At 67.7% G+C, this 56015-nt stretch carries 58 protein-coding genes (2 of these 58 only partly in view); 30 read left to right on the forward strand and 28 right to left on the reverse strand.

Features of this window, described 5'->3' with window-relative positions; translation table 11 throughout:
• A protein-coding gene (locus ABZ824_RS10680; RefSeq protein WP_356963047.1) for a GAP family protein crosses the window boundary here: on the forward strand, positions 1 to 137 show its end. Its footprint begins 523 nt before the window's first position; the window shows 137 of its 660 coding nt (coding positions 524-660); its start codon lies beyond the left edge, outside the window; the stop codon is at positions 135 to 137.
• A gap of 45 nt (positions 138 to 182) precedes the next feature.
• Here ABZ824_RS10680 and ABZ824_RS10685 read toward each other — a convergent pair whose 3' ends face one another.
• Complete coding sequence (locus ABZ824_RS10685) at positions 183 to 986, reverse strand: MerR family transcriptional regulator (RefSeq protein ID WP_356963049.1); 804 nt, start codon at positions 984 to 986, stop codon at positions 183 to 185.
• Positions 979 to 1422 (reverse strand): VOC family protein, encoded by a 444-nt coding sequence (locus tag ABZ824_RS10690; RefSeq protein WP_356963051.1) that lies wholly within the window; start codon positions 1420 to 1422, stop codon positions 979 to 981. Before ABZ824_RS10690 ends, ABZ824_RS10685 begins: the two co-directional genes overlap by 8 nt.
• Before the next feature lie 504 nt (positions 1423 to 1926).
• Between ABZ824_RS10690 and ABZ824_RS10695 the strand changes: the two genes are divergently transcribed.
• Together ABZ824_RS10695 and ABZ824_RS10700 are read left to right on the forward strand one after the other, a co-directional pair.
• Positions 1927 to 2364: a hypothetical protein gene (locus tag ABZ824_RS10695; RefSeq protein WP_356963052.1), complete on the forward strand. Its 438-nt coding sequence runs from the start codon at positions 1927 to 1929 to the stop codon at positions 2362 to 2364.
• 166 nt (positions 2365 to 2530) lie between these two features.
• A complete protein-coding gene (locus tag ABZ824_RS10700) occupies positions 2531 to 3322 on the forward strand; it encodes a hypothetical protein (RefSeq protein ID WP_356963054.1) in 792 nt (263 codons plus the stop codon).
• Positions 3323 to 3380: 58 nt separating this feature from the next.
• On the opposite strand, the gene ABZ824_RS10705 is transcribed toward ABZ824_RS10700, so the two are convergent.
• Positions 3381 to 3533: a hypothetical protein gene (locus ABZ824_RS10705; RefSeq protein ID WP_356963056.1), complete on the reverse strand. Its 153-nt coding sequence runs from the start codon at positions 3531 to 3533 to the stop codon at positions 3381 to 3383.
• A gap of 111 nt (positions 3534 to 3644) precedes the next feature.
• Between ABZ824_RS10705 and ABZ824_RS10710 the strand changes: the two genes are divergently transcribed.
• A complete protein-coding gene (locus ABZ824_RS10710; RefSeq protein WP_356963058.1) occupies positions 3645 to 4586 on the forward strand; it encodes a methyltransferase in 942 nt (313 codons plus the stop codon).
• 272 nt (positions 4587 to 4858) lie between these two features.
• Here ABZ824_RS10710 and ABZ824_RS10715 read toward each other — a convergent pair whose 3' ends face one another.
• The 5 genes from ABZ824_RS10715 to ABZ824_RS10735 form a co-directional block, all read right to left on the reverse strand.
• A complete protein-coding gene (locus tag ABZ824_RS10715) occupies positions 4859 to 5257 on the reverse strand; it encodes a PPOX class F420-dependent oxidoreductase (RefSeq protein ID WP_355071240.1) in 399 nt (132 codons plus the stop codon).
• 105 nt (positions 5258 to 5362) lie between these two features.
• On the reverse strand, positions 5363 to 5839 hold the full coding sequence (locus tag ABZ824_RS10720; protein ID WP_356963060.1) for a DUF1772 domain-containing protein: 477 nt from the start codon (positions 5837 to 5839) through the stop codon (positions 5363 to 5365).
• A gap of 654 nt (positions 5840 to 6493) precedes the next feature.
• Positions 6494 to 7066 (reverse strand): TetR/AcrR family transcriptional regulator, encoded by a 573-nt coding sequence (locus tag ABZ824_RS10725; protein WP_355071236.1) that lies wholly within the window; start codon positions 7064 to 7066, stop codon positions 6494 to 6496.
• Positions 7067 to 7247: 181 nt separating this feature from the next.
• Positions 7248 to 7853, reverse strand: coding sequence for a hypothetical protein (locus ABZ824_RS10730; protein ID WP_356963062.1), 606 nt, complete (start codon positions 7851 to 7853; stop codon positions 7248 to 7250).
• A 121-nt stretch (positions 7854 to 7974) separates the two neighbouring features.
• Entirely contained in the window at positions 7975 to 8337 is a 363-nt protein-coding gene (locus ABZ824_RS10735) for a hypothetical protein (RefSeq protein ID WP_356963064.1), read from the reverse strand.
• Positions 8338 to 8637: 300 nt separating this feature from the next.
• Between ABZ824_RS10735 and ABZ824_RS10740 the strand changes: the two genes are divergently transcribed.
• The 5 genes from ABZ824_RS10740 (at position 8638) to ABZ824_RS10760 (ending at position 14237) form a co-directional block, all read left to right on the forward strand.
• Entirely contained in the window at positions 8638 to 9987 is a 1350-nt protein-coding gene (locus ABZ824_RS10740) for a hypothetical protein (RefSeq protein ID WP_356963486.1), read from the forward strand.
• Positions 9987 to 11006, forward strand: coding sequence for a hypothetical protein (locus ABZ824_RS10745; RefSeq protein WP_356963066.1), 1020 nt, complete (start codon positions 9987 to 9989; stop codon positions 11004 to 11006). Before ABZ824_RS10740 ends, ABZ824_RS10745 begins: the two co-directional genes overlap by 1 nt.
• Before the next feature lies 1 nt (position 11007).
• Complete coding sequence (locus tag ABZ824_RS10750) at positions 11008 to 12534, forward strand: tetratricopeptide repeat protein (RefSeq protein ID WP_356963068.1); 1527 nt, start codon at positions 11008 to 11010, stop codon at positions 12532 to 12534.
• Positions 12531 to 13787: a CHAT domain-containing protein gene (locus ABZ824_RS10755; RefSeq protein ID WP_356963069.1), complete on the forward strand. Its 1257-nt coding sequence runs from the start codon at positions 12531 to 12533 to the stop codon at positions 13785 to 13787. Before ABZ824_RS10750 ends, ABZ824_RS10755 begins: the two co-directional genes overlap by 4 nt.
• Positions 13788 to 14006: 219 nt before the next feature.
• Complete coding sequence (locus ABZ824_RS10760; protein ID WP_355071223.1) at positions 14007 to 14237, forward strand: hypothetical protein; 231 nt, start codon at positions 14007 to 14009, stop codon at positions 14235 to 14237.
• Between the two features lie 11 nt (positions 14238 to 14248).
• Here ABZ824_RS10760 and ABZ824_RS10765 read toward each other — a convergent pair whose 3' ends face one another.
• The 6 genes from ABZ824_RS10765 to ABZ824_RS10790 all read right to left on the reverse strand — a co-directional run bounded on the left by ABZ824_RS10765 (position 14249) and on the right by ABZ824_RS10790 (position 19490).
• Positions 14249 to 14653, reverse strand: coding sequence for a nitroreductase family deazaflavin-dependent oxidoreductase (locus ABZ824_RS10765; protein ID WP_356963070.1), 405 nt, complete (start codon positions 14651 to 14653; stop codon positions 14249 to 14251).
• Positions 14654 to 14752: 99 nt separating this feature from the next.
• A complete protein-coding gene (locus ABZ824_RS10770; RefSeq protein ID WP_356963072.1) occupies positions 14753 to 15592 on the reverse strand; it encodes an alpha/beta hydrolase in 840 nt (279 codons plus the stop codon).
• Positions 15593 to 15625: 33 nt separating this feature from the next.
• Positions 15626 to 15922, reverse strand: coding sequence for a hypothetical protein (locus ABZ824_RS10775; RefSeq protein ID WP_356963074.1), 297 nt, complete (start codon positions 15920 to 15922; stop codon positions 15626 to 15628).
• Between the two features lie 98 nt (positions 15923 to 16020).
• Entirely contained in the window at positions 16021 to 16746 is a 726-nt protein-coding gene (locus ABZ824_RS10780) for an amino acid ABC transporter ATP-binding protein (protein ID WP_356963076.1), read from the reverse strand.
• On the reverse strand, positions 16747 to 18543 hold the full coding sequence (locus ABZ824_RS10785; protein ID WP_356963077.1) for an ABC transporter substrate-binding protein/permease: 1797 nt from the start codon (positions 18541 to 18543) through the stop codon (positions 16747 to 16749).
• Between the two features lie 152 nt (positions 18544 to 18695).
• Positions 18696 to 19490: an LLM class F420-dependent oxidoreductase gene (locus tag ABZ824_RS10790; protein WP_355071212.1), complete on the reverse strand. Its 795-nt coding sequence runs from the start codon at positions 19488 to 19490 to the stop codon at positions 18696 to 18698.
• 116 nt (positions 19491 to 19606) lie between these two features.
• Here ABZ824_RS10790 and ABZ824_RS10795 point away from each other — a divergent pair, with 116 nt between their 5' ends.
• From ABZ824_RS10795 to ugpC, 3 genes are all read left to right on the forward strand, one after another.
• Positions 19607 to 20896 carry a helix-turn-helix domain-containing protein gene (locus ABZ824_RS10795; RefSeq protein ID WP_356963079.1) on the forward strand — a complete coding sequence of 430 codons (1290 nt, stop codon included), beginning with the start codon at positions 19607 to 19609 and terminating at the stop codon, positions 20894 to 20896.
• 126 nt (positions 20897 to 21022) lie between these two features.
• Positions 21023 to 22009, forward strand: coding sequence for a phosphotriesterase-related protein (locus ABZ824_RS10800; RefSeq protein ID WP_356963081.1), 987 nt, complete (start codon positions 21023 to 21025; stop codon positions 22007 to 22009).
• Between the two features lie 91 nt (positions 22010 to 22100).
• Positions 22101 to 23183 (forward strand): sn-glycerol-3-phosphate ABC transporter ATP-binding protein UgpC, encoded by a 1083-nt coding sequence (ugpC, locus tag ABZ824_RS10805; protein WP_355071208.1) that lies wholly within the window; start codon positions 22101 to 22103, stop codon positions 23181 to 23183.
• Between the two features lie 141 nt (positions 23184 to 23324).
• Here the strand turns inward: ugpC and ABZ824_RS10810 are convergent, their stop codons facing one another.
• Positions 23325 to 23843, reverse strand: a complete 519-nt coding sequence (locus tag ABZ824_RS10810) for a helix-turn-helix domain-containing protein (protein ID WP_355071206.1) — start codon at positions 23841 to 23843, stop codon at positions 23325 to 23327.
• 111 nt (positions 23844 to 23954) lie between these two features.
• Here ABZ824_RS10810 and ABZ824_RS10815 point away from each other — a divergent pair, with 111 nt between their 5' ends.
• Positions 23955 to 25127: a thiolase family protein gene (locus tag ABZ824_RS10815; RefSeq protein WP_356963084.1), complete on the forward strand. Its 1173-nt coding sequence runs from the start codon at positions 23955 to 23957 to the stop codon at positions 25125 to 25127.
• A gap of 113 nt (positions 25128 to 25240) precedes the next feature.
• Here the strand turns inward: ABZ824_RS10815 and ABZ824_RS10820 are convergent, their stop codons facing one another.
• Together ABZ824_RS10820 and ABZ824_RS10825 are read right to left on the reverse strand one after the other, a co-directional pair.
• Positions 25241 to 25579 carry a hypothetical protein gene (locus ABZ824_RS10820; protein WP_355071203.1) on the reverse strand — a complete coding sequence of 113 codons (339 nt, stop codon included), beginning with the start codon at positions 25577 to 25579 and terminating at the stop codon, positions 25241 to 25243.
• A gap of 36 nt (positions 25580 to 25615) precedes the next feature.
• Positions 25616 to 26005, reverse strand: coding sequence for a hypothetical protein (locus ABZ824_RS10825; protein ID WP_355071201.1), 390 nt, complete (start codon positions 26003 to 26005; stop codon positions 25616 to 25618).
• 106 nt (positions 26006 to 26111) lie between these two features.
• Between ABZ824_RS10825 and ABZ824_RS10830 the strand changes: the two genes are divergently transcribed.
• Positions 26112 to 27089, forward strand: a complete 978-nt coding sequence (locus ABZ824_RS10830; protein WP_356963086.1) for an o-succinylbenzoate synthase — start codon at positions 26112 to 26114, stop codon at positions 27087 to 27089.
• Positions 27090 to 27230: 141 nt separating this feature from the next.
• Here ABZ824_RS10830 and ABZ824_RS10835 read toward each other — a convergent pair whose 3' ends face one another.
• Together ABZ824_RS10835 and ABZ824_RS10840 are read right to left on the reverse strand one after the other, a co-directional pair.
• On the reverse strand, positions 27231 to 27743 hold the full coding sequence (locus ABZ824_RS10835; protein ID WP_356963087.1) for a TIGR04338 family metallohydrolase: 513 nt from the start codon (positions 27741 to 27743) through the stop codon (positions 27231 to 27233).
• A gap of 103 nt (positions 27744 to 27846) precedes the next feature.
• On the reverse strand, positions 27847 to 28692 hold the full coding sequence (locus ABZ824_RS10840) for a DUF2786 domain-containing protein (RefSeq protein WP_355071196.1): 846 nt from the start codon (positions 28690 to 28692) through the stop codon (positions 27847 to 27849).
• 122 nt (positions 28693 to 28814) lie between these two features.
• On the opposite strand from ABZ824_RS10840, the gene ABZ824_RS10845 reads away from it, so the two are divergent.
• The 6 genes from ABZ824_RS10845 (at position 28815) to ABZ824_RS10870 (ending at position 35748) form a co-directional block, all read left to right on the forward strand.
• A complete protein-coding gene (locus tag ABZ824_RS10845) occupies positions 28815 to 30116 on the forward strand; it encodes an ABC transporter substrate-binding protein (RefSeq protein WP_356963088.1) in 1302 nt (433 codons plus the stop codon).
• A gap of 122 nt (positions 30117 to 30238) precedes the next feature.
• Entirely contained in the window at positions 30239 to 31186 is a 948-nt protein-coding gene (locus ABZ824_RS10850; RefSeq protein ID WP_356963487.1) for a sugar ABC transporter permease, read from the forward strand.
• On the forward strand, positions 31186 to 32079 hold the full coding sequence (locus ABZ824_RS10855) for a carbohydrate ABC transporter permease (protein ID WP_355071192.1): 894 nt from the start codon (positions 31186 to 31188) through the stop codon (positions 32077 to 32079). Before ABZ824_RS10850 ends, ABZ824_RS10855 begins: the two co-directional genes overlap by 1 nt.
• Positions 32080 to 32314: 235 nt before the next feature.
• Positions 32315 to 34603: a transglycosylase domain-containing protein gene (locus tag ABZ824_RS10860; RefSeq protein ID WP_356963090.1), complete on the forward strand. Its 2289-nt coding sequence runs from the start codon at positions 32315 to 32317 to the stop codon at positions 34601 to 34603.
• A gap of 251 nt (positions 34604 to 34854) precedes the next feature.
• Positions 34855 to 35313 carry an effector binding domain-containing protein gene (locus tag ABZ824_RS10865; protein WP_356963092.1) on the forward strand — a complete coding sequence of 153 codons (459 nt, stop codon included), beginning with the start codon at positions 34855 to 34857 and terminating at the stop codon, positions 35311 to 35313.
• Between the two features lie 9 nt (positions 35314 to 35322).
• Positions 35323 to 35748 carry a GyrI-like domain-containing protein gene (locus tag ABZ824_RS10870; RefSeq protein WP_355071187.1) on the forward strand — a complete coding sequence of 142 codons (426 nt, stop codon included), beginning with the start codon at positions 35323 to 35325 and terminating at the stop codon, positions 35746 to 35748.
• Positions 35749 to 35817: 69 nt separating this feature from the next.
• Here the strand turns inward: ABZ824_RS10870 and ABZ824_RS10875 are convergent, their stop codons facing one another.
• The 4 genes from ABZ824_RS10875 to ABZ824_RS10890 form a co-directional block, all read right to left on the reverse strand.
• The gene (locus ABZ824_RS10875; protein WP_356963094.1) at positions 35818 to 36918 is read right to left on the reverse strand and encodes an inositol-3-phosphate synthase; all 1101 of its coding nucleotides are present in this window, start codon (positions 36916 to 36918) and stop codon (positions 35818 to 35820) included.
• Positions 36911 to 37468: a PadR family transcriptional regulator gene (locus ABZ824_RS10880; protein WP_039803160.1), complete on the reverse strand. Its 558-nt coding sequence runs from the start codon at positions 37466 to 37468 to the stop codon at positions 36911 to 36913. Before ABZ824_RS10880 ends, ABZ824_RS10875 begins: the two co-directional genes overlap by 8 nt.
• Positions 37469 to 37581: 113 nt before the next feature.
• Complete coding sequence (locus tag ABZ824_RS10885; RefSeq protein WP_356963096.1) at positions 37582 to 38379, reverse strand: DUF1707 domain-containing protein; 798 nt, start codon at positions 38377 to 38379, stop codon at positions 37582 to 37584.
• 3 nt (positions 38380 to 38382) lie between these two features.
• Positions 38383 to 39486, reverse strand: coding sequence for a DUF1707 domain-containing protein (locus ABZ824_RS10890; protein WP_356963097.1), 1104 nt, complete (start codon positions 39484 to 39486; stop codon positions 38383 to 38385).
• A 112-nt stretch (positions 39487 to 39598) separates the two neighbouring features.
• Here ABZ824_RS10890 and ABZ824_RS10895 point away from each other — a divergent pair, with 112 nt between their 5' ends.
• The 3 genes from ABZ824_RS10895 (at position 39599) to ABZ824_RS10905 (ending at position 45472) form a co-directional block, all read left to right on the forward strand.
• The gene (locus ABZ824_RS10895) at positions 39599 to 40018 is read left to right on the forward strand and encodes a DUF5318 domain-containing protein (protein WP_355071181.1); all 420 of its coding nucleotides are present in this window, start codon (positions 39599 to 39601) and stop codon (positions 40016 to 40018) included.
• A gap of 684 nt (positions 40019 to 40702) precedes the next feature.
• A complete protein-coding gene (locus ABZ824_RS10900; protein WP_356963488.1) occupies positions 40703 to 42898 on the forward strand; it encodes a transglycosylase domain-containing protein in 2196 nt (731 codons plus the stop codon).
• Between the two features lie 843 nt (positions 42899 to 43741).
• Positions 43742 to 45472 (forward strand): glycosyltransferase 87 family protein, encoded by a 1731-nt coding sequence (locus ABZ824_RS10905; RefSeq protein WP_356963099.1) that lies wholly within the window; start codon positions 43742 to 43744, stop codon positions 45470 to 45472.
• 21 nt (positions 45473 to 45493) lie between these two features.
• Here ABZ824_RS10905 and ABZ824_RS10910 read toward each other — a convergent pair whose 3' ends face one another.
• Both ABZ824_RS10910 and ABZ824_RS10915 read right to left on the reverse strand, forming a co-directional pair.
• The gene (locus ABZ824_RS10910) at positions 45494 to 47065 is read right to left on the reverse strand and encodes a TerD family protein (RefSeq protein WP_356963101.1); all 1572 of its coding nucleotides are present in this window, start codon (positions 47063 to 47065) and stop codon (positions 45494 to 45496) included.
• A 28-nt stretch (positions 47066 to 47093) separates the two neighbouring features.
• Positions 47094 to 48515: a TerD family protein gene (locus tag ABZ824_RS10915; RefSeq protein ID WP_356963103.1), complete on the reverse strand. Its 1422-nt coding sequence runs from the start codon at positions 48513 to 48515 to the stop codon at positions 47094 to 47096.
• A 181-nt stretch (positions 48516 to 48696) separates the two neighbouring features.
• On the opposite strand from ABZ824_RS10915, the gene ABZ824_RS10920 reads away from it, so the two are divergent.
• The 5 genes from ABZ824_RS10920 (at position 48697) to ABZ824_RS10940 (ending at position 53379) form a co-directional block, all read left to right on the forward strand.
• A complete protein-coding gene (locus tag ABZ824_RS10920; RefSeq protein WP_039803249.1) occupies positions 48697 to 49320 on the forward strand; it encodes an AIM24 family protein in 624 nt (207 codons plus the stop codon).
• Between the two features lie 6 nt (positions 49321 to 49326).
• On the forward strand, positions 49327 to 50022 hold the full coding sequence (locus ABZ824_RS10925) for an AIM24 family protein (protein WP_356963104.1): 696 nt from the start codon (positions 49327 to 49329) through the stop codon (positions 50020 to 50022).
• Between the two features lie 2 nt (positions 50023 to 50024).
• Entirely contained in the window at positions 50025 to 50789 is a 765-nt protein-coding gene (locus ABZ824_RS10930) for an AIM24 family protein (RefSeq protein ID WP_355072070.1), read from the forward strand.
• Positions 50790 to 50892: 103 nt separating this feature from the next.
• Complete coding sequence (locus ABZ824_RS10935; RefSeq protein WP_355071171.1) at positions 50893 to 52395, forward strand: hypothetical protein; 1503 nt, start codon at positions 50893 to 50895, stop codon at positions 52393 to 52395.
• Between the two features lie 138 nt (positions 52396 to 52533).
• Positions 52534 to 53379 carry a hypothetical protein gene (locus ABZ824_RS10940; protein ID WP_355071170.1) on the forward strand — a complete coding sequence of 282 codons (846 nt, stop codon included), beginning with the start codon at positions 52534 to 52536 and terminating at the stop codon, positions 53377 to 53379.
• Between the two features lie 3 nt (positions 53380 to 53382).
• Here ABZ824_RS10940 and ABZ824_RS10945 read toward each other — a convergent pair whose 3' ends face one another.
• Positions 53383 to 54180: an MBL fold metallo-hydrolase gene (locus tag ABZ824_RS10945; protein ID WP_356963106.1), complete on the reverse strand. Its 798-nt coding sequence runs from the start codon at positions 54178 to 54180 to the stop codon at positions 53383 to 53385.
• 47 nt (positions 54181 to 54227) lie between these two features.
• Between ABZ824_RS10945 and ABZ824_RS10950 the strand changes: the two genes are divergently transcribed.
• On the forward strand, positions 54228 to 54626 hold the full coding sequence (locus ABZ824_RS10950; protein WP_356963108.1) for a MerR family transcriptional regulator: 399 nt from the start codon (positions 54228 to 54230) through the stop codon (positions 54624 to 54626).
• Positions 54627 to 54822: 196 nt separating this feature from the next.
• Here ABZ824_RS10950 and ABZ824_RS10955 read toward each other — a convergent pair whose 3' ends face one another.
• Positions 54823 to 55005, reverse strand: a complete 183-nt coding sequence (locus ABZ824_RS10955; RefSeq protein WP_356963109.1) for a hypothetical protein — start codon at positions 55003 to 55005, stop codon at positions 54823 to 54825.
• 200 nt (positions 55006 to 55205) lie between these two features.
• On the opposite strand from ABZ824_RS10955, the gene ABZ824_RS10960 reads away from it, so the two are divergent.
• Positions 55206 to 55910, forward strand: coding sequence for a class IV adenylate cyclase (locus ABZ824_RS10960; protein ID WP_356963111.1), 705 nt, complete (start codon positions 55206 to 55208; stop codon positions 55908 to 55910).
• Here the strand turns inward: ABZ824_RS10960 and ABZ824_RS10965 are convergent.
• Positions 55882 to 56015, reverse strand: partial view of an HAD family hydrolase gene (locus ABZ824_RS10965; protein WP_067808418.1) — the 3' portion only. It continues 655 nt past the right edge of the window; the window shows 134 of its 789 coding nt (coding positions 656-789); its start codon lies off the right edge, out of view; it ends in the stop codon at positions 55882 to 55884. The genes ABZ824_RS10960 and ABZ824_RS10965 overlap by 29 nt on opposite strands.

A 56015-nucleotide genomic window follows, 5' to 3' on the forward strand; every position in this document is an offset into this window, starting at 1 on the left:
TCCTCGCCGCCGACCGGCTACGCACCCCGCTCGAACGCCTGCGCAATCGGCTCCAGGCCAACAGCCACTTGGTGTTGGCCATCGTGCTGCTCATCATGGGCACCGTCGTCTTCGGCAAAGGCCTCCGCGGCCTCTGACAACCCGTGCGATCGTTCATCCGTTTCGGATGACTCCGCCCCGCTCTACTCCCAGGTCGCGGTGTCGGGATCAATGTTGTGGGCGCGCGCGCTGGCGTCGATGATTCGACGGAACCACGTGGCAAGGCCTGCGCGGATGCCGTCGTAGTGGGCGGCGAATCCCGGTTCAGCCTCGTACCTGCGGCCGAGACAGACCTGCATCCGCCTGGTGAGTGGAAAGTACGAAGCGAAAACTTCGCGGTGCCGCTCGACGAGCTGATTCGCTTCTGGGCTCCCCGGTGTGACCCCGGCTTCCATCGCATCCCCGAGAGCACGGTCGAGGTCGGCCATGGCGTCGGCGATGGCCTGCCATTCCTCCGGACCGCGAGAGGCTGCGCGTTCGGCGTACTGCTGCCATTGCGTCGTGTCTCCGTAGCGCTGACGGGCTTGGGCGGGCCAGTCCGGCTGCCACTGGGGGCCGAAGATCGCGGCCTGCTGCTCCACGGTCAGCAGCAGGCCGCGCTCGTGGGCGTCGATCATCCGATCCAGTCCGGCGCCGAGTTGCTGGAGCCGGTCGATCCGTTCGGCGATCTGGATGCGCTGCGCGCGCAATGCGCCGGGCACGTCTGCGGCCGAATCGTCCAAGATGGCCCGGATCCTGTCCAGGCCGAGACCGAGCTCACGGTAGACGACGATGCGGTGCAGGCGTTCCAGATCACCTGCGGTGTAGAGCCGATATCCGACAACCGTCCGCAGCGACGGGCGCGCCAGACCGATCTCATCCCAGTGGTGCAGCGCGCGGACCGTCACGCCCAGACGCGTCGAGACCTGACCGACAGTCAGGCCATCGGCGTCAGTGGCATCAGGCATGCTCAACATTGTCGCCGCGACCGACACCCGGTGGGGTGATCCCGACGGCCTCGAGATTCCGCGCCTCCGGACTGGCCGGATCGAAGGGCTTCGCCGCGGTGAAAACGATCCGCACGTTCTCGGGGGTGATCACCTCCACGTCACGGGTGTTCCAAGGGGTATCCCGTGGACCATCGACCGAGTTCGGGCGCAACGCACGACAGTTCTCAACAAGGGAATCGACCTGGCTGAGCACGCACGCGAAACTGAAGCTCACCGCCGGCGCCTGCTCCGGAACGCTCCCCGCCGGGACGAGGAGTACGTCCTGAAAGGCCCACCGGCGCAGATGCACAACCCGACCGGGAATGCTGAACAGCTCGAAGAACCCGAGCCCACGAATCCAGAAATCCACCGACGCCGCCAAATCGCTCGTGGGGATAGTCACGAACGCGGGCATTCCATAAATGCCACGAAACGGCTTCGGCGGGACCGCGTCCGGGCCGGGAGCGGGCACGGGACTGATCTCGAACGCGCTGTAGTAATCACTCATGCACCCCACCCTCCAGCCTCACGCTGCGTGAGGGTCAAGCCGTCAGGCGGGGCGACCCCGGCAATTGCCTCGGACACACTCGCCGGACCACGTCCTGAACGACTACGTCCCCGTCGGGGGCGGTGCCCGGTCGCCGGATCGGCCCACGCGGAGGGAGGGCACGAGGCTTCGAGTGCGCGGTGTGGGTAGACAGCCACCTCACGGGTCTGCTGCTGATCTTGCTGGGGCTTATCCACCTAGGGTGCAGCCTCGGCTTCGAGTTCGAGCAGTTTGGTTCGGATCGAATGGAACCAGACCGGGTTGAGGTGCGTCATATTCAGTGTCATCACGGTTCTGGGCGAGCAGCAACGCGTGGCAGACACCGAAAGAGCTTACGGCTCAGTACCAAACGCTCGATCTGGGGGAATTCTTATGAAGGTTGGTAAGTCTGTCGTGGCGGCTCTTGTTGTCAGCGCGTTCACGGCGGCGGGATTGATCACGAACTCGGCGACTGCGGCCGCGGGGTCGGGCGTATGCGCTGGGAACTTCCATGTGATCAGGGACGTGAACGGGTTCATCGAATGGGGGATGACCTCGCAGTGCACCGGTAACGACTGGCACCCGCACGTGGTCACCGTGCAGCTCGAGACGCAGGTCGGCGGTACGTGGGTGCAGGTGCTGCGGAGGCAGAGCCCCGCAGCCGACCAGGGAAAACCTGTGGTCGTTCTGCACTACAACAACGATCGGTGCCGAACTAGCACCACCAACAGGTACCGAGCGAAGGGCTGGATCAACGCCGGCCCACACGCGACATCCGCGATATCGGAGGTGTTCTCGCTGGCCTGCGGCGATGTCGAAGGTAGGGAGTAACACATTATGAACCACGCGGCCGAATCATCCTGATCGCCGCGGCGGCTGCGTGCCGAGTGAATCTGGCACGCAGCCGCCGCGGTGGGTGAGCGTCACTGTTACGTTGATCAGGCCCGAACCGGCCGTTCCGCAGCCATCACCGCGATCCCGAGGAGCACTGCCGAGAATGTCACCGAACAATCGCGACCGCACTACTGAACGCGTCCTAGCAGTGTGGGCGCCACCGGAATTCGTATCCGATGGCAGCAACGGGATCCTGAGTTGGGCGGGATCGACGCTGCGCACACCCACCGGGCTGCGGATGGCCTTCGACGCGCAAGCGGTCGGACCGGACGCGCCGTCGCTGCGTGACCACCCTGTCGGGGTGTCGGCGCTGGCCGACGGGATCCCCACCAGGGTGGGCTGGAGCAGCCACTCTTCCGACACCCATGCCCGCACCACCTTCACACTGCCCGATCTCGACCCGGACGCGGCGTCGGTCGATATCGAATTGACCGTCGACGATCTCACCACAGATGGCCCATGGGTGAAACGACTGTCCTGGCCGAACGACACCGTCTACAGCGCCCCGCTGACCGACCCACGAGGCCGATTGGCCCTGCTGACCGATCCGGCCATACTCACCGACGCGGACGCATCGGTCGAGGCATGGATCGGACCGGTCATACTCGATCCCCACGGCATCGAGTTCCTCTACTCCGCCACCGCGCTCGGTGAGCACGCACACTCGATCTGGGATTACCAGGTCGATGCCGTCCTGCAAGCCAACTTCGGCACCTGGAAGATCGTGTCCGGTGAATCGACGTCCGCGACACGGACGATGAGAACCTTCCAGGTACCGCTTTCCGACGACATCGCCGATACACCATGGTTTTTCGAATTGACCGTCACCGACCACACTGCAGGACTCACTTGGTCGACCGAATTCTCCTGGAACGGACCCGCCACAAACCGGTGACTGGCTACGACTGATATTGGACACCCGCGCCTGCGTAACACCCATCGCCTCGGCGATCTCACTCCGTGCGCTCCTGAGCCATAAGGACCTGCGCCAGCCGACAAGCCCGCTGCGCCCCTTCGATCTCTAGCTTCGCCTCGGCGACATGCGACGGATCGATGAGCCCCTGCGCATGCACGTCAGTCTTCACATCCTTCCAATTACGTGCCATCGTCCTCACCGTCTTTCGCGTCGAGCCATCGTTGAGTGTGTGCCACAGTTACCCCGCGTGAATACTCACCATGTCCCCGCGCTTCGGAGCCAGGCTTCCCTGGCCACACCGATGGCACTACGTGTCGCGGTTACCCTAGAAATACCGGACCGGCTGCGTGGTGACGGCACCAGCACCGAGCTTCTGGCGGTCGAACTCGGGGTCCCCCAAGTCGCACTGGAACTTCTGCTGAACCACCTCGTGGTCCTGGGCATCGTCGAACACTCGCCCACCGGCCACCGCACCACCGATTACGGGCAGGCCCTGTGCGCCGACGCAGCCAACGGCTTGAACAACCTGCTGCACCTGAACAAAGCCGGCGGCCGGGCCGAACTCGCGTTCGCCGAACTGCTGCACAGCATCACCACCGGGCAAGCCGGCTACACCCGCCGCTACGGACAGGACTTCTGGGCCGACCTCGACCAGCACCCACACCTGCGGGAATCGTTCGACCAGCAGATGATCGACCGGTTCACCGACCAGATCCCCCGCATCGTCACCGCAGTCGACTGGGCACGCTTCCCAACCATCATCGACGTCGGCGGCGGGCGAGGCGCCCTGCTCGCCGCGATCCTGGCCGCTTACCCCGGCGTCCGTGGACGTCTGGTCGAACTCGAACCCACCGCCACCGCAGCGGTACACACCTTCGCCGCCCTCCAACTCGGCGACCGGGCCCGCGTCAGCACAGGCAGCTTCTTCGAGCCCCTGCCGCGAGGAGCACACGCCTACCTGCTGTGTGACATCCTGCACGATTGGGACGACGACCACGCGCACCGCATCCTGGCCCGTTGCGCCGAAGCAGTCCACCCCGACGGCCGGATCATGATCATCGAACCGGTCGGAGACCGCCACGCGGGCACCGAGTTCGACCTGGCCATGCTCGTGATCTTCGGCGGACGCGAACGCCGCATCGAGGAATTCCGCACGCTCGCCACGGCCCACGGCCTGACCCTCGACACGGTGGCCGACCTGACCGAACAGCGTTGCCTGCTGGAACTTCGCCTCGACCGATGATCCACGGCCCTGCTGACTCTTCGATGAGCTCCCCGGCGTGCATGTTGCCCGGAGTGGGAGCTTCCTGTTCAGTACGTCCGCGACTGGGCCGACTTCTGGTTGGCTCGGCATGTCGTCTTCCACCGAATTCTCTTCGAGGGCCTTACCGGCCGCAGGCGTGAGCGCGATGAGGGGTGTGAGCGCGATCTGTCGGTTCCGGCCGTGCCGGAGGTCGGTCGATTGAGGCGGACGGTCGGTGACGGCCTTCCTCGTGGGAAGCCCACGATGCCTCGCTACTCGGCGCGGCGACTGGTGAAGTCGAAGGGTCCGCCGTCGATGCCCCAGGAGATGACCTGTTCGGGGTGAATTCGGATGATCGCGCGTTCCTGGGGGTGGAACGGTGGCTCCTCGTCATCGAGCGCCTCGGCGGTGCCGCGTACCTCGATGCCGCGAATCACGTATGGCTCCAATGAAACCTGTTGGTCGATGACGAACGAGACCCGGCTGCCTGCCTCGACATTGCGGTACTTTCGACTGGCGCGCATCCGCATGCCCCCGATGTCGATCGTGCCGTCGGCGTTCACCCGATAGCTGGTCGGGTTGTTCTGCACGACGCCGTCGGGCGACACCGTGGCCAGCCGACCGATCCCGGCCTCGGCGAGGAATTGCTGTTCGTTGATGGTGAAGGTCATGTCGGTTACTCCTTGGTGGATTCGATATCAGATGTGCGCCCGGCGATCAGCTGTGAGTTGTCGGGCGCGGGAAGCGCAAGCTGTTGCCTGCCGCGTGCTCTGAGGTCAGAACAGGATCAGCGCGGCGCACAGTCCGGCGATGGCGACGAACTGCAGGGTGACCCGGTATTTCAGAATGCTGTCCCACTTGTCCTGCAGGGCACGGGCATTGGCCGGGATGATGCCGCTTCGCGCGGCGGCGGTCTGCTGGGAATTGATCGGCTTGGCGATGCGGACGTAGAAGGCCAGCCAGGTGAGCAGTGCCGCCACCGTGATCCCCGCCGCAACAGCGGCGCCGATCTGCCCGGCCCACAACGCGATCAGCAGCGTGAGTACCGCGCTGACCACACCGACCACGCCGACGACCGGCATGCGTCTGTCGCCGTAGTAGTGACCCCATCCCGCACTCATGGTCACGGTCGCGTCGTCGAGCTTGCGGTAGACCGATCGGGTGATCATGGCCACGGAGACATCGGTGCCATAGACGATGGCATTCGAGACAACGGCGACGGCGGCGATGATCTGGCCGGTGACGATGAGCATTCTCGGCTCCCTTTCAAAATTCTAGCGTCGTTAGGAACTGGAGCAACGGTAACATTCGCTCGCTATCTTGTCTAGCTTTGCTAGATTTCAGATCGCTACCGCAGGGTCCCGCTCGGATCAGCAAGCCGCACATGCGTGTTCCGACCGAGCGGACACCGTCGCCCGGCAAGCCGGTCACCTGACGCTGACAGGTCTTCGGTCCGCCGGATCCGCCGGTAGGACTGGGGCTCATTACCGTCCCGGCCCTCGTCGACCGAGTTGCGGGCAGCCCGACCGCTTCGGGTTCGGCGATCGACGGCACCCGACAACCCCCACCTCGACGCGGACGAGCCGACCTGCTGCCCGGTGACGCCGCCGCAGCTCGAGCGGCGGCATCACGGCCGCACACCGAGGCCACCCGTACAGACGCACCCCTCTGCCGCGTACCGCGCGATGCGATGGGGCGAAAAATGGCCGTTTCCGGCCCGACCTGGATTCGGCGCACCGGAAACAGGAAACCGCGGCTCGCCGAAACCGCGAATCGGTCACAAACCGCGTACGGAACTACGCGACGAAATCAGGGATGAAGAGTCTCTGGGAGACAAGAGTTCTGGGAACGCGCAGGCCAGGGCAGAAATGACGACCCCAGATCGGTGCGCTCACCACGGCAGAGGTCTACCGGGTCCACTGGTCGATCAACACCGCCACACGGGCGTCCCGCTGAGCCGGTCGCAGACGTCCGCCGCGGTCCAGGGTCGCCAGGCCGTGCAGGGCGCTCCAGCCGACCTCGGTGAAAGTCTCCGGATCGTGCTCGCCCGCGAACGGTGAGAAGGCAGCGAACATGACGGCGAACGCGTCCCGCAGCGGCTGCGAGGCATTCTCGCCGAACGCGAGGTTCACCTTCATCAGGAACATCGCGTCGTAGAGCGCGGGCCGCGCGGTCGCGAACTCGAGGTAGGACCGCGCCACCGCCGCCAACGCCGCGCGCGGCTCACCGCCCGCGGACTCCAACGCCGCGCGGCTCCACGCGGCCATCTCCGCGATACCCTCCTCGGCGACCGCCGTGACGATCTCATCCTTGCCCGCGAAATGCGAATACAGCACAGGCTGGCTGTATTCGATCCGTTCCGCCAGCCTGCGCACAGTCACCGCGTCCCAGCCCTGCGACTCGGCCAACTCCCGAGCGGTATCGATGATCAGCCGGTGCCGCTCGGCGCGCTCACGTTCTCGTCGCGTCTGGATCCCCATATACCGACTGTAGCATTGCTTGACAATCTAGTGTCACTAGATCTGGTGTCACCGGCACAACACGGGCGTCGCAGACTGCGAACCTTCCAGTGATGTCCTCGTCGCGGTCGTGCACAGCGGGAGGGCTCGTACCGTGCGGCCGGGTCCGCGGGCGACCGGCCGTGTCGAGTCGGCCGCTATCTCATCTGCCCTGGTTGGCGACGAACGCCTGTACGGCATCGAGGAACTCCGGGCCGCCCATGGCGTATCCGCCGATGGTTCCACCGATCAGCGCACCGATGGGGATGCTGACTCCCCAGACCAGGATCACGCACGCCCCGAGGAGACCGCCCACGATGGCACCGGCGACGACGCCGGGCAGGTTCTTGTTGATCTGCTCCTTGAGCCGGTCGTAGGAGCTGATGTCCTTCAGCTGCGCGGTATCTTCTGCGGTCGGTGTCGAGGTCAGGGTGCGGCCGTCCGCGCCGATGTGCTGCGCGATCGCGATCGAATGCCCGTCGACGTCGTACTGTTGCGGCACTTCGGTCACTGCCGCTCCGTCGCCGGACTCGAGCACCACCGCACCGTTCTGTGCGATCTCGAACCTGCCGTTCTCGACGGTAGTGGTAACGACGCCGTCGACTGGCGAAACATTGATCTCGTAGGGGATTCCGTGATCCACACCGGAAGTCGTGTACCCCGCAGTCGGCTGCTCCGTTATGGCCGGTTCCGCATGGGCGGTCGCCGCGGTGATACCCACGGCCGAGACGGCCAGGAAAACGGCAGCGGTGATCTTCTCGAACTTCATTCTTCGAATCCCTCCACTCAGCTGCCCCCGATGGGCGGACCGAGTCAGACCTTAGGCCCCGGATTCAATGGTGTGCGGTAAGCCACACCCAGTTCGAAGTCACACCACTTCGAGACAGAACCTAACCGCGATAAATCTCGACGTAAGCGTTGGTCGCCACCGCCACCACACCGGGACCCATTCCCGTGCATCCCGTGGTGACGCGCTGGCCGCTCGGCGTGAAGGGGTAGCTGAGCGCTTGATAGGAGCCGACACCATACTGCGGGAACGGCCCGCTGGCGTAGAGGCCGAAGCAGTCGACGTGCAAGACGTAGTTGCTTCCTCCGTCGGGTTGGCAAGTCGCCGACGCACCGAAAAGGTCACGCTCGACGACGCAATCCTGCGGAGCCGCTTGGGCGGTCCCGGAACCGACAATTGCGACGAATGCCAAACCCGAAACACCGGCCGCCGCGACGCGTACAGCGGTAGTCAACACTTTCTTCATAGAATCTCCTCCTGTTCAGGGTTCTCTTCGGCCGTCAGCGGCTGGATGTTACGACTGGCAGATCTGAAACCGACAGTGAGTGTGGACAATTCGGTGTCCGATACGAAACGTCCGTTCCTGGTGGTGACGGCTCACCTCGGAGCCCTTGAAGAGATAAGTGCTCCGGACAGGTAGCAGCGCGACTGCTTGCGGCGCCGGTTCGTGTACGACCGACGCCGAGGAATCCGTCGTGAGGTTGCCGCGAACCCGCCGGGACGAGAGTCGCGGCAATACACTGCACGCATGCGACGACCGCGCGCCATGGTGCTCGATGAGGTGTGGCGCAGGCTCGAGGGTGTCGAACCGCTCAGCGGCCCGCACGGGGGTCCGCTGCGCCGGACGGTGAAGCTCGTGCTCGACCCGTTGGTGATCCGGCCCGTGCAGCATCCGTTGTGCGCGGGGCCGATCCTGACGGCGGATGGCGCGGTGTTGTTGGAGGCGCGCATTCAGGCGGCGGCCGATGTACTGCGTGCGACGGCGGCCTGGTTCACGGTGCTCAAGCAGGTGCGGCGGACGCTGCGGATCACCGAGGGGCACCCGCAGGATCTGTATTTCCAGCGCTGTTTCGAGCTGGCGACCACCTCGGGTATGCCGGATCCGGCGCGGGCGCGCGGAGTCGCGGAGGACGCACTGCGCGAGATCCACGAGTACACCGCCGGACGCACCACGCAAGCGCTGAAGGAATACCTCACCGGCCGCGAGCGGGAACGGGAGCTGGCCGGTCTGCTCGAGCTGGCCTGGCGGCGGCGTCCGCTCACCGGCCCGCCGGGCGGTGACCACGACGCGGAGGTGGACGAGCTGCTGGAAGCCTGTGCGGCCGCACGACTCGGTAAGGACGCCGACGGACAGGAGACCCTGGACCGGCTGATCGCCGCCCATGCGGGTACGCACGCGGGGATCCGGCTGTGGCAGGAGGCGTCCGCTCAGGAACTCGGGTTGACCACGCATCCGGTGCCGCCTCGCCCCGCGATCGGTTCTTCGGCCTCGAAATCGACCCTCGGGCTGCCGTTCGATCGCACCGTGTACGAGCGGGTGTTCACCGTGCTCCAGGCATCCACCGAGCGCGCGGAGCTGCCGCCGATCCCCGAGCTGGTCGACGCCGAGATCGCGCGGAGTTGTGCACCGTGGGCGCTGCTGGACGAGTCGCTGCGCGTAACAGCGACGGCGGGGACCGCGCTGGCGACCGGTTTGGCGCCCATCGAGCACCGTCGTGAACAGTCGACGGGCCGACCGCGGCTACGTCTAGCCGAAACAGCGACGGAAACAACGCAATCCACGGCGCATCAGGTGGTGAACAGCCGCTGGCAGCGGGAAGCATACGTGTTGCAGGCGCGGCGGCTGGTGGTGTCCGCCGAGCGGCCCACCGGTCCGCTGGCCGCCATCGCCGCCGAGCTGATCACGCCGTGGCAGCCGTACCTGCGGCGCTTGTGGGTCCGCTTGCACGGCAGAGATGTCCGAGAGTTCGCCGTTTACGATCCGGACGAGCTGTGGGATCTGCTCGACGGTGTGGCGCGTTCGGTGATCCTGGACCATCGCACGCGGGTCAAGCGGGCGCTGAGCGTGCGGGCGAGCGTGGGTGAGCCGGACGCGGCGGAAACGAAGGCGAGCTGATGACGACCGTACGCATCCGCCGCCGCGACGGCCTGTGGATCATCGCGCCGGACGACGCTCCGACCGTCGTGGACGGCGCGGCCGGGGTGGACGTGCTCGTGCTCGAGGTGGCGGGCGGGCATCTGACGTGGAGCCTGCTCAGCGGGCAGACGACCCCGGCGGCGGTGCTCGACGACCTCGACCTCGCACAGGAGTGGATCTGGGCGGTGTACGGCCCAGAGGTGGCCATCGCTCTCGACGAAACGAGCGGCAGTGCAGGGGAATACACGGCCGAGCCCGCACTGCCCGACCTCGCCGCGCATGCCTGGCGGCTCGGCTACGCCCGCTGGGCGGCACGCTGGTGGCCCGCGTCGACTCTGGACGGCATCGCCCCGCTGGACGAAGACCTGCTGGAAGACGAGATAGCCACGCTGAGCGAGGAATGCGATCTGATCGTCGACGGCGCCGACGCGACTCCCGAAGAACGCACGGCCGCACGGACACTCGGCCGCGCGGAGGATTACGCGCTCGCCGCCGGACCGGCCACCATCGTCGCGCCCGGCGCTCTCGTCCTGGCCAGGGGCAGCGCGGGCTGGGACTGGCATCGCTGCCCGCCGGGCCTGCTCGACGCCTCGGAGCGCGCAGTGTCCTGGGAAGTGGTGCGCGCGGCGGGGACCACGATAGTGCGGGTGAGCGCGGTCGCCGCCCCACTTTCGCCAACGGACCTACCGGCGCACCTGCATCCCAGGGCCGGAATTCGCACTCCGGCAGACGCCGCCGACGTGCCGCTGATCCGCGACGGCGAGCTCTGGCGGGCCGAGAGCACGGCCCCGGCCGGAGCGGAAGCGGGCGTGACCGTGCACATCTACGTCCCGGGCGTCGGCGTGGACGAACAGGAGCCGGACGCGGCGACGCGCCGAGCGCGGATTCGCGACCTGGTCACGACGCGGCTGCACCGCGCGGACGAAGCATCCGGCAACCCCGCCGACTCGCTCCTGCTGGCGGAAATCGCCGCTGCCGCGTCGGATTCGGACTTCTGATATGACCGAGGCGACTCCGGACGACGGCCGGGAACTGCTCGCCGCTGGCGCCGCCGCATACACCCGCGGCGACCCCGCCGAGGCGAAACGCCTGTTCGAGGACGCCGCTGAACGAACAACCGGCGATATCCGGCTCGGCGCGATCATCAACGCCGCGAGCATGGCCGACGAACTCGGCGACCACGCCGCCTCGCTCGCCCTCTACCGCTCGGCGTTGGCCGAGATGCCCGAACACGCACCGCGATTGCGCCCGAATGCCCTGGTCAACATGTCGCAAGCGCTCCAGCATCTGGGCGATCTCGACGCGGCGCAGGCGGCGCTGGAGCAAGCACGCGCCTTGCTCGCCGACAACACCGACACCGATCTCGGTGTGCTGCGCGTGGCCTGCCTGCTCTCCCTGACCGCCGTCGCACTGCACCGGCAGAACTGGGCCTACGCCGCCGAGATCGCCACCGAATCACTCGACGCGGCACGGCGTTTCGCGCCGCAACTGGCGGGTCATCCGCTGATGAATCTCGCCGCCACCTACTTCGAGACCGGACGCCGCGACTTGGCCGTCGATTTCACGCGGCAAGCGCTCGCCGCGTTCGAGTCCGCGGGCGACCGCAACGCGGTCGCCGAGACCGAACAGAATCTCGCCACCATGCTCGTCCGCCTCGAGCGGTACGACGAGGCCGAGGCGCCGCTGCGATCCAGTCAGGCCTATTTCGAGCAGGCCGGGCTGGGGTATCGGGCCGGGGTCGGACTCAAGACCATGGGATTTCTCGCCGAGGGCCGCGGCGATCTGGCGGACGCCCAGGATCTCTACGGGCGGAGCCTCTCGTATTTCGTCACGTCCAGCGCCGTACTGGATGCCGCCGACCTGCGCATTCGTTCCGCCACCGTGGCGTTCAAGTCCGGGCGGGTCGCAGAGTGCGAGGAATTGCTCGCCGCCGCGTTCGCGGTCTATGCCGAGCGTGGCCTAGGCCTGCACTGCGCCCAGCTCGATTTCTGGCACGCGACGCTGCTGGAAGGCGCGATCGACGCGTCCGAGTCGCCGCCCGCGGAGTTGCTCTGGCGCGCTGTGGGGATCGCCGTTCCCGCCGCCCTGGCCATCGACGCCGTGCGCCACACCTTGCCGAACGGTACGCAGCGCGAGCAGTGGAACCGGCAGATCGCCGACCCCGCGATGCGGCTTGCGTTCCGCTTCGCCTACCTTTCCGGCAACGGTGTCCTCGTCGCCGACTTGGTCGAAACACAGTGCGCTGGGACAGCTTTGGCGCTCGATCGCACCGAACGGGCGACTCGCACACGGCTTCCGCTCGATCTGCTCGACCCGCCGGAGGACTTCACCGATCATCCCGGCAACGCCGCCCTGCAACTGGGCGCCGCCTTGGCAGAGGTCGCGGCCGGAGCGGGTCTGCCGGTCGCTCCGCCACCGCGCCTGGCACTTGCCGCGGAAGGCCGAATCGCGCTCGCGCCGTTCATCGCCGCCGCCGAACAGCGCTACGGCCGGGTGATCCGCGACGATCGGGTGCTGACGGTATGACGCGACCGACGGTGCTGGTCCGCATGGCGGACGCGGGAGACATCTACGTGTCGTGGCGATGGGCCGACGACAGCGCGCCTCGCGGCGCGGGAGTGCTCCCGGAGGACGCGGCGATGCGGGCGGTCGGACTGCTCGCCGACGCGCTGCCGCGTCCCGCCGAGCCCGGTGGTCTCGAGCAGGCGCTCACCACCGGCGCGTTCGCCGACTACGAACGGGAATATGCCGTCGCACAGGCGCTTTCGCGAGCGCTTTTGCCTTATGGCCTGGCCGCACAGCTCTACGAGCTGTGGCAGCGCGGCATGCGCCCGCATATCCGGCTGCAACCGTCGCCGCGTGTCGCCCAGGTGCCGTGGGAACTCATCGCGCCGGATCGCGACGTCCGGTTGATCGACATCGCCGACGTCAGCCTGCTCGCGCCTGCCGGCGTCGCGCAAGCGCCCGGACGGATCGCCCGCACTTGGACCGAGACCGCCGCGCGGCCGGTCGTCGCGGTGCTGGATCCGCGCATTCCCGGCTTCCGCGCCGATTCGACGCTCGGCTCGGTGCTGGGCCGGATGACCGCTGAAGCCCCGCTCGCACAACGAATGGCGATGTACACCGCGAACGACCGCTTGCGCCCCGCGGTAGCGAACCCGGTCGAGACCTTCCGACGCACGGATGTCGATCGCGACTGGCTCGGCTCCGTCCTGCGCGCGGGCGCGAGCCGCTTGCTGTACGTCGGACACGTCACCGCCGCCGCGCCCGGATCGGGCCGCAGTGAGGACGCCGAACTGCATCTCGCCTGCACCGCCGATGCCGTCGGCTTCGCGGAACCGTCCCGCACCCACCGGCCGCTCTCGGCCAAAGACCTCCTGCTCGGAACGCACACCATCGAATCGGAACCTATTGCCGGACAACGACTGTGGCCGATACCGAGCCGGGTCGCGCTGATCGCCTGTGAGAGCGGCGGCGACCTGCGGTTCAGCGAAGCGCTCGGCTTGACCGCCGCGATGATCACCGGCGGCGCGGAACTGGTCACCGCCAGCCGGTGGCCGCTGCCCACGGATTTCGCCTTTCAGCGCGTCGCGGGCGCACCGGCGCAGGTCCAGCCGCTCCAGGAGACGATCTGCGCCATCGACGAGGCGCACGAGCGACCCGACCCCGTGACCGCCATCGCCGAATGGCAGCGCGACCGTCTCAGCGCATGGCGCGACACCGGCCGGATCGAGCATTCCCCGGTGCTCTGGGCGGCCTTCGCCACTGTGTGCGCCTAACTCGGGCAAACCATCCCGCGCGGTCTCCATATACCGGTCTACGTGCAGCGATGCCGCGGGAAACGCGCGAGAATGGGTAACGCAACTAGTGCGCAAACCGACACTCAGCTTCGAACGTGTGGATAAGCTCGAACGCCGTCACCCATCACGATTCGCGACCAGGAGAACCAGCAACACCAGTTGGATGACCGCCTCGACCGGCCTCTGAGGAGCCCACCAATGCGCTACTACGCCGTCTACGACAACGACGGAAACCTCGCCACCATCCTCGGGCAACCCGACGACGCGCCGCCGCTGCGCCCCGCCGCCTTCCACCGGGGCCAACGGCTCACGGAACTGGCTCTACCGGAAGGGGCCGTTGACCCCACCGACCCCGACAATCTGACCGCCCTGCTCGACCTGGTCGCCGACCGGCGAGTCGACGCGGCCGACACGCGCGCCCGCCGCTAGTCCGGTGCTCGTCACGCCCGCGTGAGGGCGACCACCGGGATGACCCGGGACGTCTGCATCTCGTGTTCGGCGAAGAACGGGTAGGCGTTCTTCAGCATCGCCCAGGTGCGGGCACGGTCGTCGCCGGTCAACGGGGCGGCCAGCGCCGGATAGCTCTCCTCGCCCACTTCGACGGTGACGCGCGGGTTCTCCCGCAGGTTCACGTACCAGTCGGGATGTTTCGGCGCACCGATGTTGGAAGCGACGACGAGCAGGCGGTCGCCGTCGTGGTGGAACATCAGCGGGGTGGTGTACGGGGCGCCGGTTCTGCGGCCGATCGTGGTCAGCAAGATCAGACGGTCGCGTTGCATGCCCTCGATCTCGCCGCCCGCTCGGAACTGGGCGATGGTTCGCCGATTGACTTCCTTGACGTCCACGGTTCACCTCCCTTGCTTGTCGGTGGACGAGACTCAGCTTTCCCTCCGTCCGCACACCGTGTGCGGGGAACGGCGGGATGAACAGCGCCGCCGAGGCATTCACCCGCGATGGGCGAGCAGGTGCTGGATCAGCAGGCGGGTCAGCGCCTCGGGCGCCTCTTCCGGAACCCAGTGCGAGACGTCCTCGAGCATCTCGAATCGGTACGGGCCGGAGACGTACTTTCCGGTCGCCAGCGCCGCGGTGGAGCCGAAGGTCGCGTCCTCGGTGCCCCATACGTACAAGGTGGGAACGCACACCGGGCCGGTCGGACCGGCGAGGTCCATGGCGCGATACCAGTTCAACGCGGCGGTGAGCGCGCCGGGCCGCGACAACCGGCGCACGTAATCCTCGACGCGTTCCTCCGGGATCTTCCACTCGAAGATCCGGCGCAGCGCGGCGGCGTCGTCGGCGAGCAGAGCCCGCTCCGCGGTGCGCGGCTGCCGAAGGGCGATCACATGGTGGGATCGCAACGCTTGATCCTCGTCCTCGGCTATCGCCTGCTGGAGCGCGGAAGGATGCGGATGCGACACCGCGCTGAACGTGCGGACGCGCTCCGGCAGCTCCGCCGCCACTGCCCATCCGACCCGCGCGCCGCAGCCGTGGCCGATCAGGTCGAAGCGCTCCCACCCCAGCGCGTCGGCTATCGCGACCACGTCGCCGACCAGTTCCTCGAGCCGATAGTCGGCGGCTCGCTCCGGCCGCACTCCCGGCGAGTACCCGCGCTGGTCGGGCGCGACGACGCGGCACCCGCCGCCGCCGAGCACGCGGAGCTGGAACTCCCACTCCCGTGCGCCTTGGGGGAACTCGTGCAGCAACAGCACTTCCCGTCCGCCGGGAGCGCCGGCGGCCAGTACGTCGAAGGTTCCCGCCCCGGTACGAATCTCGAGTTCTTCGATCACCCGCCCGACTCTAGAACCGGAGACCGACGCGAATCAGTGCTCGTCGAAGTGACCGTCGTGGGCGGCGTGACGATGGCCGTCGTGCAGGTAGTCGACGTGGTCGCCGTGCTGGACGGCCTCGTGGCCGCAGTTCGGACCGTGCCGGTGCGGGTGATCGCGGCACTCGCAGTGCTCGGACCGCTCGCATTCGTCGTAGTGACCCGCGTGTTCGCGATGCAGATGACCATCGTGGGCGTAGTCGATGTGATCGCCGTGCTGGAACGCCGTGTGCCCGCAGTCCGGGCCGTGCACATGGTCGTGGTCGGTGTGCTGGGCGTGTGCTGTGGTCATCGAATTTCCCTCTTTCCTCGCGCGGATAGCTGGAATCGTGATGACAAATACATTAGCAGATGCGCATCAATGAAAGTTGCCCCGAATGTGCTACCGACTCAGAGCACCTGGGCGAGGAACCTCTGCAAACGCGGGGTCTGCGCGTCGTCGAACAAAGCGTCGGGCGTGCCGGTCTCCACGACCTGCCCCTGATCCATGAACACCACGCTGTCGGACACCGTGCGGGCGAAGCCCATCTCGTGGGTGACCACGACCATCGACATGCCGCCGGAGGCGAGGTCGGTCATCAGACCGAGCACGCCCTTCACCAGCTCGGGATCCAGCGCCGAGGTGGCCTCGTCGAAGAACATGAGTTCCGGCTGCATCGCCAGCGCCCGTGCGATGGCCACGCGCTGCTGCTGCCCGCCGGACAGGTTCCCGGGACGGGAATCGGCCTTGTCGGCCAGACCGACGATCTCCAATTGCTCGACGGCCAGCGCCCGTGCTCGGTCCTTGGACAGGCCGCGCAGCTTGCGCGGGCCCAGCGCGACGTTCTCCGCGACGGTCTTGTGCGGGAACAGATTGAAATGCTGGAACACCATGCCGATACGCTGCCGCAGCCGGTCCGGATTCTCGGTGAGCACGGACTTGCCGTCCAGCAGCACGTCGCCCTGATCGGGCTCGTACAACCGGTTCAGCACCCGCAGCAGGGTCGACTTGCCCGACCCGGACGGCCCGATGACGGTGACGGTCTTGCCCGCGTCGACGTGGATGTCGATCCCGCGCAGCACGTGGTTGTGTCCGAGCGTCAGATGCAGTCCGGTACCGGTGAGGGAGGCACTCATCTATCCGCGCCCTTCCGTGATCGTGGCCGCCTCCACCTGGTCGATCGGCCGGTCGGGTCGGCCGGTCCGCATCCGGCGGTCGATGTAGTTCACCAGGTGGGTGAGCGGGATGGTGAGCAGCAGATAGGCCAGACCGGCGGCGACCAGCGGCGAGAGATTGCCGGTCTGCGCGTTGAGATCGCGGCCGACGGCGAACAGCTCGCGCTGGGTGGCGAGCAGGCCGAGGAAGTAGATCAGCGAGGAATCCTTGATGAGGGCGATGAACTGGTTCATCAGAGCCGGGAGCACCCGGCGCACGCCCTGCGGGATCACCACCAGCGTCATCGCCTGGCGGTAACCGAAACCGATGGCGCGCGCCGCCTCCAACTGCCCGGCCTCGACCGATTGGATGCCGGAGCGGAAGATCTCACCGATGTAGGCCGAGGCGAGCAACGCCAGCGCGACCGCACCGAGCCAGTACGGGTTGTTGCCGGTGAGGTTGCGCACCACCGGCCCGACGCCGAGACCGATCAGCAGGATGATCACCACGGCGGGCAAACCGCGGAAGATGTCGGTGTAAACCCGCGCGGGCCAGCGCAACCAGCGAGTCCGCGAAATACCGGCGACCGCGAGCAGCATGCCGATCACGGTGCCGAGCGCACCCGAGACCACCGCGAGGATCAAGGTATTGGGCAGGCCGGTCTTCAACAGATCGGGAAATGCCTTGCGGTACAGCGACCAGTCGAAGAACGTCTCCCGCAACTGTTGCACCGTGGATTTCGGCGCGTTCTGCTCCGTCTCGTCCTTCTTCTTGCCCGCCGCGAGCGCCGCGAAGTCCGGCAGCTGCGGCGCGGGCGCGGCCCGCGAGCCCGGCTTCCAGCCCGGCGGCAGCTCCCGTGGCACCCAGTCGGTGTAGAGCTTGGCGTAGGTGCCGTCCGCGATCACCGCGTCCAGGCCGCTGTTGAGCGCGTCGATCAGCGGCTGGTTGTTCTTGGCGACCGCGTAGCCGACGAAGTTGTCCAGGCTGAAGGTGTTCTGCGACACCGATGTTCCGTCGCCCGGCTTGATCGCGCCTTCCGCTTGGGCGGACGGGGCCACCCAGGCGTCCACCTGGCCGGACTTCAAGTTGGCGTAGGCGGTGTTGTAGTCGGGGAACTTCACCGGGTCCAGATGCAGCTGGTTCACGACGAACTCGTCCTGCACGGTGCCCTGCACCACCGCGATCCGTGTGCTCCGGTTCAGGTCGGCGAACCCCTTGATGGCGCTGCCGCTCGGCACCACCAGGGAGAAGTAGCCGAAGTCGTAGCCGTTGGTGAAGCCGACCAGCTGGCGGCGCGCGTCGGTGGTGGTGATGTTGGACGAGCCCACGTCGAAGCGACCGCCGGACACCTGGGCGAGCAGCCCGGCGAACTCGGTGCCGGAGAACTCCACCTGGAGGCCGAGCTTCGCGCCGATCGCCTTCAGCAGCTCGTTGTCGAAGCCGGTGAACGTGCCCTGCCGGTCGACGCAGATGCTCGGCGGCGCGTCCGAGAGCGTGCCGACGCTGAGCTTGCCGGGCGTGATCAAGCCGAGTTTCGAGACGTCGATCGAGGTCAGCGGCGCGGTGGTCGCGGTGGTGTAGCGGTCGCTGCCCGCGGCGGCCGACGAGGCCAGGTTGGTCGGCGCGGCGGAGGCGGCGGCCGGGCCGGGCGGTGCGCAGAGGTTGCGCTCGGTGCTCGTGTCGTCGGAGCCGGAACCGCACGCCGTCGCGCTGAGACCGACGGCAAGCAATATCACGGCGATCAACGCACGAGACCGAACAGCGGGCAGAACAGCCATGACGGACAACCCTAGCGGCGGAATTCTGCTAACTCACGGCTACCCCAGGGCCGGAATTGCCGGAATCCATGCCGCTGCGGCGGTCCAGAGTTTCGATCACGGTGATTCGAACTCCACACCGCCCTCGCGCAACAGTCGCCGGGCAATCCGGATCAGGCCAGCCCGCTCACCGGTTCCGGGTTGACTTCGTCGCGCCACCGCACGGCCTTCGCGACCTCGCTCAGGTCGTAATCCGGTCCGCTGGCCCCGATGGTGAAGGTGGTCACCCCCGCCTCGACGAAAGCGGGCGCCTTCTCCAGACCCGGCCACTGCACCGAGCGCTCGATGCGCGCTTGATCGGTGCCGACGGCGGCGCAGTGCTCGGCGAGCACCTTGTTCTTGTGCGCGAGCACGTCCAGGTCGGCGAAGGTGTGCCACATGTCGGCGTACTGCGCGACCAGCCGCAAGGTCTTCTTCTCGCCACCGCCGCCGATCAGGATCGGCAGGTCGCGAGTCGGGCGCGGATTGAGCTTCGGCAGCCGAGCGCTGATCCGGGCGAGGGTCTCCTTCAGCAACTCGAGCCTGCTGCCCGGGGTGCCGAATTCGTAGCCGTACTCGTCGTAGTCCTTCTCGAACCAGCCCGCGCCGATGCCGAGGATGAGCCGCCCGCCGCTGATGTGGTCGACGGTGCGCGCCATATCGGCCAGCAGATCCGGATTGCGGTAGCCGCCACCGGTGACCAGCGCGCCGATCTCCACCCGTTCGGTCTGTTCGGCGAACGCGCCCAGCATCGTCCAGCACTCGAAGTGCGCGCCGTCGGGATCGCCGGTGAGCGGGTAGAAGTGGTCCCAATTGAACACGATGTCGACGCCCGCGTCCTCGCACCGCAACACCGCGTCACGGATGAGCCGGTACTCCGGCGCGTGCTGCGGTTGTAGCTGAACTCCGATACGAACTGGACGACTCATGGCATTACTCCTCGTCGCTCGGGCCGCCCCCGCCCCGAGGCTACCGGCGCGGTGGGGTTCCCGCAGGTCGCCGCACGATGCTTCCGGCGCGTCCGGCAGGGGCTAGGTTGAGACCGATGCCGAGCCCGGCGAAGGGAGGTGTCGGAGTGGCCGACGGCGAGAACGAAGTGGTTCGCGCGGTCGTCTCGACGATGCTGCGCGGTCGCGATCAGCTGATCGCCGAGCTGTCGGCGGTGATGCGCGCGCAAGTCGCGGCGCTCGACCTCGATACCCGGCTGCGGGGCCTGTTCGAGGCGGGCACCACCGACAATCTGATGTCCGTCCTCGACTTCGTGCAGAACGACGCCGCCGAGCACGACGTGCACGCCCCGGCGCGGGCGCTGGTGTACGCGCGCACGCTCGCGCAGCGCGACGTCCCGCTGTCGGCGCTGATGCGGGCGTACCGGGTGGGACATGCCGGGTTCCTCGACATCGCGATGCGCCACGCGGCGGAACTGGGTGGCTCCGACAGCGCGGCGGCGATCATCCGGATCGTCCATCGCTCAGCGGTGTACATCGACCGGGTGTGCGAGCACGTCGGCATCGCCTACGAGCAGGAGCGCGACCGGTGGGTGGGCAGTCGCGGCGGCCTGCGTCAGGAATGGGTGGCGCGGGTGCTCGACGGCTCGGCCGACGACATCGGCCAGGCCGAGCAAGTGCTCGGCTATCCCTTGTCCGGCCGGCACGTCGCGGTGAACGCCTGGACCGAGCCGCAGCTGTCCGCACGGGCCGCGGTGGATGTCCTGGACGCCGTGCGCGCGGCGCTGGTTCCGCTGCTCGGCCACCCCCGCCGGGCGCTGCTGGTGCCGACCGACGAACGCGAAGTGCGGCTGTGGTTCTCGATCGCTCGGGACACGACCATCGATGCCGAGGCCATCGAGCGTGCCCTGTCGGCACTGGCGTTGCCGGTGCGTGTGGCGGTGGGTGGGCGCGGCTCCGGCGTCGCGGGATTCCGCCGCAGCCTGCGGCAAGCCGATCGGGTGCGCGAACTCGTGCTGCTGGCCGGTCCCGACGCGCCCCGCGCGGTGTCGCACGACCAGGTGGCGGCCGTCGCGCTGCTGGGCGGCGACATCGAGGAACTGCGCCAGTACGTGGCCGACTGCCTGGGTGAACTCGCGACCGGCAACCAGCGCAATCTCTGGCTGCGCGAAACCCTGCGCGTCTTCCTGGCCAACAACCGCAGCTACGCCGCGGCCGCGCAGGAGTTGGCCGTGCACCGCAACACCGTCCAGTACCGGGTGCGGCAGGCACTCGACCTGACCGGCCACGACTTCGACGATCACGATCGCACGCTGCACCTGCATCTGGCGTTGCAAGCCGCCCGCTGGTTCGGACCGGCGGTGCTGCAACCGTGCCCGGTGGCCTGAGCCGCGTCCTTCTGTGCGATGCGCACGAAAGTTGTACGAAGATTCAGCACCGGCGAATATGGCCCACCTCACATACCGGTTCGTACGATTCCTGCGAATGCGCAGCTCAGATGAGGAGAAATCGCTGTGTCGACGCTGGAAACCGTGCGCGGGCCGATCGATTCCGCCGAGCTCGGAGTGACACTTATGCACGAGCACGTCTTCGTGCTCACCGGGGACGTCCAGCAGAACTACCCGGCCGAATGGGGCTCCGAGGACGAACGCATCGCCGATGCCGTGCGACGGTTACGGGTCGCCTACGACGCCGGGGTGCGGACGATCGTCGATCCGACGGTGGTCGGGCTGGGCCGCTACATCCCACGGATCCAGCGGATCGCCGAGCAGGTGCCGCTGAATCTGGTGGTCGCCACCGGCATCTACACCTACGGGGATGTCCCGTTCTTCTTCCACTACCGCGGCCCTGCGTTGAACGAGATCGTCGGCGCGCAGGTCCCCGACCCGATGGTCGACATGTTCGTCGGCGACATCCGCGACGGCATCGCGGGCACCGGGGTCAAGGCGGGCATGCTCAAGTGCGCGATCGACAAGCAAGGGCTGACCGCGGGCGTCGAACGGGTCATGCGCGCGGTCGCCAGGGCCCATCTCGAGACCGGCGTGCCGATCACGGTGCACACCCATCCGGAGTCGCGCGCCGGGCTCGACGTGAAGCGCGTGATGTGCGACGAGGAAGGCGTCGACCCGGGTCGCATCGTGCTCGGGCACAGCGGCGACACCACCGACTGCGATCACCTCGCCGAACTCGCCGACGCCGGCTTCGTGCTCGGCATGGACCGCTTCGGCATCAACCTCGACACCACCTTCGAAGCCCGCGCCGACACCCTTATCGAGATGGTCCGCCGCGGCTACACCGACCGGATGGTGCTGTCCCAGGACGCGAGCTGCTACATCGACTGGATCGAGCCCGCCGCCATGGCCGCCCTGCCGCAGTGGCACTACACCCACCTGTTCGACGATGTGTTCCCCTACGTGCTCGAACGCGATGTCACGGAGGAGCAGATCGACACCATGCTGGTCGACGTCCCGCGCGCGTTCTTCGAGGCGCGCACCCGCTGACGTGGCTCGTCGCCGGCCCGCCCGATAGGATCGCCGCACCCTTACTCGGATCGTCCGGCACGTTCCTGCCGGGATGGGATGTGAATTCGTCATGGCCACTGTGACCTTCGACAACGCGACGCGGCTCTACCCCGGATCCGCCAAACCCGCGGTGGATCGGCTGAACCTGGAGATCGAGGACGGCGAATTCCTCGTCCTGGTCGGTCCCTCCGGCTGCGGGAAATCGACCTCGTTGCGCATGCTCGCCGGGCTGGAGGAGGTCAACGGCGGACGCATCCTGATCGGCGAGAACGACGTCACGCACGCCGAGCCGAAGGAACGCGATATCGCCATGGTGTTCCAGAACTACGCGCTCTATCCGCACATGACCGTCGCGGAGAACATGGGCTTCGCGCTGAAGCTGGCCAAGGTGGCCAAGGCGGAGAAGGAGAAGCGGGTCCTGGAGGCGGCCAAGCTGCTGGACCTGGAGCCCTTCCTGGATCGCAAGCCGAAGGCGCTGTCCGGCGGCCAGCGTCAGCGGGTGGCGATGGGCCGCGCGATCGTGCGGCAGCCGCAGGTGTTCCTGATGGACGAGCCGCTGTCCAACCTGGACGCCAAGCTGCGCGTGCAGACCCGCACCCAGATCGCGCAGTTGCAGCGCAGGCTCGGCACCACCACGGTGTACGTCACCCACGACCAGGTCGAGGCGATGACCATGGGCGATCGGGTCGCGGTGCTGAAGGACGGCCTGTTACAGCAGTGCGCCACTCCGCGCGACCTCTACCGCGATCCGGCCAACGTGTTCGTCGCGGGGTTCATGGGCTCGCCTGCCATGAACCTGTTCACGCTTCCGGTCACCGATAGCCGGGTGGAGCTGGGCGGGCACGCGATCGCGCTGCCGCGCACGGTCGCGGACGAGGCGGGGAACACCGTGACGGTCGGTATCCGCCCGGAGCATTTCGAACTGGGTAACGGCTCCGGCATCGAGATGGAAGTCGACGTGGTGGAGGAACTCGGTTCCGACGCCTACATCTACGGCCGCACCGTCGCCGAAGGCGGGACCGACGGCGCCGGGGAAACCATCGTCTCGCGCGCGGATTGGCGCAATCCGCCTGCCAAGGGCGCCCGGCTGCGGCTGGCCACCGCGCCGGAGCACGTCTACTTCTTCGACACCGAAGGACGCAGGCTCAACTGAGCACGCTGCCGGGTGGGCCGCACGGCTTCGGCTCTCGGCTCGATCCAGCGCGAGGCGGTCACCGCCGGCGGCTCGGCAGCTCAGGTGTGGTCGCGGCATCGCAGGTTGACGGCCCGCTCGGCACAGCGCCGCGAGCAGGCATCAGTCTGTCGCGTCCACTCGACGGCGCTCGCGCCGCTGCTGGGCGTACTCCTCGTTGAGCCGTACGCCCAGTTCCTCGAGTTCGATCTCGCGGCCGGACTCGCTGCGCACCTGCACCCGCACCGGGGCGCCGGTCGACTCCTCGACCAAGAGCAGTGGGGCAGGCCCCGGCTGCAAGTAGGCGTCGCCCCACTGCATGAGCGCCAGCACGGCGGGCAGTAGATCTCGTCCCATCCGGGTGAGCACGTATTCGTGCCTGGTGCGCTTGCCTTCCTCTTGGTAGGGCCGTTTCGCCAGCAAGCCCGCCTCGGTGAGCTTGCGCAACTGGGCCGCGGCCGCCGCGTCGGTGATGCCGACCCGGCTGGCGAACCCGTCGAACCGCCGGGTCCCGTAGTACGCCTCGCGCAGGATGAGCACCGCCGAGCGCGTACCGACGATGTCCATCGCCTTGGCGATCGAGCATTCCTCGGCCTTCCACGCGCTGAGATCGGCCAACGGTCCTTCCATCACTGCTGCCATGACGAACATCATACCGGAGCTGACTTGTGTCAACTATTGCCAGGTGTAACCTGACTATGTGTTGATAGAGCCAGGCATGGCGGCCCGGCTCTCGGTCCGGAAGGAAGCACCATGAGAGACGCGGTGATCGTCGAAGCGGTACGCACGCCGATCGGCAAAGGCAAGCCGAACGGAGCACTGCACGACGTCAATGCGGTTGATCTGCTGGCCCACAGCCTGCGCGAAGTGGTGAACCGCAGCGGCATCGATCCCGCCCTCATCGATGACGTGATCGGCGGCGTCGTCACCCAGTTCGGCGAGCAGGGGGCGAATATGACACGGCGGGCCGCATTGGCCGCCGGATATCCCGAATCGGTCCCGGCCACCACCGTCGACCGGCAGTGCGGCAGCAGCCAGCAGGCGATCCACTTCGCCGCGCAAGGCGTGATCGCGGGCGCCTACGACATCGTGGTCGCCGCGGGCGTGGAGTCGATGGGCCGGATTCCCATGGGCGCCAATCTGGTCGGATCGGACGACATCTCCGGCGTCGGCTTCGCCGAGCGCTACCCGGAAGGCCTGGTGTCGCAGGGCATCAGCGCGGAGCTGATCGCGGCGAAATGGGGACTCACCCGCACCCAGCTGGACGAGTTCGCGCTCGCCAGCCACGAGAAGGCCGCGCTCGCCACCAAGAACGGCCTGTTCGCGCGGGAACTAGCGCCGATCAACGGACTCGCCACCGATGAGGGCATCCGGGTCGGTAGCACGCTGGAGACGCTGGGCGCACTCCGTCCCGCCTACTACGACCCGGCCATGGCCGCCCGCTTCCCGCAGATCGGCTGGGCGATCACGGCCGCGAGCGCGAGCCAGGTCAGCGACGGCAGCGCGGCGGTGCTCATCATGACCGGCGAGCGCGCGAAGGAACTCGGGCTGAAGCCGCTCGCCCGGCTGCACAGCTTCGCGGTGGCCGGCGACGACCCGCTGCTGATGCTCACCGCGGTGATCCCGGCGACCAGAAAGGTCTTGCAGCGGGCCGGTTTGCAGCTGTCGGACATCGACCTGATCGAGATCAACGAAGCGTTCTCGCCGGTGGTCCTGGCCTGGGCGCACGACACCGGTGCGGACCTGGCGAAGGTCAACGTCAACGGCGGCGCGATCGCGATCGGGCACCCGCTCGGCGCGTCCGGCGCACGCCTGATGACCACGCTGGTCCACGCCATGCAGGACCGCGGCGCCCGCTACGGCCTGCAAACCATGTGCGAGGCAGGTGGTCTGGCGAACGCCACCATCGTGGAGCGGCTGGGCTGACCCGCTTCTGTCCCATCCGAGTCCATGGGCGGATCTGTGGGCAGTTTTCGACCGGCACCCTCCGCTCGAAAACTGCCCACACCTGGGCAGATCGAACTCGGAGCAGCGGCAGATCAATAGGAGACCAGCACGACCGCGATCAGGAAGCCGACCAGCCAGGATTCGAGGATCAGCGGCACCGCGATCAGCGGAGTCCAAGCGATCGGCCTCCGGTCGCGCACCTTCTCCAGGGCCGAGACGACCGCTGCGAGCACCGACGCCACGATGCCCGCCCAGGCGATGACCTGCGCCCACGGCAGGTACCCGACGCCTCGGCCCTCGTGTCCGTCGCGCAGGAGCACTTCGTAGAGCGGGACGAAAGCGGCCATCACCCAGCCGAATCCGAGGACGATCACCGACCCCAGCGCCACGCGCAAGGCATCGGCCGTTCGTCGCCGGATGTGCCACGCCATTGCTTCAGCATGACCGGTCAACGGCCGCAGGGCATCTCAAGCGCCTGTGTAGACCTGGGAAGCCAGCGCGACGCCGCCGGCGAACGACAGGACGATGAGCGCCATCGCCAGCACCGGCCAGTACCACATGTACCAACGCTTGATCGCGGCGAGAACAAGGATCGCGGTAACCCCGACGATCGCGGTCGCCGTCCCGCCCCACGACACCGCGAACGCCCAGCCGAGGTATTCGGTGCGGCAGTTGTCCTGACCGCACGGATCTGAGGCGAAGGCGAAGAAGACGGTGAAATAGGCGGCGGCCGCACCCAGAACTACGGCGACGGAGTACAGCACGACGGCGAGTACGACGTCCCAGGTCCGCACCGGCCGCTGCCCTACGGGCGGCGTGCCGTACGGCCAAGGCTGCGGGGTACCGGTGTGGATCATGACGCCAACGATCCCGTCTCGCGCGCCGGGCCGACTCGGGGAAACTACTCGAGTCCGCATGCGCAATCCCGCGATCGGCCGCCGCAGCCGCATAAGCTGGTCGGCGATGAGCGACTCCGCAGCGCAGAACGTCGTCTACGCCATTCCGATGCGCACCCGCTTCCGTGGCATCACGGTGCGCGAGGGCATGCTGATCCACGGGCCGCTCGGCTGGGGCGAATTCTGTCCGTTTCCCGAATACGACGACCGGGAGGCCGCCGCGTGGCTGGCCACCGCCGTGGAGCAGGTGACCACCGGCTGGCCCGAACCGGTGCGGGATCGCATTCCGATCAATTGCACCGTGCCCGCCGTCGACCCGCGGCAGGCGCACGCGATCGTGGCCCGATCCGGCTGCCGCACCGCCAAGGTGAAAGTCGCCGACCACCCGGAATCGCTCGCCGAGGATCTGGCCAGGGTGGAAGCGGTCCGCGACGCGCTCGGCCCCAACGGCGCGATCCGAGTCGACGCCAACGCGGTCTGGGATGTCGACACCGCGGTGCGCCACATCGAGCTGATCGACAAGGCCGCGGGCGGGCTGGAGTACGTGGAACAGCCGTGCCGCACCATCGAGGAACTCGCCGCGGTGCGCCGCCGCGTGGACGTGCGCATCGCCGCCGACGAATCCATCCGCCGCGCCGAGGACCCGATGCGGGTCGCGGTCGCCGGGGCCGCCGACATCGCCGTCCTCAAATGCACGCCGCTCGGCGGAGTCCGCCGCGCCTTGCAGGTGGCCGAGGCAGCCGGGCTGCCCTGCGTGGTCTCCTCCGCATTGGAGACCAGCGTCGGCCTCGCCGCCCAGCTGGCGCTGGCCGGGGCGCTGCCCGAACTCGACTTCGCCTGCGGCCTGGGCACGCTGAGCCTGCTCACCGGGGACGTGACGCGCGGCTCCCTCCGTGCGGTCGACGGCTACCTGCCGGTCCTGCGCACCCCACCCGAGCCGGAACCGGAACTGCTGGAAAGCCATCGGCAGCGGGATGCCGATCGCACCGCGTGGTGGCAGGATCGATTCGCGCGGGTCGCTGCCCTGGTCTCGCCCGCGCAATAGCGTGAGAACCGTTGCGTTCGACGCCGTCTGTCCGACGGTGGCTCCGATCGCGCACCGCGGCGGACACCATCGCCGCACGCAGAGCGCGACGGCACCCAGCCGACGGCACTTCGCTCGCTGTTCGCACGGTGAGCGGCGGGCTCACCCGATCCGCACGCCGCAGCCCAGCATGGTGGTACGCAGCAGCAGCGCCGCTTCCGGGCCCACGACGCCGTCGACCAGTTCCACATAGCGGTCGCAGAATTCCGGGCCGTGCGCGGCCACCGACCCGTGGTCGGATTCCAGGTGATGCGCCAGTTCGTGCAGGATCACCAGTTCCCGCAGCGCCCACGCGGTGCCGCCGGTGTGCAGCGGAACCGCCAGAACGTTCCCGGCCGCCTCGTAGTGCGCGGCCGTTGTTCCGGCGCGAGAACGCACGCGCACCGCTACGGCGGCCCGCTCCCAGCGCGCCCGTACCCAATTGAGCGCCAGCACCTTGTCCGTATAACTCTGTACGGATTCCACCGAGGCGAAGCGGCGCTCGATCGGCAACGTGAGCTGCGAACCATAGAGTTCGACGGTGCGCACACCGTGCTCGTCCGCGCGATCGAACACCCCGCGTACCAACTGCTCGGCGTCGTAGACCTTGGCACGCTGGCCGTCGCGCACGGTCATCGCCGCGCCGCCGATCCCACGGGCGGCATCGGCCTGTCGCCGAGTCGCGCCGACCGGACCCCGGCAGCCGCTCGCCCGGTTCGGCCCGTGACGTTCACGCCGGTCAACCGCCCTCGGAAGAGTTCAACTTCTTACGCGCGGCGGGCAGTTCGGGCGAATTACCGATCCGTGCGGCCCGCCCCGCCCGGTCCCCCGCCGCCCGCGCCGCCGCCGAATGTCCCGCCGACTCCTGCGGCCCGCGCCAGGTGCCGCGCGCCTCCGACGTCTTCGCGTAGAAGTCTGTGAGCTCGATCTCCTTGTTCCGCAGGGCCAGCGCCGTCCCGGACACCTCGGCGTCGCGTGGCAACACTTCGGCTTCCACCTCGGCCTTGACCTCCGACAGCCGCCGCCCGATCCGCGCGGCGAACGCCATCTGGAAATTCAGCCGCGCCGTCACACCGGCGACCGGCGCCTGCACCCGGCGCCGCACCTGGCGACCCCACCGCTTCTCCACCACGATCTTCTCGACGGTGGCCGATCGGTAGGCCCCCGACTTGATGTACTGGTCGGACGCGCGCACCATCTGCACGAGCAGGCTGGCGTAGAGCGCCTCGCAGGTGTCGATGTCGGAGTCGAACCCGTAGGCGTAGACCTGCGTCGAAGTCCGGGCGACGTCACAGCGCACGTCGTTCGCGGCCGCGATCGCGACGAACAGCTGGACATAGGTGCGCAACCCGCGTTTGCCGGGCTCGCCGATCGGAATGATCCGCTGCACCGGTGTGGGCCTGCGCTCGCGTCCCGCGATGTGCGCACGCGCCACGGCGAGGTCGATGGACGACTTAGTGGCCAGCCGCTGAGCAGCGGCGAGAAACGCCTCGGCCTCGTGTTCGTTGTCCGTGCACTCGGCCTTGCGCAGCAGCCCACCGATGCGCGTGAGCATCCGATCGGGAACCGCGTTCGGCGAAGACATCGCGCCCCAGCCTAGTGGGCGAGTTCCAGCCACTGTCCCGCACGCCGGATCGGCACCATGTATCTTGCCTTGTGCACCGGCAGGGTGTGCTGCCGCTCACGAACGATCCTGGAGTGTTTGCGATGGCTGTGAAGAAGGTGACGTCCCTACGTTCGTCGCTCGTACCGCGGGCCGCGGTGGCCCTCGCGTCGGTCGGGCTGCTGACCGCGACGTTCACCAGCGCCTGCTCCAGCGACAGCAGCGGGAGCCCGATCAGCCAGAATCTCACCGGTCGCGGCCCGATCACCTACGTCGAGGGCAAGGACACCACCGAGACCGGCGCGGTGAAGCAGCTGATCGAGCGCTGGAACGCCGCGCACCCGGACGAGCAGGTGACGTTCAAGGAGCAGTCGAACGACGCCTCGCAGCAGTACGACGACCTGGTCGAGCACATGCGTTCCAAGCAGTCCAACTACGACGTGGTCGCCTTGGACGTGCCGTGGACCGCCGAGTTCGCCGCCAAGGGCTGGATCCAGCCGCTGAAGGATTCCTTCGCCATCGACACCAGCGCGCTGCTGTCCCCGCCGGTCGCCAGCGCCACCTACAACAACACGTTGTACGCCGCGCCGCGCAACACCAACGGCGGCCTGCTGTTCTACCGCAAGGATTTGGTGCCGAACCCGCCCAAGACCTGGAACGAGCTGCTGGCCCAGTGCCCCATCGCGCGCCAGCAGAACATCGGTTGCTACGCGGGTCAGTTCGCGCCCTACGAGGGTCTGACCGTGAACGCGGCCGAGGTGATCAACGCCTACGGCGGCAGCTTCGTCGGCGCCGACGGCAAGACCCCCACGGTGAACAGCCCGCAGTCCCGCGCCGGACTGAAGGTCCTGGTCGACGCCTACAACAACGGCGACATTCCCAAAGAGGCCATCACCTTCAAGGAGCCCGAGTCCAGCAACGCCTTCGCGACGGGCAAGCTGATGTTCCTGCGCTCGTGGCCGTCCACCTTCGGTGACGTCGGCGGCGAGGCCTCCGCCGTGAAGGACAAGTTCGCGGTCGCCCCCCTGCCGGGGGAGAACGGCGTCGGCGCCTCCACCCTCGGCGGCTACAACGCGGCGATCAGCGCTTACTCCAAGAACAAGGCCACCGCGCTGGACTTCCTGCGCTTCCTCATCAGCGAGGACGCGCAGCACATCGTCGCCGCGGGCGCGCTGCCCTCGGTGCGCGCGTCCATGTACGACGACCCGGCGCTGATCGCGAAGATGCCGTACCTGCCCGCGCTCAAGGACTCCATCGCCAGCGCCGTGCCGCGCCCGGTGACGCCGTTCTACCCCGCCGTGAGCAAGGCCATCCAGGACAACGCCTATGCTGCGTTGAACGGAACCAAGTCCGTCGACGACGCGATCACCGGTATGCAAAAGGGCATCGAAACCGCTGGATCGTGAGCGGTTGAACGCAACGGACCCGACGAACCCGCAGGAGAGAAACGGTGTCGGATCCTTCGGGAACGGCGACTAGCGTGCCGAAAGACGAATTCGTTCCGGCCAGGCGCGGCTTCGCCGCCAGGCTGGCCTCGGAGCTGCGTCGCTCCGGGAAAGCCTGGCTGTTCGTCACCCCCGTCCTGATCGCGCTCGCGGTCGTCATCGGTTATCCCGTGTTCCGGGCGCTGTGGATGTCCTTCCAGAAGGACTCGGGACTCGACCCGGCGACCGGCATGTTCGTCGAAGGCGGCAACGCCGGGTTCGACAACTACACGCACTGGCTGCTGCAACAGTGCCAGATCGCGACTGGCGAGACGGTTCCGTGCCCGACCGGCAATCTCGGCTCGCAATTCTGGCTGGCCATCGGGGTCACGCTGTTCTTCACGGTCGTCACCGTCGCGCTGGAGGCCACGCTCGGCCTCGGCATGGCCATGGTGATGGGTAAGACCTTCCGTGGCCGGGCGCTGCTGCGCGCGGCCGTGCTGATCCCGTGGGCGATCCCGACCGCCGTCACCGCGCGGTTGTGGGAATTCATGTTCCAGTACGACGGCGTGGTGAACCGCGTGCTCGGCACGCACATCCTGTGGACTTCGGACCCGTGGCCCGCCCGGATCGCGGTGATCGCGGCCGACGTCTGGAAGACCACGCCGTTCATGGCGCTGCTGCTGCTGGCAGGCCTGCAAGTCATCCCGGCCGACGTGTACGAGGCGGCTCGCGTCGACGGCGCGTCGGCCTGGCAGCGGTTCACCCAGATCACGCTGCCGCTGCTGAAGCCGGCCCTGCTGGTCGCGGTGCTGTTCCGGACCATGGACGCGCTGCGGATGTACGACCTGCCCGCGATCATGACGCTGGGCAACCCCGCCACCCGCACGGTGTCCATCCTGGTGGTCGATCAGGTCCGGCAAGGCCCCAACAGCGCGGCCGCGTTGTCCACGATCACCTTCCTTTTGATCTTCGCCGTGGCGTTCGTGCTGGTGAAGATCCTGGGCGCCAACGCGGTTCGTACCCAGGAAGAACAGCGGGAGGCGCACTGATGTCCGTGCAGACAGCGGAGCAGGCCGTGACGAGCGAATCCGCCGCGGCGCCGGTGCCGTGGACCAAACGCATCGGCTCGGTACGGCTGTACCTGGGCGCGCTGATCGTGCTGGTGTGGGGGCTCGCGCCGTTCTACTGGATGGCGGTCACCGCGTTCCGCGATCCCGACTACACCTTCGACAACACTCCGTGGCCGACCCACGTGACGCTGGAGAACTTCCGCAACGCGTTCGACACCAGCCGCGGCAACGACTTCGGCAAGGCGCTGGTCAACAGCCTCGTCATCGGCTCCATCACGACGGTGATCGCGCTGGGGATCGGCGTGCTGGCCGCGTACGCGCTGGCCCGGCTCACCTTCCACGGCAAGTACGTGGTGTCCGGACTGATTCTCAGCGCCTCGATGTTCCCGGTGGTCGTCCTGGTGACCCCGCTGTTCCAGCTCTTCACCAACCTCGGCTGGATCGGCGAATACCAGGCGATGATCATTCCGAACATCTCGTTCGTGCTGCCGATGACGGTCTACATCCTCGCGTCCTTCTTCGCCGAACTGCCGTGGGAACTCGAAGAAGCCGCGCGGATCGACGGCGCCACCAAACTGCAGGCCTTCCGCTTGGTGATGCTGCCCCTGGCCGCTCCCGCCGTGTTCACCACCGCGATCCTCGCGTTCATCGCGGCGGTCAACGAATACCTGCTCGCCCGTTTGCTTTCCAGCGACAAGACCGAGCCGGTCACCGTCGCCATCGCCCGCTTCTCCGGCAACAACCCGCTGGTGCAGCCGTACGCGGCGATCATGGCGGCAGGCACGATCGTCACCATCCCGCTGGTCGTCATGGTCCTGATCTTCCAGCGCCGGATCATCTCCGGCCTCACCGCGGGCGGCGTGAAGAGCTGAGTCTTTTGCCGCTTCGCTCGAAACCCGTGGTTGAGCTGGTGTGGTGGCGTCGGCGGGATCGCTAGGGACAGATAGGTTCGCCGCTTCGCGCAGCACGCTTATGGTCTGCGTGCACCGCTGTGTCAACGGCCCGAGAAGTGGAAACCCGGTTGTGAACGTACGCGGTAAACTCGGCCTTTCGATGCTCTTTTCCGTCCGTTCGTGCAGGTGAGTTCGTCCGACGCTCCGGGAGGAGATGATCGTGAGCTCGTTCCGCAAACCGCGTGAACGCAGGCGTGGCGCCAAGGGGGGTCCTCCGACCGCACCGTATGCCTCGATCGCGGGCTGGACGCAGCGGCCGGATACGGCGAACCGGAACGCGCGGGAGCGGCGCGAGCGCGCGGCGGCTCGCCGGAAATCGCGACCGACCGCGCCACGCCCCGCGGAGCCGGATCGTCCGCCGCGCAGCCGGGCCGAACGCCTCCGTCGCCTGCTGCTGGCCTTGTTCATCATCTTCGGCGTGGTGCCCGCGTTGCTGTCGGTCCTGGCGTACTGGAGCGCCGAGATCCCGGATCCGAATGCGGTGCAGACGAATCAGATCGCGACCGTCTTCGCCGCCGACGGCAGCACCGTGCTCGCGAAAATCGTCCCGCCGGACGGGAATCGGACGCCGGTCCCGTTGTCCGATGTGCCGCGCCCGGTGCGCGACGCGGTGCTGTCGGCGGAGGACCGCAATTTCTACACCAATCCCGGTTATTCGACTTCCGGCTTCCTGCGCGCCGCGCGAGACAATCTGCTCGGCAAGGACAACGCGGGCGGCGGCTCCACCATCACCCAGCAGTACGTGAAGAACGCCTTTCTCGGCTCCGAGCGCACGGTCACCCGCAAGATGCGTGAGCTGATCATCGCGGCGAAGATGGCACGGCAGTGGAGCAAAGACGACATCCTCGCCGCCTACCTCAACACCATCTACTACGGCCGCGGGTCGTACGGCATCGGCGCGGCGGCCAAGGTCTACTTCGACAAGCAGGTCGACCAGCTGACCCTCGCGGAGGGCGCGGTGCTCGCGGCGCTGATCCGCACGCCCTCGATCCTGGACCCGGAAACCCACCTCGCGGACCTGAAGGCGCGCTGGCGGTACGTGATCGACGGAATGGTCGAGATGGGCGCGCTCGCGCCGGGCGATCGGGACGCGACCACCTTTCCGCCGATCATCCCGCTCAGCCAGATCCCGGACGAGAACGTGGCTCGCGGCCCCGAGGGCCTGATCCGCAACCAGGTCGTGCGCGAGCTGCGCGACTCCGGTATCAGCGAGCGCGACTTGAACAAGGGCGCGCTGCAGATCACCACCACCATCGACGCCAGAGCGCAGCACGCGGTACTGGGCGCGGTGCGCGACCGGCTCGGTGCGCAGCCACCGGAACTGCGCGCCGCAGTGGTGTCGATCGATCCGCGTTCCGGCGCGGTACGCGCGTACTTCGGCGGCTACGACGGCATCGGCTTCGACTTCGCCCAGGCGCCGTTGCAGACCGGCTCGGCGTTCAAGGTCTTCGCGGCGATCGCCGCGCAACAGCAGAGCATTCCGCTCTCCCGCGTGCTGGACAGCTCCCCCGTGACCGACCGCGGTACCCGGATCACCAACGTGGACGGCGAATCGTGCGGCAAGTGCACTATGGCCGAGGCGCTCAAACGCTCGCTGAACACCAGCTTCTACCGGCTGACCATGACGATGTTCGACGGTCCTCAGTCCATCGCGGACGCGGCGCACGCGTCGGGGATTCCGGAGGAGCTGCCCGGCGTCGCGGGCAAGACCCTTACCGAGGACGGCGGGAAACCGCTGAACGGAATCGTCCTCGGGCAGTATTCGGTCCGGCCGATCGATATGGCCTCGGCGTATGCCACGATCGGCGCGTCGGGCGTCTACCACCGGCCGTACTTCGTGCAGCGAGTGGTGACCGGTGACGGGCGGGTGCTGCTGGATCGCGGCGAGCAAAAGGTCGGCGACCAGCCGCCCGCGGGTCAACAGCGCATCTCCAAGACGATCGCGGAGAACACCGTCGAGGCGATGCTCCCGATCGCGGCCTACTCCAACGGGCACGCGCTGAAGAACAACCGCCCATCGGCCGCCAAGACGGGTACCACGCAGTTCGGCGCGAGCGAGTCGAACAAGGACGCGTGGATGATCGGCTTCACCCCGTCGCTGTCCACGGCGGTGTGGGTCGGAACCGATCAGCCACAACCGATCCGCACCGCACGCGGAGCCGACATCTACGGCTCCGGCCTGCCCGCCGACATCTGGAAACAGGTCATGGACGACGCGCTCGACGGCGCTCCGATCGAACAGTTCCCTGGTGCGCAGGCTCCGGGCGCGCAAGCCCCGGCCCGGCCGAATCCGAGCAAGCCGCCCTCCGGCGGTCCCTACGACATCCTGAACCCACCGCAGCCGTCATCGCAGCGCGAGCCCGTCGTCATCATCCCGCCCAGCCCGCAACCGCCCAGCGAGGTCGAGATTTTCCCCGGACTGAGCATTCCGGTTCCTGGATAGCGATGATGCTGTGACCTTCCGTGGCCCGGCGGAACGCATGACATGGCAGCATCGTTTGCCAGAGTGAGAGCGAACAGCGAGTGCGTCGGAACGGGCCGACGCCGAAACCGCGAAAACAATGCGGAAGGATATGCGCCCGAGCGACGACAGCGCGGCGCGAGCGACGGGCCCGGAGGCGGTAGCCTGCGTCACCACGGAGGGCACCGGGACCGACGCCAATTGAGGACAGACGAGACATAGGGGCTACGCCGGTGGATTTCAATGTCGTTGACCAACCCGAGACGCTGGTGGCGGGAACAGTGCTTCGCAGCCCCGCGCTCGCGGTCGAGGGGCCGCGCCGCGCGAAAGTCGAAGAGGCGTGGAAGCGCAACCTGGCCCGCAAGCTGCCCGGACCGCCGACCACCGCGTACGTCGACCACGCGCCGGAGATCAATTCGTACCTGACCCATATCGTCGGCTACCGCTGTCACAGCTTGGCCGACCTGCAGCCCGGAGACGTGCTCGCCCGGGTGCCCGCCGGGCGCTTCGCCCGGTTCGTCGCCAGTGGAGACAATCTCGGCGACACCATCGTGAGCATCTGGCGAGCAGTGTGGGACGCGGAGGCCGCGGGGCGGCTCATTCGCGCTTATACCGGCGACTGGGAACACTATCCGGACGCACGGACGGTGGAAGTTTTCGTGGCAGTGGCAGACGATCAGGGCAACGGGTAGGAACAGACAGTGGACTTCGAGATCGTCACATTGCCGCAGAGCATGGTCGCGGGCCTGACCGTGCCGCTGGCCGGCCGGGAGGTGACCGCGCGTGACCTCGACCTGGTGAACTTCACCTGGGATCGCTATCTGGCGCGGGAGAAGAACGTGCCGCGGGTGGCGGCCTACATCGGTCAGAACGACCACGCCGTCGCCGTACTCGGCTACGAGATCGGCGCGATGGACGAGCTGGACTCCGGCGATGTGCTCACCATCATCCCGCAGGGCCGCTACGCCAAGTTCGTCGTCTCCGACAAGCCCTACGACCTGCTGCGCACCGCCTGGGCACAGGTGGCGAAGGCGGAGAACGCGGGAACCATCACCCGCTCCCACACCGCCGAGGTGGAGCGCTACACCGGCCCGGCGTCGGTGGAGGTCTACGTCTCGCTGGACTAGCGCGGACGCCGCACAACGCAGCCGGCCGGAGGCTTCTGCCTCCGGCCGGCTCGCGTCGGTGTCACCGAATCACTCGGCGCCGATGATGAAGGCTTCCAGCTGGGCGCGCGCGATGTCGTCGGCGAGCTGCTGCGGCGGGGACTTCATCAGGTAGGCCGAGGCGGGGATGACCGGTCCGCCGATGCCGCGGTCCTTGGCGATCTTCGCCGCGCGCACGGCGTCGATGATGATGCCCGCGGAGTTCGGCGAGTCCCACACCTCGAGCTTGTACTCCAGGTTCAGCGGCACGTCACCGAAGGCGCGGCCTTCCAGGCGGACGTAGGCCCACTTGCGGTCGTCGAGCCAGCCCACGTGGTCGGACGGGCCGATGTGCACGTCGTTGGCGCCGAGTTCCTTCTTGAGGTTGCTGGTGACGGCTTGGGTCTTGGAGATCTTCTTCGACTCCAGGCGCTCGCGCTCGAGCATGTTCTTGAAGTCCATGTTGCCGCCGACGTTCAGCTGCATGGTGCGGTCGAGCTGCACACCGCGATCCTCGAACAGCTTGGCCATCACGCGGTGGGTGATGGTCGCGCCGACCTGGCTCTTGATGTCGTCACCGACGATGGGGACACCGGCTTCGGTGAACTTCGCCGCCCAGACCGGGTCGGAGGCGATGAACACCGGCAACGCGTTGACGAACGCGACACCCGCGTCGATCGCGCACTGCGCGTAGAACTTGTCGGCCTCCTCCGAGCCCACCGGCAGGTAGGACACCAGCACGTCGACGTTGTTTTCCTTCAGCACCCGCACCACGTCGACCGGCTCGGCCTCGGACAGCTCGATGGTCTGCGCGTAGTACTTGCCGATGCCGTCGAGGGTCGGCCCGCGCTGCACGACGACGTCGCTCGGCGGCACGTCGGAGATCTTGATCGTGTTGTTCTCGCTGGCGAAGATCGCCTCGGCCAGGTCGAAGCCGACCTTCTTGGCGTCCACGTCGAACGCGGCGACGAATTTGACGTCGCGGACGTGGTACGGCCCGAAACGCACGTGCATCAGGCCGGGGACGGTCGCGGATTCGTCCGCGTCCTTGTAGTACTGCACGCCCTGGACCAGCGAGGAGGCGCAGTTGCCCACACCCACGATGGCGACGCGAACCTCTGTGGCGTTGTCAGCCTTCTTGACGTCACTCATGGCCGATATTTCCCTCTTTCTGTGGTGCCGCCTTCGTCGATTGCTCCGCCGCAATCAACTCGTTGAGCCAGCGCACTTCGCGCTCGCTTGATTCGAGTCCGAGTTGATGGAGCTGCCGGGTGTAGCGATCCAGCGACCCGCTGGCCTTCTTGATCGCCTCCCGGAGCCCCTCTCGGCGCTCCTCGACCTGACGCCGCCTGCCCTCCAGGATCCGCATCCGCGCTTCCGCGGGAGTGCGGCTGAAGAAAGCCAGATGAACGCCGAAGCCGTCGTCGGTGTAGTTCTGCGGCCCGGTGTCGGCGAGCAACTCGCTGAACCGTTCCCGCCCGGCCGGGGTCAGTTGATAGACCCGTCGCGCGCGGCGTGTCGTCGCGCCCGCTGGGATCTCCTCGGCGATCAACCCGTCCGCCTGCATGCGGCGCAGTGTCGGGTAGAGCGATCCGTAGGAGAAGGCACGGAAGGCCCCGAGCAGGCCCGTCAACCGCTTGCGCAGCTCGTACCCGTGCATGGGCGCTTCCAGGAGCAGCCCGAGGATTGCCAGTTCGAGCACCGGGCTTCACCCCCTGACTGTGTACAGAACCTAACCGATGGATGCGACTTTCCACTATATCGGAGCGATACATCTGTGCACAGCCGTAGGCCCGGTGCGGCCGAACTCGCGGTTCAGCGAGTGGGTGGGAAGACCGCGAGCGGCTCGCCCGCGAAAGTGGTCGTCAGGTAGCCGGACGAGCCGTCCTTGCCCGTGACGTGGATCTCCACGACGGCGCCGCGATCGTATGGACCGTGCGTATCGAACTGCACGATGACCAGGGTGATCACGCCGTCCGGGCACCTCACCGTCCGCGGCGCACCGGCCAGCAGGCCTGCGATGGCGGGCACGTCGATGGCGGCCAGGTCGAAGCTGCGGGCCCCGCGTTCCCGCTGGGAGGTCCCGGAGGTGCGGAAGTCGCCGTTGTAGTGGTAGTCGCCGGTCTCGGAGGCGCTACCGGGCTTCTGCCGGTCCACAACCGCATACTTCGGATAGAACGTGACCTCGTCGGCGTTCATATCGCCGAATTCGGCCCGGTACTCCGCGAGGAAATAGGCCAGCCCCGCGCCGGTGGTCAAGTCGGGAACGTCCTCCCCGAAGCCGGGCAGATCGACGCCGCAACGACTGATCCCCCCGACCATCGCGCCTGCCACCAGGGCCGCGACGACCACCGACACCGGCGCCAGCCAGCGGCGCGGACGCCGCCGGTCGACCCGGACCACCGGGGCGTTCGCCAGCCCGTCGGGGATCTGCAGATCATCGATCAACGCCTCGAGCTCGCCGAAGGACTTCGCGCGCATGGCTTGGGCGGTACGCGCGGCGTGCTCGTCGGCGGTGAGCTGGCCGTCAGCGAGCGCGGCGTCCAGCAGCCCGCACACGTCGGCGCGGTCGGTGTCGCGGGCCCGGACGTCGCTGTATCGGGTGGTCGCCATCGCTCATCCTCCGAACGGCCATACGCGGCGCACCTCGCCCGTCGGGGTCAGCACGAAGTGGCCGCTTTCTTTCACCGCGTTGCTCACGTAGACCTCGATGACGGGTTGCCCGGCAGCAACGCCGTACCCGGGAGACAGACCGTTCACGCCCACCTTGAAATGCGTGACGACGCCGCCGGGCACTCGGGTCATGGTGGCCGCGTCGGCGAGAGCCCGGCCGATCGCCTCCACGTTCAGTCCGGCCAGATCCACCGACGGCGTGTCCGCCTTGCGTGTCTCGATCTGCATGGACTGGGCGAAACCACCGCGGTAGTCGTATTGGACCTTCCGGTTCGGCTGGCCGGGCACAGCCCGGGTGAGCGAGGCGTAATCACCGTGCATATACAGCTCGTCCACCTGGAGGTCGCCGAATTTCCGCTGGTAGTTGCGCAGGAAGGTGGCGATCCCCTCGGTGGTGACCAGACTCGGCGTCGGGACCACCACGGGCTGCACCGCCCCCACGTCCACGACCGGCGGGGCTTGCGCCGTGGATCGCGGTTCCGCCTCCCTGGTGACCGCGAGAAAACCGGCGCAGGCGGCCAGCGCCGCCGCCGCAGCGACCGCGGCCCGATACCACTGGGGTCGATGCGACCGCGGCGGACGCGGCGCGGGGGCGACGTCGCGTGGCCGCTGGAGATCCGCGACCAGATCGTCCAGATCTCCCAGGGTGCGCGCTTCCGCGGCGAGTTCGGTGAGGGCGTCGTGCTCGTCTTCGGACAGCTGACCGTCGGCACGGGCGCGGTCGAGGAGTTCGCGCGTAGTGGCGCGATCGGCATCGCGCGCCCTGGTGTGACCGGGATAACTGCCGCCGGAACCGGAGCGGCGCAATACTTTTCGCGCGCCCGACGGGCGCCGCGCGGCGAACCCGCGCGCAGCGGCCTGGGTTTGCAGGTCGGCGGTGAGCGCGGCCAATTCGCCGAGCGTCTTCGCCGCCGCGGCCTGCGCGATCCGGTCGTGGTACTCGTCGGCGCCGAGCTGCCCCTCGGCGTAGGCGGCATCCAGAAGACCGGATGCGTCGGCGCGGTCGAGATCACGCGCTCGCATGCGCCCGGATGCTGCGGTGGACACAGACGGATCGTAGTCCGGGTAGCGGCGCGACGCGCTGGATCGGCCCGGTCGGGAACGGTCAATCCGCAGCAGCCCGGGGCGGCCCGATTCCATCCCCGCTACTCTGGTTCTCGTGCGAATTCAGCGGCAAGTTGTCGACTACGCCCTGCGGCGCCGGTCGCTGCTGGCTGACGTCTATGCGGGCCGGGTCGATGTCGCCGAGGTGTGTGATGCGAATCCTTATCTCTTGCGTGCGGCGAAGTTCCATGGCCGCGGGAGCGAGGTCACATGCCCCATCTGCCGGAAGGAACAGCTGACCCTCGTATCCTGGGTCTTCGGCGACGGCCTGGGGCCGGTCGCCGGATCGGCTCGCACACCCGAGGAGCTTGCGCGACTCGCCGAGACGCGCGAAGAATTCTCGGTTCATGTCGTCGAGGTATGCCGGACCTGCAGCTGGAATCATCTGGTGCAGTCCTATGTACTCGGTTCCGCGCCGGCACCGCCGCGACGCCGCTCCGGGACACGCGCGAACCGGCGCACCGCCGCCGAATGAAGTGCCTGGGTCGTCCCCGGCGGGTGACTCGCGGAGCCGGCATGCGTCCGCCGCGGTGACGACTACCGCTGATTGCCACCTGGACCGCTACGAGTTATGGAGATCTTGTCAGTGAATTCGCCCTACGAGCCCTACGGCGATGAGCCACATGGCGGTCGTCCTCCGCAGAGTTCACGTCCAAGTCCCAACCCGTATCAGAATCCCCGTCCCGGACCACCTCCCGGCGCCCGTCCGGTCCCGCCGCCCGGTGCGCGTCCCCTCCCCGGTGAGCCGCGCGGCCCCCAGCCGCCGCGCCGTCCCGGCCCTCCGCCGAACGGTCGTCCTCCGCAGGGCGGCCGTCCGCCCCAGCCGGGCCGACCGCCACAGCCCAACCGCGGCGCGCCCAATGGTGGCGCTCCCGGCCCCCAGCCTGCCCAGCGGACGCAGCGGCCGGGTTCCCTGACCGAGGCGGTGAACGAACGCGACAGGCGCGGCCCCGCCACCGGACCGCGTCCGGCCACCGGCGCACGTCCGGCGGTGGACCGTGACGGACGTCGCGTCCCCGGTAGCGGCCCCACGACCGGCGAACGCAGGCAGGCCGCGGGCGGTCCGCCGTCGGGCCCGCCGCCGCGCCGCGGCGGCAGCGGCGGCTCCGACGGGCCGGGAAGGCGGCAACCCGGGCAGCAGAAGAAATTCCCATGGCGGATCGTGCGCCGCACCCTCTACGTGCTGATCGCGCTGGCCATTCTGCTGCCCAGCGGCATCTTCCTGGCCGCGTACACCACGGTGTCGGTGCCGCAGCCGGGCGACCTGAAGTCGAACCAGGTGGCGACCATCTTCGCCTCCGACGGCACCTCGGTGATCAGCAAAGTGGTTCCGCCGGAAGGCAACCGGACCGACGTCACCATCGACCAGATCCCGCCGCACGTACGCAACGCGGTGATGGCCGCCGAGGACCGCGACTTCTACACCAACCCCGGCTTCTCGATCTCCGGCTTCGCGCGCGCGGCCAGGGACAACGTTCTCGGCCGGGAGAGTGCGGGCGGTGGCTCGACCATCACCCAGCAGTACGTGAAGAACGCGCTGGTCGGTGACGAGCACTCGCTGACCCGCAAGATGCACGAGCTGGTCATCTCGGCCAAGATGGCGCGGCAGTGGAGCAAGGACGAGATCCTCGCCGCGTACCTGAACACCATCTATTTCGGTCGCGGCGCTTATGGCATCGACGCGGCGGCCAAGGCGTACTTCGGCAAGCCGGTGTCGGAACTCACCGTCGCCGAGGGCGCGGTGCTCGCCGCCACCATCCAGCTGCCGTCCAGCCTGGACCCGGAGAAGAACCCCGAGGGCGCGAAGACCCGCTGGAACTACGTGCTCGACGGCATGGTCTCCGGCGGCAACCTCAGCGCGACCGAGCGACAGGGCCTGCAGTACCCGCAGGTCGTCCCGCTCTCCTCGACTCGGGACAAGGCGCAGGACTCCGGCCCCGAGGGCCTGATCAAGACCCAGGTGCTCAAGGAACTCGGCGCGGCGGGCATCAGCGAGCAGCAGCTGAACACCGCGGGCTTGCAGATCACCACCACGATCGACCCGAAGGCCCAGCAGGCCGCCGTCGACGCGGCCACCTCGAAGATGCAGGGTGAACCGGAGCAACTGCGTACCGCCGTGGTCTCGATCGATCCCCGCACCGGCGCCGTGCGCGCCTACTACGGCGGCAACAACGGCCAGGGCTACGACTACGCCAACGCCGGCCTGCAGACCGGTTCCTCGTTCAAGGTCATCGGCTTGGCGGCGAACCTGGAGTTGGGCATCCCGCTGTCGCAGATGTACGACAGCTCGCCGCTGACCGTGAACGGCATCAAGATCTCCAACGTCGAAGGCGAGCAGTGCGGCACGTGCACCATCGCCGAGGCGCTGAAACGGTCACTGAACACCAGCTTCTACCGGATGGAGCTGGACATGCAGAACGGCCCGCGCAAGATCGCCGACATGGCGTACAAGCTCGGCATGCCGGACACCATCGCGGGAGTCGGCAAGACGCTCACCGAGTCGGACGGCTCCGGGCCCAACAACGGCATCGTGCTCGGCCAGTACCAGGCGCGGCCGCTCGACATGGCCTCGATGTACGCGACGCTGGCCGCCTCCGGCGTCTACCACGCGCCGCACTTCGTGTCGAAGGTCGTGACCGCCGACGGTCAGGTCCTGCTCGACCGTGGTGAGGTAGCCGGTGAGCAGCGCGTTTCGGCCGCTGTCGCCGACAACGTCACCGCCGCGATGAAGCCGATCGCGGCCTACTCCCGTAACCACGGGCTGGCCAACGGGCGCGAATCGGCGACCAAGACCGGTACCGCGCAGCTGCTGGATACCGGCGAGAACAAGGACGCCTGGATGGTGGGCTACACCCCGTCGCTATCGACAGCGGTGTGGGTCGGCAGCGTCGACAACTCGCCGCTGCGCAACTACAGCGGCGGCATGATCTACGGCTCCGGTCTGCCCTCCGACATCTGGAAAGCGACCATGGACGGCGCGCTCTCGGGGACTCGCAACGAGACATTCCCGAAGCCCGCCCCCATCAAGGGCCAGGCCGGTGTCCCCGAATGGTCGGCGCCCTACACTCCGCCGTCCACTGTCGACTCTCCGCTTCTGCCACCCGTGGTGGTCGCGCCGACCCAGGTGGAGATTCTGCCCGGCATCACGATCCCGGTCCCCGGCGTCCAGCCCGCACCTCAGCAGCAGCGCCCGCAGCAGCAGCGTGAACCGGACTCCGGACCGCTGCCCGGCCAACCGGTCGCACCGTCCGACGGTGCCGCACCGACGGCCACCGGCTCACCGAGACCCGGCAACAACGGCAACTCGGGTAACAACGAAGGCACGAACGGAACCGCTCCGACACGGGGCCGATAGTTCGCCGGCGCACAGGCCGGGTCCGACCGCATCAGGTCCGGTCCCGGCCTTCGTCGTATTTGCGCCGGATTGCCGAGAGACGGCTTGCTCCCTGGGCTGGTAATTCCGGGAAGCCGTGATCGATCGGTCCGGTCGGCGAATTCCATTCCCGGCGCCCTCGGACGCAAATACATATCCGAACTTCGGTGGACAGGATCACCGTGAAAAAACGCCCTCTCTGGGCAGACATTATTGGTCAGCAGTCATGCGGGCCATCCCCGCCCGGCGTCATTCATACCCAACGCATGAGAAAATGCGGAAAGGCTCGACCGCCCAACAGCGGTCGAAAGACCGAATCCTTTCAGCCCTGGCCAACGTATCCGATCGCAGCCAGGGCCGACACGAAGGAAGAGATCAGATCGGAGTCTTGTACCAGAAACCATTCGGATCCTGGTAGCACCTCTCCCTGGCACCCGCCCAGCTCAAGCATTCTGTGTACTTGAAGTATCCCTGCAGGACGACATACGTTCCGTCGGATATCTGCACACACTTGTCCGGTATGCCTTTCCACCCCAGACACTCCGAGTAGGACGAATACCCTGCCGAGGCATTTCCGGCAAGCCCCACCAATGCCGCTCCAGCCACAGTCAGTGAGACGATAATCTTCTTGAACATACCCACCCCGTTTCAAAGCAGACGCGTCAGAATTGTGCGTCAACCGATCGGATCATAACAGCTACGTTATTGCCGCGGAAGCGGATTACGCTCGCGATGCTCGGAGGCCGTGCGCGGATGGCAACGCGCGGAAGACCGAAGCCGACTCGGTCCGGACCGTGGGCCGTACTCCGGGTAGCCTCGGTTTCCGTGACCGATCAGCAGCTGGTGGAGCCACGGAGGAATGGGAGGGCACCGCTGTCGGACCAGAAGGCGCCCGGTGGGGCGTACTACGCCGCCCCTGCTCCGCTCGCCTCTGATCTGCGATCGGCGGACGCGCGGGACCGGCCGAGTCGCAACGATTCGCTCGCCGCGCAATTGTCGACGGTGATCGGTGGGCCGGTCGGTGATCATGCGCTGATCGGGCGGGTGCGGTTCTGGACGCCCATGCGGGTGATGATGGCGTTCGCCCTGGTGTTCCTGGCGCTCGGCTGGTTCGGCAAAGCGGGATGCATCCAGCAGACCACCGGCGCGGACGGTCCCACGCTCGACTGGAACAACGGCCGCCAGTACGTGGCGATGTGCTATTCGGACACCGTGCCGCTCTACGGGGCCGAGCGCCTGAACGAAGGCGCCTTCCCGTACAAGAAGCAGTGGACCGAACAGACTCCCGACGGTGGGCGGGAGACGCGGTACATGGAATATCCCGTGCTCTCGGGCCTGTACCAGTACCTTTCGATGCGGATCGCGAAGAGCTGGGACGCTTCGCCGCTGCCCGGCGCGCTCCAAGTGGTGATCTACTTCAACGTCGTCGCGGTCGGTCTCGCCATCGCCTGGCTGATCACCGTCTGGGCGTCGGCGTTGCTCTCCGGCCGCCGGATCTGGGACGCGGCGCTGATCGCCTGTTCGCCGTTGGTGATCGTGCACGCCTTCACCAATTTCGACGCGCTCGCGACGGCCTTCGCCGCAACCGGCCTGCTCGCCTGGGCCCGGCGCAAACCCGTGCTGGCGGGCGTGCTGCTCGGTCTGGGCGGTGCCGCCAAACTGTATCCGCTGTTGCTGCTCGGGCCGATCCTCGTGCTGTGCCTGCGTACCGAGACGAGGCAACGCACGCTGCGCACGCACCTCGGCCTGCGGATACGCGACATCGACGGCTGGCCGACCTTCCTGGCGTGGGTGCGGGAGACGCCCTACCGCATCCAATTCCTCAGCGCCCGACCGATCGGCGCCGCGTCCGTCGCGATGTGCGCCGCGCTGGCGACCTGGCTGGTGGTGAACCTTCCGATCGCCGCGCTGTTCCCGAACGGCTGGCAGGAATTCTTCCGGCTCAACACCACCCGGCACGCCGACCCGGACTCGATCTACAACGTGATCTCCTCGTTCACCGGCTGGCGCGGCTTCGACGGCGCGCTGACCTACGGGGAGCAGCCCGCGATCCTGAACGCGGTCTCACTGCTGGCGTTCGTCGCGGCCTGCGCGGTGATCGCCTACATCGGATTCACCGCGCCTCGACGGCCGCGGCTGGCGCAACTGTGCTTCCTCGTGGTCGCGGCGTTCCTGCTGACGAACAAGGTGTGGAGTCCGCAGTACTCGTTGTGGCTGGTGCCGCTGGCCGTCCTGGCGCTGCCGCACCGGCGCATCCTGCTGACTTGGATGACCGTCGACGCGCTGGTCTGGGTGCCGCGAATGTTCTACTACCTCGGTTTGGACCGCAAAGGTTTGCCAGAGCAGTGGTTCACCGGCACCGTCGCCCTGCGCGACCTGGCGGTGGTGGGACTGTGCGCCCTGATCGTGCGCCAGATCTACCGCCCGGAGGAGGACCTGGTGCGGCGCGACTTCGTCGACGACCCGGTCGGCGGTGTCGTCGACCGCATGCCGGATCCGCCGCTGCCCTGGCTGCCTGAGCCGCTGCGGCCGCGAACGGCGGTCGCGGGCGGCTGACCCGGTCGCCGGTTCAGGCGCTCACCTCGTACGCAGGAAGCGCGCCTGCCGTTCCGGCTCGTGCGGCAGCAGGTCCAGATCGAGTTGCCACGCGCTGCCGGTCCATGGATCGAACAGCGGCGTGCCGCCGATCGTCGGCAGGTGGCGGCACGACTGCGACAGCATCGCCACGGTGGTGTCGGCCGAATCGGATTCGTTCGCGCCCACGATCACGATGGACAGTCCGATCAGCTCGCCGCGCGTGATCAACGCGCCGATGCGCTGCGCGTCCGAACTCTGGTAGCCGTGCGGGAAGTCCGCGGCCAGCAGGACCCGGTGCTCGCTGGGCGGCGTGAAAGCACCGCTCGTATAAGCCAATTCCGCCAGTTCGGCCGCGTCCACCAGCGCTTGCAGCCGCGCCGAGATGTCGGCGTGGTCGGTGACCGGCGGTCCGTTCAGCACGGGAGCGAGCAGGCCGGTGAAGCCGCCGAACGCATCGGTGAGGTCGATGATGTCGACCAGCGTTCGCCGTTGCGGCGCCGTGGCGAGCAACCGGGCAAGCAGTGCGCCCACGACCGGCGCGACCGCACGGGTCGACTCGGCATCGATCCACAGCGGCCGATTCAGCGGCACCGGAACACAGTACGGAACACGCAGCGACCCCCGGTCGAGCGCGTACAACTCACCGAGCCGGATACCGTCGCTCGGCGCGGACGGCTTGTCCCAAGCGGGTGATTCCCAGGACGCGAGGGCGGGCGGCAGCACCCGGTCGGCCGCGGCGAGTTCGCCCATCAGCTGTTCGGCATCCCGCTGGTGGTTGCGCTCGGCGGTGTCGACTAGTTCGTCGTGCCGTTGCTGCGCGGCGCTGCGCGCCTGCTCGGCCGCCGGAGTGTTCCTGGTCGCGGGATCGGATACGGCGAGCGACAGTTCGTGATCCAACCGCTTGGCCGCGTACTCTCGCGCCGATACCAGCGCGGCGGCCGACCGCGCGGCGTCCTCGAACACCATCCACAGCCGTTCCAGGCCGTGACCGACTTCCAGCGGCGCACCGGCGGCGGCGATCTGCGCGTCACCCGCCAGTGGACCGGACATGGTGTGCGTACCGGGTTGGTCGGCCTGCTCCGGGGCCGCACCGTCGACCTCGACACCGTGCGCGGTGAGCAGCACGGCGAGGCCGCCCGCGTAACCCTGGCCCACCGCCCGCAGTTTCCAGGCCGGACCGCGCCGGTACACCTCCAGGCAGATCAGCGCCGTCTCACCGGACGACGGGGCGATCGCGAATTCGGCGGTCGCGCTGCCGTTCTCGGACAGGGTGGCGGTGACCGGCCCGAGCCCGCCCGCCCGCGCGGGGGCGGCCGGATCGACGCTGACCACGAGTAGTACGGCCTTCGCGTCCGCGCGCACCTCGGTGAGCGTGATCGTGACCCCGTCGGCCGCCAAGGCGACCCCTGCCGTGGCGGGCTGGTTGTAGAAGACGAAATCGTCGCTGGAGAACACCTTCAGGTTCTCCGCCACCACCAGCGCGGAAACATCGAGGGCAGCCTCGGCTTTCGCACCGAAACGAACGACCTCACCGGTCAACGGGATGTTCTGACCGGCCTGCAGTTTAATCACCTTGTCCGCCCTGCTGTCCCGCCGCCGATCAACCGTTGACGAGGAAGCGGCCGAGCTGCGGCACCGCCTCACCCGGATGCTTGGCCTGGAAGCCTTCGCCGAGCGCCTGCAGTTTCCAGTCGTTGCCCACCCGGTACAGCTTGGCCATCGCCATCGCGGTGAACGGCATGCCGCCCGCGAGGGTGTATCTGGCCAGCTCGCCGTTGTTCGTCCCGTCGACCAAGCGGCAGAACGCGTTCTGCACCTGCTCGAAGGTGTGGCCCTTGTAGGAGGTCACGATGAACAGCAGCGTGTTGACGTGCGCGGGGACGCGGGTCAGGTCGACCAGGATCACCTCGTCGTCGCCCTCACCCTCACCGGTGAGGTTGTCGCCCTGGTGGCGGATGGAGCCGTCTTTGGAAGTCAACTGTCCGTAGTACGCGACGTCCACCGGGTTCATGTCGGCGAACATGATGACCGACGCGTCGAGGTCGATGTCGACCGTGCGGTTGCCGAACATGCCGCGGCTGCGCACCGGATCCCAGCCGAGACCCATCTTCACGAAGGTCAGCGCGGTGCCTTCCTTGCGCAGCGTGACGCGCTGCCCCTTGACCAGGCTGACCGGGCGGTCCTTGCTGAGGCTGACCTCGGCGGGCTGCTGCGGCTGCGGCGGCTGGCCGGGCGGCGGGTAGCCGGGCCCGGGGCCGGGCGGCGGCGGGTAACCCGGACCGGGCGGCGGATAACCAGGGGCACCCTGCGGTGGCTGGCCGGGGCCGGGCGGCGGGTAGCCAGGTCCGGGCGGCGGATAACCACCGGTCGGCGCGTACTGCGGCGCCTGCTGCTGGGTGGGGTACGCCGGGGTGGTCGGCGGCGGGTAGTTCGGCTGCTGCTGGACGGGCGGCTGCTGAACCGGCTGCTGCGGAGGCGGCGGCGGGGCCTGCGGAGCCTGAGCGGGCTGGGCGGGAGCATCGTCGACCGTCACACCGTGATCGGTGACCAGCGCGGCGAAACCGCCCGCGTAGCCCTGTCCGACCGCACGCACCTTCCACGCACCCTGGCGGCGGTACAGCTCGAGCGCGATCACGATCGACTCGGTGTTCAGCCCGTCGATCCGATAGGCGTACAACTGATTTCCGGCCGCATCCGACACGATCGCGGTCGGGGCGGGGAACCTACCGAAATTGCTGTTCGCGTCGTCGAGCGTGATCACAGCGCGAATCTGATCGATGTCGGCGGGCACCGCGTTCAGCGACACCGCCAGCGACGCGGGCTGGCCCGCGGGCGCAGGCTGCAGATTGACCCCGGGGCCGCTCGGCTGGTTGAAGAAGACGAAATCCGCATCGGAACGGACCTTGCCCCGCTCGGTGACCAGTAGCGCCGACAAATCCGCCGGCGCCGTGAGCTGGACGGATATCACCACGTCGTTGGTGGCCAGCGGACCGTTCTGGCCCTTGGCGAGAGTTGCGGACAAGTTCGACCCTTCGCTTGTCGGTGCGTTCGCCTGACACTCTACGAGAAACGCGCTGCGCGGCGCTGGAATCGAACGGCCGTGCTGCCCCGACACCCACGGAAGCATCGGTTAGGGTGACGGCACGTAGATGGAATACGGCGATTCCACCGTGTTCCCGATCGAGACAGCAGGCAAACATTCCATGGCGCAACTGTTCGAGCAGTCGAAGAAGGTGATCGAGGCCCACCTGGCCGGCACCAGTCTCCGCGCGATCTCCGGTTCGATGATCGCCTACGAGGGAAATGTGCAGTTCAAGGCGGCCGGCTTCGGCGGTGGCGACGGCGTGCTCGCCGGGCTGAAGCGCCGAGCCACCGGTGAGAAGCTCTCGCTGATGGAGTGCGCCGGTCACGGACGAGTGTTCTTCGCGGTCAACGGCCAGCACGTCACCGTCGTCAACTTGAACAACGAGACGCTGCAAGTGGAGTCGCAACAACTGCTCGCGTTCGCCGGGAACCTCCGCACCGACGTGCGTTTCGCCGGTTTGCGCGGTGCGTCGACCGGACAGGGCCTGTTCACCACGACCGTCTCCGGCCAGGGCCAGGTCGCGCTGCTCTCGGCCGGCGGTCCGCTCATCCACCTGGAGGTCTCGCCGCAGTACCCGCTGATCGTCGATCCGGACGCGTTCGTCGCGGCGCGCGGAAACCTCAACCAATCCTTCGTCACCGACGTGTCCTGGCGCAGTTTCGTCGGTCAGGACGCGGGCGAGGCGTTCTCGCTGCGCTGGGACGGCCACGGCGTGGTGTTGATCCAACCGGCGGAACGGTAGAGACGGATGTTCGAGAAGATCAACGGCAAAGTCGTCAAGGTCAACGTCGGAATGGCGGGAGGCGTGGTCGCCCGCAACGGCGCGATGCTGTTCTACACCGGCGATGTTTCCTTTGCCCCCCACCAGGTTCCGGGGGCGCAAGGGATGGGCGGCATGGGCGGGCTGATGGGGCTCGCGGGCCGCGCGATGGCGGGTGAGCACGAGCGCACCATGCTCGCGCAGGGCAATGGCGAGGTCCATTACGGATTCGCCGGCCTGGAGGTGCACGTGGTGCACATGCAGCCGGGTGCGACGTTGCGCGTCGAGGCTTCGCGGCTGCTCGCCAACACCGCCGGATTGCAGAGTTCGGTCGTCTCCGTGATGAGTTCGGGTGGCGGAGGCGGTGGCGGCCTGATGGGCGCGCTGCGTGGCGCCGCCTCGGGGGCGTTGACCGGACAGGGCCTGTTCACCACCCAGTTGTCCGGGCAGGGCGCCGCGGTGCTGCTCGCGCACGGCGGATTCCTGGAATTGCAAGTAGGCGGCCCGAATCCGGTCGTGGTCGATCCGCAAGCCTTCGTCGCCGCCTACGGCAATGTGCAGACCGAGCTCAAAGCGGCGCTGAGCTGGCGGGACGCCGTCGGGCGCGGGTCCGGCGAGGCGATGCAGTTGCATTGCGTCGGGCAGGGCGTCGTCTACGTGCAGGCCTCCGAAGAGAAGTTGTGAGCATGTCCCAGATCCTCAACCCCATGAACCTCGGTGAGAGCGACAACATCCCGGGAAACAGCTACGCCTATTGCATCGACCTGAACAAGCCGTGGTTCATGCGCAAGGGCGCGATGATCGCCTATTACGGCGACATCCGGTTCCAGGCGCTCAGCCACGGGTTGCAGGGCGGACTGCTGCACATGGTGTCGCAGCAGTTCTCGGCGCCGCTGTTCACCGGCGACTACGTCGTCGCGGAGGGGCACGGCAAGCTGATCATCGGCGACCGTGGCTACGACATCAACTCCTACGATCTCGAGGACAACGGCAACCTGACCATCCGGGCGGCGAACCTGCTGGCCTTCGAGCCGGGCCTGTCGCTCAACCAGTCCATCGTGCCCGGGTTCCTCACGTTGATCGGCACCGGCAAGTTCCTCGCCTCGTCCAACGGGCCGGTGATGTTCGCCGAGCCACCGCTGCGCGTCGACCCCGAGTCGCTGGTCGGCTGGGCGGATTGCCCCTCCCCGAGCCACCACTACGACGAACGCTGGATCTCGGGTTTCCTGGCCGCCGGTGCGGCACGATTCGGCGTGAACTCCGGTGAGGAGCGCCAGTTCGATTTCACCGGCGCGGGGACCGTGCTGATCCAGTCCAGCGAGAAGGTGCTCAGCGACTCCGTGTTGGTGCGCACCATCGAGGGACAGATCCAGAGCGGCATCACCGTCGGCGGCCTGCAACGACTGCAAGGACTCATCGCCCAGCAACTGGCCGGGCACCAGCAGTACTGAAACGCGGCGACGACGCGAATCGGGTACCGACGGTCGCGGCCGTGCCCGCGTAATCACTCGCGTGGGGGATTCGCGGCCCGCCGGACCCGGATACCGTTCATTCGTGTTTCACATCCTCCCCTCCCAGGTTCTGCGCGCGACCCTGCCTGCGGCAATCCTCGCCGCGGTAGTCGCGGTGCCCGCCGCCGCGACGCCGATCCCTTCGGTGCCCGCCGTGCCGGAACCGGCGCGATTCGTCGGTGCCGCCGCGAGCGGCGAACCGGTCACCGGCATCCCACCGGTCCCGCAGAATCCACATCTCGCGCCGAACGGAAACTCGGGAGTCCACAACGACGGGTGGATGAGCGATACCTACCGCCGCCCCGGTCCGCTCGGCCGGTCACCGCGGACTGATTCCCTGCTGCTCGGCAGCGAGTGCGGTTCGGTGGCGTTCGACCGCGCCGGACGCATCGTCAGCACCTGCCTGGGGCTGCAACCGGGCCTTTACCTCATCGACCCGACGACGATGAGCGTCCTCGGCAAACATCCACTGCCGGGCAAGAATCCCCTCGATACGCTGCGGCCCGGCGCTTTCAACAATTTCGGCGGCGGCGGGTACTTCTACCTCGATGACGAAGACCGCGCCGTGGTGGGCACCAGCACCGGACACATTCAAGTGTTCGCCGAGAACCCCGCCGCCGACGGGTTCTCGCTGGTACGCGACTACGACCTGACCGGCGTGCTGCACCCCGAGGAGACGCTGAACTCCGCACTGCCGGACTCGAACGGCCTGATCTGGTTCGTGGCCAAGACGAACGGCGTGGTCGGCACACTGGATCCGGATACCGGAGCGGCGCAGGTGGTTCGGCTCGGAGACGGTACGGAGAATCAGATCGAGAACTCGTTCGCGGTCGGTGCGGCCGGTGAGGTCTACATCGCCACCAACCGGCGGCTCCTGCGTTTCGACGCCGGTCCCGACGGCGCGCCCCGGATCACCTGGCAAACCACCTACGCCAACAGCAACCAGCGCAAGCCGGGCCAAGTGGACGACGGAACCGGCACCACGCCCACCGTCCTGCCCGACGGCTATGTCGCCATCACCGACAATGCCGATCCGATGAACGTCGTCGTCTACCGCACCGCGCCCTCGGTCGCCGAACGGCAGGTGTGCGCGGTGCCGGTGTTCGAGCCGGGCCACAGCGCCACCGAGAACTCGCTGATCGGCGCGGGACGCTCACTCATCGTCGAGAACAACTACGGCTACGGACACCCCGACGCGGTCGCCTCCGGCAAGACCACCGCCGCGGGCTTCGCCCGTGTCGACATCGACGCCGACGGCAACGGCTGCCATCTGACCTGGACCAACGCGGTCGAAGCCGCGCCGTCGGTGGTACCGAAGCTGTCCCTGGCCACCGGGTTGATCTACACCTACACGAAGGGCACCGATCCGAGCGATCCCTGGTACTGGACGGCCCTCGACTACCGCACCGGCGCGACCGTGTGGAAACAGCTGTCCGGCACCGGCCTCGGCTTCAACAACAATTACGCCGGAATCGCCCTCGGCCCCGACGGAGCGGCCTATCTCGGCACACTCGGCGGACTGGTGTCGATGCGCGACAGCGGGTGAGCCGGGGCGCGCGAACCGCGTCGGAGCAGAACAGACTCGTGGGCGTATCACTTACGGAGAGCGAAGGATTCGCGACAGGTCGGTGAACTCGTCTCGATGTTCCCCAAGGGCCGGTGACGGTCGGCGGAGAATCGAAAGATGGCTGACTTGGCGCTTTCGCCGCAGCGCCGCACGGCGCTGACGAACCTCGTCCAAGACGAATCCACCTTCGCGACGGCGTATCCGCGGGTCGCGGACTACTGGTCCACCGCGGGCCGGTTGCCCGGCACCGGTGACGACATCACCGACGCCACGTTCGACCTACACCTACTGCACTACATGACCGGCGGTGCCAGCACGAATCCGTACTGGGACATCGTCGCCGCCGCGGTATCGCCCGGACCGAGGGAGCGCGCGAACCGCGCCGAGGTGAACGGCGGCAACCCGAAAGGCAGTGCGCGGCTGGCGTATGCGCAGATCGTGCTGCAAGCCGCGTACGCGTACGCGATCCCCGCACCTGCCACACTGCGCTGGGTAGCGGACGTCGCGCAGGGCAGGCCGGTGCTGGAAGTCGGCTCCGGGCGCGGTTACTGGGCGCATCAGCTCACCCGAATCGGCGTGCCCATCAGCGCTTTCGACTCCCACCCGCCGGACCGGGCGACCAACACGGCCTTCCCCGCCGCGCCGGGGCAGGCCGCGACCTGGCATCCCACCGCCACGCCGCCGTCTTCCACGGCCGATCTGGTCGCCGGGCACGCCGACCACGCGCTGTTCCTCTGCTGGCCGCCCGGCTGGGAGAACCCGATGGCCTCCAGCACCCTCGCCGCCTACCAGGAGGCGGGCGGCTCGTCGCTGATCTACATCGGCGAAGCACGCGGCGGGCGGACGGCCGACAGCGCGTTCTTCGACCTGCTCGAAGCCGGATGGACCTTGCTCGACCAAGACCCGGGCTATATCTCGTGGTGGAATCTCGGCGACCGGGCACAGTGCTGGCAGCGCCGCTAGGGGTCAGCTCGCGCGCTGGAACTCCCACGGGTCGTGCGCGCTGATCAGGGTGACCTCGTCGCCGTGATCGCGGTGTAGCTCGCGCAGCCGAGCCTGGGTGCCCAGCCGCAGGTCGTGGTGGACCTCGGAACCGGTCTGCACGACGTCGAGCACCGGGTGCGGCTGCGGAGCCGGATCGAGTTCGCGGTGGTAGTAGTACGCGTCGCCGCAGTGCAGCAACCAACTGTCGCCGTGGCGAACGGCGACCCCGGTGTGGCCCGCGGTGTGCCCGCCCAGCGGGATCAGCTGGAAGTCGTCGGGCAGGTCCTTCGGTTGGATCGCGTTGAAACCGAACCATTGTCCGGTCGGTTCCGACGGGTAGGCCACCCAGTTCGGATCGTGCGCCCAGTGCGCGGAGCGATAGCGGAAGCTCGGCGCTTCGGCCTGCGCCGCTGCCAGTTCGGCGGCGAGGACGTGGACCTGTGCGTGCGGGAAGTCGGGCAATCCGCCGCAGTGGTCCACGTCGAGGTGGGTGAGGATGATGTGCCGGACGTCGGCGGGCTCGTAGCCGAGCCGTTCGACCTGCCGAATCGCGGTTTCGTCTTCGGAAAGGATGGGCTGGGCCATCGCCACCCAGTCCGCGCCGAGGGTGCCCGCCGGGTCGCGCACGTCGTCCAGTCCGATGCCCGTCTCGATCAGGACCAGGCCGTCGGAAGCGGTCTCGACCAGCAGGCAGTGGTTCACGGCATGCGCGGGCGCGGGTCCGTCGTAGGTGGCTTCGATCTGCCGAACCGATCCGCAATTGAGGTGATGGATTGTCATGTGAGCTAGTCTGTGACTTGAAGCGCGGTTCAAGTCAAGGAGACGAGATGGCCGACCTGCTCGATATCGCCGAGGTCGGCGAACAAACCGGCCTCGCCCCCTCCGCCCTGCGTTTCTACGAGAAACGCGGACTCATCGCCCCGACCGGCCGCAACGGCCTGCGCCGCACCTACCACCCCGACGTCTTGAGCCGCCTGGCCCTCATCATCTGCGCACGCGGCGCCGGTTTCACCCTCACCGAAATCGCCCGCTTCCTCCGCGCCTCCCCCTCCGACGCCGAACTACGCGCCCGCATGGCCGACAAAGCCCGGCAACTCGACGACGACATAACCCGCCTCATCCGCATGCGCGACAGCCTCCGCCACGCCGCCACCTGCACCCACGACCCGTTGGTCGAATGCCCGGACTTCAAGTCGACCTTCGACCCCGCCGCCGACATGGTGTGAGTCGACGAATGCATCCGACGGGCCGATAGACGGGCGGCCTATTCGCTGGTCGAGTCGATCGGGAATGCCTTCCCGTCGATGATTACGAAAGGTTCGCTGGCGAATCCGTACTCATCCACGACCGACCACGTCCCATCGGCGTGCTCCATCCAGGCGGCAGGACCGTCTTGCTCGTTCCTCCCCTGTCTGCCCACGGCTAATCCTCCGACAATCCAAAGCTGTAGGCCGCGGCGGACAGGTACTGCTTGCAGCCGGGGCCGTGACCGCAGTGGACATTCGCCACGAACCGCGCTTGCTCCAGCGATCGGAAGGAACCATCCATCGCGCAGTTTCGGTGCATCCTGCGCCACTGCCCGGCGTCGGCGAGCGAGATGCTCATCGATCCGTCTCCTGCTCGACGCGGTGGATGACAAGCCCGAAGTGGGCGCGCTCTTGCGGCGACGCGATGTGTCGGCGCTACTCCGCTCAGTTCAGCGGTACACCGGAGCGAGCCAAGCACGCATCGCAGCGGCGGTAGGGCTGGGCCAAGGCCGAGTCAACGAGATCATCAACAGCAGAAGAACTGTCACACGCTTCGACGTGTTCGAGCGGATCGCGGATGGCATCTCGATGCCGGACCACGCGCGCGTCTTGTTCGGCCTTGCTCCACGTCACGCGCATACACTCACCGGCCACGCCGAGATCGCGCAAGCATTCACCGGGAGGATCGGTCACATGATCGAGGCGGAACTCAAGGCTCGAGTCCGTGACGTCGAGTCGGTGAAAGCTGCACTGGCGGCGCGGAGCGCAGGTCAGCGCTCGAAATATCAGGACACCTACTATGACCTGGCGGACGACCGATTGTCTTCGGAGGGCCGTGAACTGCGGTTGCGGACAATCACTACGGACAATGGTCGGCGATCCCTGCTGACCTACAAGGAACCCACGATCGACACGGCCAGTGGATCGAAGCCGGAATACGAGACCGAGGTGGACGACCCTTCGGTGATGGACTCCTTGCTACGCGGTCTCGATCTGAAAGTCCTGGTCGGCTTCGAAAAGCATTGCATCAATTATAGATTCGTGTCTGAAGGACGCGAGCTGCTGGCCACGCTGTTGACCGTCCCCGAATTGGACGGCACGTTCATCGAGCTGGAAACCATCGTGCCCGAATCGGAGCTGGCGGAAGCGCTGGAGGTCGTACGGACCACGCTCCGACAGCTCGGCATCGCGGACGGCGATGTCACCACCGAGCAGTACACCGATGCCGTGCTCGCTACGCGGAAGGCGTCGGAGCTGCCTTGATGAACCAGTTGATGATCTCCTCGCCCGCGAGGATGCCGGTGGCTCGGGTGACGGTGAGGTTGGGGTGGGTCCAGTTGAGTTGTTCGAGTTCGCCGTGGCGGGGGC

Origin of the sequence: Nocardia sp. NPDC047038, from assembly GCF_040644075.1 — a bacterium.
GTDB classification, from domain to species: Bacteria; Actinomycetota; Actinomycetes; order Mycobacteriales; family Mycobacteriaceae; genus Nocardia; species Nocardia sichangensis.

What these genes read in the sequence shown, in the direction of transcription:
- ABZ824_RS10700 (WP_356963054.1), top strand. Translation starts at nt 2,531, where the DNA reads ATGTCACCGAACAATCGCGACCGCACTACTGAACGCGTCCTAGCAGTG.
- ABZ824_RS10740 (WP_356963486.1), top strand. Translation starts at nt 8,638, where the DNA reads ATGGTGCTCGATGAGGTGTGGCGCAGGCTCGAGGGTGTCGAACCGCTC.
- ABZ824_RS10875 (WP_356963094.1), bottom strand. Translation starts at nt 36,918, where the DNA reads ATGAGTGACGTCAAGAAGGCTGACAACGCCACAGAGGTTCGCGTCGCC.
- ABZ824_RS10735 (WP_356963064.1), bottom strand. Translation starts at nt 8,337, where the DNA reads ATGAAGAAAGTGTTGACTACCGCTGTACGCGTCGCGGCGGCCGGTGTT.
- ABZ824_RS10810 (WP_355071206.1), bottom strand. Translation starts at nt 23,843, where the DNA reads ATGGCAGCAGTGATGGAAGGACCGTTGGCCGATCTCAGCGCGTGGAAG.
- ABZ824_RS10715 (WP_355071240.1), bottom strand. Translation starts at nt 5,257, where the DNA reads ATGACCTTCACCATCAACGAACAGCAATTCCTCGCCGAGGCCGGGATC.
- ABZ824_RS10820 (WP_355071203.1), bottom strand. Translation starts at nt 25,579, where the DNA reads ATGGCGTGGCACATCCGGCGACGAACGGCCGATGCCTTGCGCGTGGCG.
- ABZ824_RS10835 (WP_356963087.1), bottom strand. Translation starts at nt 27,743, where the DNA reads ATGACCGTGCGCGACGGCCAGCGTGCCAAGGTCTACGACGCCGAGCAG.
- ABZ824_RS10790 (WP_355071212.1), bottom strand. Translation starts at nt 19,490, where the DNA reads ATGAGTCGTCCAGTTCGTATCGGAGTTCAGCTACAACCGCAGCACGCG.
- ABZ824_RS10755 (WP_356963069.1), top strand. Translation starts at nt 12,531, where the DNA reads ATGACGCGACCGACGGTGCTGGTCCGCATGGCGGACGCGGGAGACATC.
- ABZ824_RS10730 (WP_356963062.1), bottom strand. Translation starts at nt 7,853, where the DNA reads ATGAAGTTCGAGAAGATCACCGCTGCCGTTTTCCTGGCCGTCTCGGCC.
- ABZ824_RS10720 (WP_356963060.1), bottom strand. Translation starts at nt 5,839, where the DNA reads ATGCTCATCGTCACCGGCCAGATCATCGCCGCCGTCGCCGTTGTCTCG.
- ABZ824_RS10930 (WP_355072070.1), top strand. Translation starts at nt 50,025, where the DNA reads ATGTCCCAGATCCTCAACCCCATGAACCTCGGTGAGAGCGACAACATC.
- ABZ824_RS10785 (WP_356963077.1), bottom strand. Translation starts at nt 18,543, where the DNA reads ATGGCTGTTCTGCCCGCTGTTCGGTCTCGTGCGTTGATCGCCGTGATA.
- ABZ824_RS10685 (WP_356963049.1), bottom strand. Translation starts at nt 986, where the DNA reads ATGCCTGATGCCACTGACGCCGATGGCCTGACTGTCGGTCAGGTCTCG.
- ABZ824_RS10840 (WP_355071196.1), bottom strand. Translation starts at nt 28,692, where the DNA reads ATGTCTTCGCCGAACGCGGTTCCCGATCGGATGCTCACGCGCATCGGT.
- ABZ824_RS10795 (WP_356963079.1), top strand. Translation starts at nt 19,607, where the DNA reads ATGCCGAGCCCGGCGAAGGGAGGTGTCGGAGTGGCCGACGGCGAGAAC.
- ABZ824_RS10815 (WP_356963084.1), top strand. Translation starts at nt 23,955, where the DNA reads ATGAGAGACGCGGTGATCGTCGAAGCGGTACGCACGCCGATCGGCAAA.
- ABZ824_RS10855 (WP_355071192.1), top strand. Translation starts at nt 31,186, where the DNA reads ATGTCCGTGCAGACAGCGGAGCAGGCCGTGACGAGCGAATCCGCCGCG.
- ABZ824_RS10710 (WP_356963058.1), top strand. Translation starts at nt 3,645, where the DNA reads ATGGCACTACGTGTCGCGGTTACCCTAGAAATACCGGACCGGCTGCGT.
- ABZ824_RS10885 (WP_356963096.1), bottom strand. Translation starts at nt 38,379, where the DNA reads ATGGCGACCACCCGATACAGCGACGTCCGGGCCCGCGACACCGACCGC.
- ABZ824_RS10760 (WP_355071223.1), top strand. Translation starts at nt 14,007, where the DNA reads ATGCGCTACTACGCCGTCTACGACAACGACGGAAACCTCGCCACCATC.
- ABZ824_RS10920 (WP_039803249.1), top strand. Translation starts at nt 48,697, where the DNA reads ATGGCGCAACTGTTCGAGCAGTCGAAGAAGGTGATCGAGGCCCACCTG.
- ABZ824_RS10940 (WP_355071170.1), top strand. Translation starts at nt 52,534, where the DNA reads ATGGCTGACTTGGCGCTTTCGCCGCAGCGCCGCACGGCGCTGACGAAC.
- ABZ824_RS10780 (WP_356963076.1), bottom strand. Translation starts at nt 16,746, where the DNA reads ATGAGTGCCTCCCTCACCGGTACCGGACTGCATCTGACGCTCGGACAC.
- ABZ824_RS10725 (WP_355071236.1), bottom strand. Translation starts at nt 7,066, where the DNA reads ATGGGGATCCAGACGCGACGAGAACGTGAGCGCGCCGAGCGGCACCGG.
- ABZ824_RS10750 (WP_356963068.1), top strand. Translation starts at nt 11,008, where the DNA reads ATGACCGAGGCGACTCCGGACGACGGCCGGGAACTGCTCGCCGCTGGC.
- ABZ824_RS10945 (WP_356963106.1), bottom strand. Translation starts at nt 54,180, where the DNA reads ATGACAATCCATCACCTCAATTGCGGATCGGTTCGGCAGATCGAAGCC.
- ABZ824_RS10745 (WP_356963066.1), top strand. Translation starts at nt 9,987, where the DNA reads ATGACGACCGTACGCATCCGCCGCCGCGACGGCCTGTGGATCATCGCG.
- ABZ824_RS10825 (WP_355071201.1), bottom strand. Translation starts at nt 26,005, where the DNA reads ATGATCCACACCGGTACCCCGCAGCCTTGGCCGTACGGCACGCCGCCC.
- ABZ824_RS10775 (WP_356963074.1), bottom strand. Translation starts at nt 15,922, where the DNA reads ATGACCACAGCACACGCCCAGCACACCGACCACGACCATGTGCACGGC.
- ugpC (WP_355071208.1), top strand. Translation starts at nt 22,101, where the DNA reads ATGGCCACTGTGACCTTCGACAACGCGACGCGGCTCTACCCCGGATCC.
- ABZ824_RS10690 (WP_356963051.1), bottom strand. Translation starts at nt 1,422, where the DNA reads ATGCCCGCGTTCGTGACTATCCCCACGAGCGATTTGGCGGCGTCGGTG.
- ABZ824_RS10955 (WP_356963109.1), bottom strand. Translation starts at nt 55,005, where the DNA reads ATGAGCATCTCGCTCGCCGACGCCGGGCAGTGGCGCAGGATGCACCGA.
- ABZ824_RS10860 (WP_356963090.1), top strand. Translation starts at nt 32,315, where the DNA reads ATGATCGTGAGCTCGTTCCGCAAACCGCGTGAACGCAGGCGTGGCGCC.
- ABZ824_RS10830 (WP_356963086.1), top strand. Translation starts at nt 26,112, where the DNA reads ATGAGCGACTCCGCAGCGCAGAACGTCGTCTACGCCATTCCGATGCGC.
- ABZ824_RS10925 (WP_356963104.1), top strand. Translation starts at nt 49,327, where the DNA reads ATGTTCGAGAAGATCAACGGCAAAGTCGTCAAGGTCAACGTCGGAATG.
- ABZ824_RS10705 (WP_356963056.1), bottom strand. Translation starts at nt 3,533, where the DNA reads ATGGCACGTAATTGGAAGGATGTGAAGACTGACGTGCATGCGCAGGGG.
- ABZ824_RS10950 (WP_356963108.1), top strand. Translation starts at nt 54,228, where the DNA reads ATGGCCGACCTGCTCGATATCGCCGAGGTCGGCGAACAAACCGGCCTC.
- ABZ824_RS10845 (WP_356963088.1), top strand. Translation starts at nt 28,815, where the DNA reads ATGGCTGTGAAGAAGGTGACGTCCCTACGTTCGTCGCTCGTACCGCGG.
- ABZ824_RS10695 (WP_356963052.1), top strand. Translation starts at nt 1,927, where the DNA reads ATGAAGGTTGGTAAGTCTGTCGTGGCGGCTCTTGTTGTCAGCGCGTTC.